This is a genomic window from Mesorhizobium sp. M7A.F.Ca.CA.004.06.1.1 (genome assembly GCF_003999135.1).
Taxonomy (GTDB): Bacteria; Pseudomonadota; Alphaproteobacteria; order Rhizobiales; family Rhizobiaceae; genus Mesorhizobium.
The window spans coordinates 1-57,671 of record NZ_RZPQ01000001.1 but is presented as its reverse complement, the minus strand read 5'-3'; the positions used below and the strand labels follow the sequence as shown (position 1 = coordinate 57,671).

Sequence of the window (57,671 nt, the reverse complement as noted above, 5' to 3'; positions counted from 1 at the left end):
GCAAGTCGATCCATTTCCAATCGCCGCGCGCGGCGATCGACGCCGGCGTCGGTTACCTGACCGAGGATCGCAAGGGCAAGGGACTGCTGCTGCAGGAGCGCTTGGCGCCTAACCTGACGCTGTCGGCGCTCGGTGTGTTCCATCCCGGCCTCTCGATGGGTCGGCGCCGCGAAGCGGAGGCCCTGGAACAGGCCGTGGAGGCATATGACATCAGGCTGAAGAGCCTCGGCGCCAAAGCGGGCCAGCTTTCCGGGGGCAATCAGCAGAAGCTGCTGCTGGCGAAGGTGCTGCTGACCGATCCTTCGGTGGTCATTATCGACGAGCCCACGCGTGGCATCGACATCGCCAACAAGGCGCAGATCTATGCCTTCATCCAGGAGCTTGTGGCGAAGGGCAAGGCCTGCATCGTCATCTCTTCGGAGATGCAGGAATTGATCGGCATCTGCGACCGCATCCTGGTGATGCGCGAAGGCCGCATCACCGGCGAGGTCAGCGGCGCCGAAATGACCGAAAGCAACGTGGCGGTACTGGCGACCAGTGGCCCCAAGCCAGGGCCAAAAGCCAAGGGAGGCACAGAATGGCTGTCATGACCGAATCCGCACCCGGGCGTCGCGCCCTGGATCTCAATGTCAGTTGGACCGACGTCGGACCCTTCCTTGCGCTGGCGGCCCTCCTGGTCGTGGGTTACCTCATCAACCCCGATTTCCTGTCCGCCACCAATCTCGCCAACGTCATCACTCGCAGCGCCTTCATCGCCATTATCGCGGTCGGCGCGACATTTGTGATCTCGTCCGGCGGGCTCGATCTTTCCGTCGGCTCGATGGCCGCCTTCATCACCGGCATCACCATCATGTTCATGAACACGGTGGCGCCGCATGCCGGTATCTGGGCTATTCCCGCCGGCATGGCGGTGGCGATCCTGGTCGGCCTGCTGTGCGGGCTTGCCAACGGCCTCATCGTCACGGTCGGCAGGATCGAACCGTTTATCGCAACGCTGGGCACGATGGGGATTTTCCGGGCGCTGATAACCTATCTGACCGACGGCGGCACGATACCAATCGACCGATCGCTGCGCGAGGCCTACCGGCCTGTCTATTTCGGCACGGTTGCCGGCATCCCGGTTCCAATCCTCATATCCATCGCCGTCGCCGCGGTCGCATCCTTCATCCTGTACAAGATGAAATACGGCCGCAAATGCGCGGCGGTCGGCGCCAATGAGGATGTCGCCCGTTATTCCGGCATCTCGGTGATCAGGACACGGACCGTCGCCTATATCGTCCAGGGTGTCTGCGTGGCCATTGCCGCGATCTGCTACGTGCCGCGCCTGGGCGCCGCAACGCCGACGACCGGACAGCTTTGGGAACTGCAGGTCATCACCGCAGTGGTAATCGGCGGCACCGCGCTGCGCGGCGGCAAGGGCCATGTGTGGGGAACAGTCGCCGGCGCCGTCATCCTGGAGCTCATCGCCAACCTCATGGTGCTGTCGGACTTCGTCTCCGAATACCTCGTCGCCGCTGTTCAGGGCGTCATCATCATCATCGCCATGCTCATCCAGCGGTTTTCGAATTCGAAATAGCGCCGCGTCCGGACCACGCGGATCAACGTTCTTGTAGGTCCAAGGGAGAAGACAATGTTCAGTAGAAAATGGATTGCGGCGGCGACACTTGGCGCGCTGCTGCTGGCCGGCCAGGCCATGGCGCAAGACACGAAGGTCATCGCGGTGTCGATACCGGCAGCCGACCACGGTTGGACGGCGGGCATCGTCTATCACGCACAAGCGGCGGCCAAGGAAATCAATGCCGCGTTCCCGAACGTCGAAGTGGTCGTGAAGACGTCGCCGTCCGCGGCGGAGCAGGTCAGCGCGCTTGAGGACCTGTCGGCCAGCCGCAAGCTGGACGCTTTGGTGATCCTGCCTTACAGCTCGGAAGAGCTGACTCAGCCGGTCAAGGCTATCAAGGACATGGGCACGTTCATCACCGTCGTCGATCGCGGTCTGACTGACGCCTCCGTCCAGGATCTTTACCTCGCCGGCGACAATATCGCGGTTGGCACCAACACAGCCAAGTTCATGATCGACAAGCTCGGCGGCAAGGGCGACGTCGTTGTGCTGCGCGGCATTCCGACCGTCATCGACGACGAGCGCATCAAGGGCTTCCAGGACACGATCAAGGGTACGAACCTGAAAGTCCTCGACATCCAGTACGCGCATTGGAACAGCGACGAGGCCTTCAAGCTGATGCAGGACTATTTGGCCAAGTACCCGCATATCGATGCGGTCTGGGCCAATGACGACGACATGCTGCTTGGCGTGCTCGAGGCGGTCAAGCAATCGGGCCGGACCGATATCAAGCTGGCGCTCGGTGGCAACGGCATGAAGGACATCGTCAAGAAGGTGATCGACGGCGACGCCATGACGCCGGTCGAGACGCCATATCCGCCGTCGATGATCAAGACCGCGATCTACATGACCGTCGCCAACCTGATCGGCCAGGCACCCGTCCGTGGCACCGTCAAGCTCGACGCGCCGTTGATCACCCAAGCCAACGCCAAGGAATACTATTTCCCTGACTCGCCATTCTAACCCTATCCGATTTCACCGAAAGGCAGGGCGCGGTCTGCGCCTTGCCTAGCTCAAACACTGAGAGGAAGAGCCATGCCAGGCAAAAAGATACTGATGCTGACCGGTGAGTTCACCGAAGAATACGAAATCTTTGTCTATCAGCAAGCCATGGAAGCCGTCGGCCACACCATCCACGTGGTATGCCCGGACAAGAACGCCGGAGATCTGATCAAGACCTCGCTGCACGACTTCGAGGGCGACCAGACCTACACCGAAAAGCTCGGCCACTATGCGCTGATCAACAAGACTTTCTCGGAAGCTGAGAGGCAGCTCGATCAATATCATGCCGTCTACTGCGCGGGCGGCCGCGGCCCGGAATACATCCGCACCGACAAGCGCGTGCAGGCGATCGTGCGCCATTTCCACGAGGCCAAGAAGCCGATCTTCACCATCTGCCACGGTGTGCAGATCCTGATCGCTGTCGACGGCGTGGTGCGTGGCAAGAAGGTCGCAGCACTCGGCGCCTGCGAGCCTGAAGTGACACTGGCGGGTGGCACCTATATCGACCTGTCGCCGACCGAGGCCTATGTGGACGGGACAATGGTTTCTGCCAAAGGCTGGACGGCGCTTGCTGCGTTCATCCGCGAATGTTTGAAGGTGCTGGGAACGGAAATCCGCCACGCGTAAGCTTCTGGAACCGACGCATTCCCCAAGGGATGCGTCGGTTCTCTTCAATAGCGCCTCCATATCCATATCAATTCGGTCGGGATCGCGGCTGTCGAGCGCACCGGTATAGGCGAGATGCTCAAGGAGTGCCGCCTGGTTGCGCTGCTTTCGTCCTTCTTGTGCTGGCGCGCGGCGCTGTTTCGGCGTCCGGATTAGAGGTCGTGTCGTCGACCGTGCGGCCCGTCGTCGCCCCAAGCGATCACGCTCGGTGCCGAGGTCCGGTGACAAGTTCCCACAAAACCTTCTGACGACCGTTCGATCGGCGCTCAGGCGCGACGTCACCATGAAAGCGGGATGCGCCTGAGTTCAGGCCTGCGTCAGTCAAGCTGGCATCGCGGGCAAATGGTCTCCCGGCGTCCGGGTTGGTCATCGGCCTGACGAAAAGAACGGCGTCTAGGAACGATTCCGGCCGGCTGCCGTTGCCTAACATTAGATATCTCTTATGGAAGTTGCGAAAATGCCGCTGTGTCAGAATCTATGCCCTCTTGAAATGACGTTCAAATGCCCGCGTTGCGGATTGGCTTTGCTGAAACCCGGGCGCTGGTTTCAGGTTGCATCCAAATATCGCTGCGAGGGGTGTCACAGCGAAATCCGGATTACTTATCCCGACAAGATTGCACTGTTCCAGAAGTATGCGGCGCAGCGCGAGGGTCCACCTCCGCCAAAGTATAGCTCAGTCCTGACCAAGTCATTCAGCGGCTAGGCCATGGTCCTGCCAGGGCGGCGGGGCGACTGAACGCTGACTGCCGGCGGCAGGGTTGCCTATTGCATGGAACGAAATCCGTTCCCTGCGGTTGGAAGGTCATGCCTCCAGCTACACGCAATTGAACCGGCCATGCCCTGCAGTCAGGAGCAGTGATGCAAACATACCTGGTAGAGCAAATGGAAGGGGACGACGTGGTTGCGGCGAGTAATGTCAATGCGTCCAGCCCGTTCACGGCGGCGACTATATCAACAGGACGCCAGGTTACCCTGAGGACATGGGAAAACAACTGGGTTCGTGTCACGGATGAGCTTGGAGGGGAAGTATTCGCATACTGCTTCGTTTCAGGCACTGGCGAAGCGGACCGCAGCGCACAGCCCGACACTTCGGTAAGGTAGCACAGCCGAGCGAGCGCAGGCTGGCATGCTCAACTTCGAACGATTTAAGCGATCAAGACCGCCTCGCGCATCATCCGAATGATTGATGAAAAGATCATGCCGCGGGGCGATAAGCGGCAACAATCCTAGCGTGGGGCCCTTATGTCTCTGGCGCATTTAGAATCTTCGAGGGCGATTCAAACGGTGCAGACTGACTACCAAGCGGTGGTCTCTTGTCGATGGTCAAAAGTTCCCGATCATGCTCTTGACGAGGGCGGGCCCGTTCTACGTCTGCATCAACGGATGGGAACTGGCTTCGTCGATATTCCGGTCTTTGATCACCTGAGGGAAATCGCCGGGCGTTATTCCGAAAAATTAGCCGCCAGCGACGGCACCAACCGACTGACCTATTCCGAGCTTTTTCGGGCGGTCGAGGCCTTGGCCAGCCGGATTGAAGCCGTCGTCCCCGACGGAAATGCGGTTGGAATACTTCAGGCCAACTCGGTCTGGTACACCGTTGCGATGCTGGCCAGCATGGCATCCGGTCGACCGTCGGTGCCGCTTAACGTGCGAGATCCGGACTCGCGCATCAACGAAATCGTCGCCGACGCGAGGCTCTCCGCCATAATTGGCGACAAAGGCCTCCACGGCCTTGATCTGCCCCAGCACGTTGCCCGGATCGAGATAGCGCAATCGTTGCAGGCAACGCTTCGTCCAGCTGGACACCGTACCGTTTCTGTCGATGCACCGGCAATCGTGCTTTATACCTCCGGCAGCACGGGCCGCCCCAAGGGAATTGTCAACAGCCAGCGGAGCTTGCTGTGCCGGGTGCAGCAATATGTCGACGCGTGCCACATCAATGCGCAGGATGTTTTCTTGCCCATGACCGGCCCGGCAACCATCGCCGGTTGTCGGGAAATACTTGCCGCTCTTCTTACGGGTGCTACGTTGCAGCTTGTGGAGGTCGAAGCCGTCGGCCTACGCGCGGTTCGCGGCCGCATGCAATCGGAAGGCGTGACGATCACCTATCTGGTGCCGGCATTGCTTCGCGCTCTCCTGGCGGATGAGCCCGCGGACGCCTTTGGTTCACTCAGGGTTGCCCGAATTGGAGGCGAGAAGGTGTCCTCGACCGACATCCGCCTGGTGCGCAAGGCTGTCCCGCCAACTTGCCTGGTGCAGATCGGCTATTCATCGACGGAAACGACTGGATCGCAGTGGTTCTTGCCGCACGATTGGCCGGAATTCGATTCCTCAGCTCCCGTCGGTTGGCTGCTTCCGGGTATCAGCTTCGCAGTGGTCGATGAAGAGGGTTACCCGGTTCAGCCCGGCAAGATCGGAGAACTGTTGATCAGAAGCCCGTATGTCGCACTCGGATATTGGGAAAATGGGGCAGTCGTTCCGTTTGAAATAGATCCCGACGACCAGACGCTTCGTATCTTTGCGACGGGCGATCTTGTGCAAATTGGGAGTGATGGCCTGTTGCGGATCATCGGTCGCAAAGGGCGCCAGATAAAGGTCAATGGGCGGCGCGTTGAGCCGGCCGAACTCGAACGGGTTCTGCGTGGCGCGCCGTCGGTGAAGGATGCCGTGGTTATCGTCACCCCGGCGAATGAACTGGTTGCGTTCGCCGTCCCGCACGGCGGGGCGGGAGCCAGTTTTTGCGACGAGCTGCGCCAACTTGCCAGGACAAAATTGCCGCCGGCGCTTTGCCCGCTGCGGCTCCATGCAAGCGCCGAGATACCGCGACTGGCCAGCGGAAAGATCGATATGGCAATGCTGGCTGCAATCGACCTTTCGGTTCGGGAAACAACGCCCCCACCGCAAATCCCCCATGCGGGAAATGAAGTTCCGGCTCATCAGATCGTACGGCGTGCCTGGACCAAGGTCCTCAAGACGCGGGTCGCCCTGGGCTGCTGGGATGAAGCGGGGGGAGATTCGCTGAAGCTGCTGCATTGCGTGATGGAAATCGAAAGCGCGATCGGGCAGGAGCTCGGATTGGAAGCCTTCACGGTTGGAATGAGCTTCGATGAGATGGTTGCAGCGGTCATTTCCGCTCAAGGAGGCGGCGAGCACGCGCCTGCCTGGAAACACGAGCCTCCACTGCTTTTCCTTTTCCCCGGTTCGGTCGGCTATGGTCCGAGCCTTGCTTCGTTCGCATCGGCAATAAGCAAGGTCGCCAGGGTGTCTCCCATCAGATATCCGGCCCTGGGCATGATCCTGCAAGGTCAGAACACTGTCGCCGCAATGGTCGAAGCTGCAATCGATCATATCAACCGCGTGCAGCCTACCGGCTGTGTTCGCCTGCTTGGCCACTCGCTCGGAGGAGCGGTCGCTTTTGAGGTTGCCGCGCGTCTGCTTGATCAAGGGCGAGCGGTAGCGTTCACGGGCATTCTGGATACCAGTCTGGTTGGCGAGCGCAGCAAGCGTTGGGAGACCATTACCCGGACATTTCACCGGATCCGAACCAATCGTATATCGGCTAGTCGGGTGGCGTGCCGCGCGCTTGCCAAGGTCGCGGTCAAAATGCACTGCGAATCCCGGCTTGCCAGCTTCCTCGACCGCTATGCCGAGGGTCAGTTCAACCCGACGAGCTTCAGAACCAAACTGGAACTGCAGGAGGTTCTGCGGGCGCGCGCCTTCTTCCGATGGCTGGCAGAACCCAGGCCGATACTGCCGATCACCGGCACCTTGTTCCGTTGCGCGCGGCCCGGAATGCCGCTTGCACTCGGGTGGGACCGGGCATTCGTCCATCTGGACGTCATTCCGATCGCCGGCACTCACATCGACATGGTCGTGGAGCCCCATCTGACCATCAATCGCCCGCTCATCGAAAACGCTGTGACCGAGACCTACTCTTCAGTCGAGTCACGCCAACAGGAGGCAGTGTCATCGACCTGATCGGGGAATTCAGCAGCGATGTGTTGGCGCTCGATGCCCGGCTGGAGATCGATCGCATCGTCGAGACTTTGCGCGAGCAGGTTCTCGGCACACAACGGCGTCGCGGAGTGGTCGTCGGGCTCTCCGGAGGCATCGACAGTTCGGTCGTCGCAACGCTGTGCGCACGGGCGTTCGGGAAGGACAAGGTGCTCGGCCTGTTCATGCCGGAGCGCCATTCGTCAGGCGACTCGTTGAGGCTTGGCCGCAGTGTCGCCGGGCAGCTTGGCATCGACACAATCCTTGAAGATATCGAGCCGGCGCTTGAAGGCATCGGCGCATACGCCCGACAGATCGAGGCCATCCGAACTGCCGTCCCTGGATATGGCGAAGGCTGGAAATGCAAGCTGGTCATGGCATCGGTGCTGGAGAGCAGCGGCCTCAATATCACGCGCCTTACGGTCGAGGATCCGCACGGAAAGATCGACACCGTGCGTCTGTCGCCGGCGGCTTACCTGCAGATCGTCGCTGCCACCAACTACAAGCAGCGGGTTCGCAAGATGACCGAGTATTATCATGCGGACCGCCTCAACTATGCAGTGGCAGGCACGCCAAACCGGCTCGAATATGACCAGGGCTTCTTCGTCAAACAGGGCGACGGCATCGCCGATGTGATGCCTATCGTCCATCTCTACAAGACCCAGGTTTACCAGCTGGCGGAGTATCTCGGTATTGACAATGAGGTCCGAACAAGGCCGCCGACCACGGACACGTTTTCCATGGCGCAAACCCAGGAGGAGTTCTACTTCGCTTTGCCCTATCAGTTGATGGATTTGTGCCTCTATGGCATGAATCACGGAATTTCGGCCGGCGTGGTTGCCGCCGCCGCTGGCCTCACCGCCGAGCAGGTCGAGAAGGTCTATAAGGATATCGTCAGCAAACGCCGCGCCGCCCGCTATCTTCACGCACGGCCGCAGCTGCCCGCTGCGATGGACAGGGATTGACCCATGTGCGGCATCGCCGGAATTGTGGCGCTGAACGCGGCTGCGGAGCCTCCTTCACGAGCCGCGCTTCTACGAATGGCAGCCGCGCTCTCCCATCGAGGTCCGGACGAAAGCGGCCTTTACCGCGACAGGCGAGCGGGGCTGGCGCATACCCGCCTGTCGGTCATCGATCTCTCGACCGGACAGCAGCCTCTCGCCGACACAGGCAATACCACCTGGATCGTCTTCAACGGCGAGATCTTCAATTACGTCGAGCTGCGTGACCAACTCATAGCCCTGGGACATCGTTTCCGCACCCGCAGCGATACGGAGGTCGTCGTGCATGCCTACCGCGCCTGGGGTGTGGGCGCGTTCGAGCGGCTGAACGGGCAATGGGCACTCGCCATTTGGGACTCGCTGATAGGCCGCCTCGTCCTGTCGCGCGATCGGTTCGGCATCTGCCCGCTGCATTTGTGCGAACACGCTGGCCGCCTGCATTTCGCCAGCGAAGTTAAGGCCATCTTCGCAGCCGACCCGGCGATACCGCGGGCCTTCGATCCGGCGGGGGTCGACCAGACTTTCACGCTGTGGACGGTCGTACCGCCGCAAGGCGTATTTCAGGGGATACAGGAACTTACCCCCGGCCATGTCCGCATCTATGACAATGGCAGCGTTCGTGAGCACGCTTTCTGGAAACCTTGCTATCCCGAGAGCGAGGACCTGGCCCATGGCACCTTCAGGGGCTCGCTGGAGGATGCGGTGGACGAAGTGCGCGGCGCCTTGCAGGCCGCGACGGCGCTTAGAATGGTCAAGGCGGACGTGCCGGTCGGCTGCTACCTTTCCGGCGGGCTCGACAGCTCACTTGTCGCCATGCTCGGGAGGCGCTTCGCCGGCGCGCCGCTCCAGACTTTCTCGTTGCGTTTTGCTGACGCCGAATATGATGAAACCCGTTACCAGCGGCTGGTTGCCGGTGCGAGCGGCGGCGAGCACCACGAGGTGATGGTTTCGCGCGGTGACATCGCCGACATCTTCCCGGATGTGATCCGTCATGCCGAGCGTCCGATTCTCAGGACCGCGCCGGCGCCGTTGTTCCTTCTCTCGAGGCTGGTGCGCGAACATGGCATCAAGGTCGTGCTGACCGGCGAGGGGGCCGACGAGATGTTCGCCGGCTACGACCTGTTCCGTGAAGGCAAGGTCCGCCGCTTCTGGGGGCGGCAGCCCGCATCCGCCCGACGCGCGCGACTGCTGGAACGCCTCTACCCCTATCTGAGCCGCTCGCCGGTCAAGCAGCAGGCGATGGCGCGCCAGTTCTTCGGACACGGTATCCATGCATTTGGCGCGCCCGGCTTCGCGCATGACACCCGCTGGCGCACCACCAGCGCCATCAAACGGCTGTTCTCGGCCGACATGCATGCCGAAGCGGCGCGCCACGACGCAGTGGCGGACCTGCTCTGCCGTCTGCCCGAAGAGTTTCCACGATGGGGTCCTCTCGCGCAGGACCAGTATCTTGAGATCAGGACGCTGATGTCGGGCTACCTGCTCTCCTCTCAGGGTGACAGGATGCTGATGGCCCACTCCGTCGAGGGGCGCTTCCCGTTCCTGGACGACAGGCTCGTGACCTTGGCGAATTCGCTACCGGCCGACTACAAGCTGCGCATTCTGGATGAGAAACACGTGCTGAAGCGTGTGGCGAAATCGATCGTCCCCGCGGAAGTCGTGGCCCGCAAGAAGCAGCCCTACCGGGCGCCCAACGCACTTTGCTTCATGGGCGATAGCGCACCCGCCTATGTCCGCGAAGCACTCTCTGAGACTGCCCTGCGCGCGGCGAATGTCTTTGATCCGAACTCGGTCGCGCGCCTGCTGGGCAAATGCGCTGCCAAGACCGGCGATGGCGATCTGTCCAACTCGGACAATATGGCGTTGGTCGGCGTGCTGTCGACGCAGCTCCTCCATCAGCAGTTTGTCGCAAGCCGTCCATCAAGCGGGCGTGCGGTCGACCTCAGGATAGATGTCGATCGCCTGCACAGGGAAGAGGTGCTGGTATGATGCATGGCGCCGTCCCTCTGCTGCACGACTACCTCAGCCATTCGGCCGGCCGGCTCGGCGACAAGGTGGCGCTGGTGTGCGGCGGGCACCGGCTCGCCTATGATGAGCTTGAGACACGTTCCAACGCGGTCGCCCATCATCTCGTCACGTCCGGGGTCGCCCCCGGTGACCGCGTCATGATCTTCGCCGACAACACCGTCGAGACCGTGGTCAGCTTCTGGGCGGTTCTCAAGGCGAGCGCCGTCGTGTGCGTCGTCAATCCGCTCACCAAGAGCGACAAGCTGGGGTATTTGCTCAACGATTGCCTGCCGGCGGCATTGATCACCGACAAACATTTGCAGCCGATCTTTACTGAACCGGCGCGTAACTGTCCGTCGCTGCGGCGGCTCATCGTCTCCGGTTCGGTGGACGTCGCCGAGCTCCGGGGATTGCCGCATGCCGTGCGCTGGGATGAGGCGGCTGCCGGCCACGGCAAAGCGCCGGCCCGCCGCCGCATCGATATCGATCTCGCAGCCATCATCTACACGTCGGGCTCGACCGGCGAACCCAAAGGCGTGATGCTGACGCACAGGAACATGATGGCAGCCTGCACGTCGATTGCCTCGTACCTCGAACTTGGCGAAGACGATGTGATCCTCAATGTCTTGCCCCTGGCCTTCGACTACGGCCTCTATCAGATGATAATGGCATTCCGTACCGGGGCGCGCTTGGTCCTCGAGCGCTCGTTTGCCTTCCCCGCACAGATACTTGCGATCATCGAAAGGGAGAGAGTTACAGGCTTTCCCGGCGTGCCAACCATCTTTGCCGCGCTGTCGGATCTCAAGACGCTGAAGGCAGATGATTTTGCAAGCATAAGGTATGTCACGAACACTGCCGCGGCACTGCCGCTCAAGCACATTCGCCTGCTCCAGGAACTGTTTGCCGATGCTCGCATCTATTCGATGTACGGCCTGACCGAATGCAAACGCTGCACTTATCTTCCGCCGGAAGATCTTGCGCGAAAACCGTTGAGCGTGGGGATCGCCATCCCGAACACCGAAATGTGGATTGTCGATGAGGATGACCGAAGGGTCGGTCCCAATGTCGTCGGCCAGCTGGTCATTCGCGGGGCAACGGTCATGAAGGGCTACTGGGGTAAGCCGGAGGCTACCGCGAGGAAGCTCAAGCCTGGCCCTTTGCCCGGCGAGCAGGTTCTGTACACCGGCGACTACTGCCGAATGGACGAGGAAGGGTACCTCTATTTTGTCGGCCGCAGCGATGAGATCATAAAATCGCGGGGAGAAAAGGTAGCGCCCAGGGAAGTCGAAAACGTGCTGATGGAAATCCCGGGAGTACGGGAAGCCGCGGTCGTTGGAGTTCCCGACGACCTGCTAGGGCAAGCAGTGAAAGCGTTTGTCGTCATGGAGCAAGGAACGATCATGGGCGAAAAGCAGCTGCGGATGGAATGTCAGAAGCGGCTGGAAAACTTCATGATTCCGAAGTCCATCCAGATTGTGTCCAGTCTACCGATGACGGACACGGGCAAGCTCAAGAAAATAGCGCTTTCATAAAGCGACACCTGGAAATCATTTGGATCGGAGGCCAATTCAATGCTGAGCACGAACAACAGAATTGACACCTACAGCGATCAGATACGCGCCTTTCTGGCGTCAAATTTCTACGTGGCCGACCCGCGTGCCCTGGAGGTTGAAACGTCGTTGCTCGACCAGGGCATCATAGACTCGACTGGAGTGCTTGAAGTTATCGGCTTCGTCGAGGAGACATTCGGCATCACTGTCGAGGACAGTGAACTTCTGCCTGAGAATTTCGATTCCATCCAGGGAATTGCACGTTACGTGCTCAGCAAGGAAAACTGATCGCTGGGCCGCTTTAAGGGCGTCCTCCCAACCGAGCGCGCAAACCAATGGCGCGGCTCACGCTGGCGCTTTGGCCCGTGCACAAACCACCCTGGCTTCACCGGCTTTGTTTGCAACCGCGCGAATGCTCTCGTAGGCTTTGGAACGCTCAACCAAACTCATGACCTGCCGGTCCTGGCCAAGCCCGACCTCGAAAAGCAGCATGCCACCTTGCCGCAGATAGCGCCGCGCCTCCTTGATCACCCGCATGTGAATGCTCAGGCCGTAAGGCCCGGCAGCGAACGCCTCACGTGGTTCAAGTTCCATCAGGTGCGCGCGGTCGTTTTCGAGCCGCTTCTCGGAGATGTAAGGCGGGTTGCAAACGACCAGATCGATCGTGCCTTCGAGCTCCAGACCCGAGAAGGAATTGAACAGGTCGCCCTGCAGCACCGAAATGCGCCCGGCCAGGCCAAGATGGGCGACATTCCGGCAGGTGGTTTCGACACAGCTGTCAGTGAGATCGCTCGCCCAGACGCGCGCGGTGGGGACCTTGTATCCAATGGCGCAGGCGAGATTGCCCGCCCCGCAGCACATGTCCACGACACGCGGGACCGGCCGATTAAGTTCACGAAGCACATTGAGGGCGGTGCTGCCGAGCAATTCCGTCTCCGGGCGAGGGACGAGCACGCCGGGCGCCACAACCAAATTCAGCCCCATGAAGTCGGTACGGCCCGTGCTGTAGGCGCTGGCGACATCCATTTCACCAATCACGACAAACCCGCTTTCTGGATTTTTCCATTTTGATTTCTCGACGCCCCGTCTTCATGCCGTGAGGCGAGGCATTAGCCACCGTCGTTCCCGGGTCGGTTCACGTCGCGCAACTACTGGATCGCCGCGCTCTGCAGGTCGCTGCTGAACCTCACCTCGATGGTGTCTCCAGGCGCGACCTCAGTGTCCTGGTCGACCGGTCGACTTCTCGACGCGTCGCCGGCTCCACCGGTTATTGTGATCCGCGCCTGGAAGGTTTCGCCGGCGACCGGCAGCGGAAGAGCGGACGCCCCTGATGGCTGAAGCTTCTGGCTGGCTGCGTGGAGCCTTGCAGTGGTCTCGGCGAGGCGAAGGTCGGTGTCCCTCAACTCGTTCAGAAGGGCGATCCTTCGTTGATTTTCATTGCGTTCCTGCTGCCTGACGAAGTCTTCCTGCTGGCGCCGCGTTCTCATGAGTTCGACCGAGGTCTCGAGCGCCCGGCTCGACGACATCAGCACCGCACGTCTGACATCGGCGAGCCTGCTGTTGGTCAGGTTGCCCGATTCGAACGATTTGGTGACCCGCGCCAGATCGTCCTCATCCTGTTTCACCGCTGCCGCTTCCGTCTGCTCGCGCTTGAGCAGAACCTCGGCCTCAGCCTCGGCATCCTTGGCGGTCTTGTCGAGATAGCTTTGCTCCTGTTGAAAATTGTTCAGCGAAATTCTGAGACCCTCCGCTTCCGCCTGCGCGACCGCCGATATCAATACATTCGACAGGGGCGAGCCCTGCGGCGGCTGCATGTCAAATTCTGCCTGGTTCTGAAGTTCGGCGCGGATGCGGGCGCCATGAAAGTAGTCCCTGATGTAATCCCCCCAGATCGACTCGTAGTCGCGTCGCAGATCAACGGGATCAGGTCCGCTTTGGCTTGCCCGCGACCGCAGAAGGCTGAAACCGCCGGCGACCGCAATCGCCTGCCGGACTGTCATGAGTGGCCGGTAAGCCTGCTGCCCTGGCGTCAGCACATCGCCAGTCACGTAGATCGGCCGGTACTCCGCGATCACGGCCGTGACGTCGCTCGGCTTGATGACGATCATTTGCTCCCGTCCATCAGGCAGACGCTGGTGGACGATCTTGGTTGGCAGCACCGCTTCCATGCGCGTCTGCAATTCGGCCGGCGTCAACCCGCCAACCGGGATCATCCCGAACTCGGGCAGCGCGATCGAGCCATCCATCTGGACAACCGCGCGTTGCGTTCGTTCCGCTATTGAGGCAATTCCTATCTCCACCGTGTCGCCGGGGGAGAGCTTGTAGGCGGCCGGCGCTTCGGCCGCGGTTGCGCTGCTCAAGGCCAGGCATCCGACAAGTGCTGCAAAGGAAATTCGGCTAACGAAGGCCATTGGTGGCAATCTCCTTTTGATTCAGATCCGGCTGCGGCGGCCAATCGAGATGGGCGACGAATTCGTAGACCGGTCCGCCCGGTACCCCCCAATTGCTAGACCAGATCACTTGCGACCCATCAGGGGACGGGGAGGCGTGTGTCTCGCTCCAATAATCGAACGGAGCGTTCCGCGTCTGCACGATCCGTCGGACCTCTCGACTGCCGTCGACACGCAGCGCGATCACCTCGCGCGAGTATGGAGCCCAGTCCGGCTGGCTTCGAACCTCCTCGGGATTGCCCCCGTAACTCATGAATGCCCATTCGGGCCGGTCCAAAGCGCGCAGCGATGCATGCTCGGCCTCGCCGAACTTCATGAGCGACGTGACCTTTCCATCGGACAGCCGACGTTTGATCACCTGATATTTGTCCGGGCTGGATTTGCTGATTCCGACGTAAATTTCGCTGCCGTCCGCGTCGAGAGTCATATCGCCATGGCCGGGCCGATGATGGTCCTTCCACGTCTGGCGCAAGGTGCCGTCGATTGCGAAAATGGCTCGCTGCTCGGTGCCGTCGGCCAGGTTTTGGAAACACAGGATGTTTTCTCCAAGCGGAGAAATGGTGCAGGAACTGGTCGTTCCGGCAACCTGGGCGAGATTGATGTCCGGGTATTTCAGACGCCGGTCGAGATCATATGCGAAGGCGACGGCAGCACCATCATCGCGGGTCGCGCGTACGGCAATGCGGCTGCCGTCACGACTTGGATTTCCCTTGGACGGGCCGAATTTGAGATCCCGATATTTCGCAGCGGCAAAAACTATGTCCTCACGATTGCTGCGGGGTGCCCAGGTCGAGATATTCTGATCATCGACACAAATCATCAGGTCCGCGTTTCGAGGGTGCCATTCGCACTCACCCGGCTTGTTGCGATGGAACAAAGGAACGTAGTTTTTCCCGTCGAGGAAGCACATGCCGTTGCAGCCGTTCATGAGGACGAGGAGGCTCTGATCGGCATTCCACGCTTGCGCGCTCGAGTACCGATGACTGCAATATATTTTGCCGCAGACAATTCCGCCGCCAAGAGCTCCGGGCTGGGTGATCCGAGTGAAGCTGATCCCTGTCGCCGGATCGGTTGCAGGTTTCAGGTAAGCGGGCAGATCCATTGCCGGCTCCGTGCCTGCCGCACCGCTCGGCCGGTTTCCGGCTGTGTGTAGCGCCAGCAGAGCGGCCATCAGCAGCACAGCCGGTATGAGCCGCGGAAAGGTCATGTCATATAGCTCATTTCGCGACGGACGCGGCCGTCGCTGAGGCGCGAACGCCACCACTCGATGGTTCTTTCCAGACCGTCACGCAGGCTTGTATGCGCCCGCCATCCGACTTTACTTTCAAGGTTCGAGGAATCGGCGAGCAACGCGCGAACCTCGGAGTTCTGCGGCCGCATCCGGCTTTCGTCGCGACGTACCGGTTTCCTGGTGCCACTCAACTCGAGCACCAACTCCAAAACGTCCGAGACACTGACGGCGCGCTGGCTGCCGGCATTGTAGGCATGGCCAAATTCAAGCTCGGCCGCCCCTGCCGCCACAAATGCCGCCGCAGTGTCTTCCACAAAGGTAAGGTCGCGGATAGGGCTGGTGTCGCCGACCATGATCGCCGGACAGTTCTCGTCCAGAGCCTGCCTTATGATGGTCGGCACGATGGCCCGCTCGCTCTGGCGCGGCCCGTATGTATTGAACGGTCGCAGGATGACCACCGGCACATCGAAGGACCTGGCATAAGACGCCGCCATCATGTCCGCGCCAATCTTGGATGCGGAGTAGGGGGACTGTCCCTGCAACGGGTGGGATTCGTGAATCGGCATGGTCAGAGCGGTGCCATAAACCTCGCTCGTGGACGTATGCACAATGCGCTCGGTTTCCCAGTGGCGTGCCGCTTCGAGGACATTCACGGTGCCCAGCACATTGGTCTCCACATAGGATTGGGCAGCAGCGTAGGAATAGGGAATCGCAATCAGCGCAGCCAGATGAAACACCACCGCCTGGCCGCGCACGATCCGGTTGATGAACGCGCTGTCACGAACGTCGCCACGAATGCATTGCAACTGGCTTCGAACGTGGTCGGGCAAATCATCCAGCCAGCCATGGCTGTCGAACGAGTTGTAGAGGGCCAGTGCCGTGACATCGGCACCTTCGTGCACCAGCGCTTCCGTGAGGTGGGATCCGATAAATCCATCCGCACCGGTGACCAGGACCTTCCTGCCGCGATAGCTCACGACCGTGCACTCCTTCGATCGTGTGAGCCGTCAAACTGGCGAACGAACAACAATCCATTCATGCCAAACTCCTCGCTTGCCAACTCTACCCACTTGCCGCGGGAGGCAGGGACACACCGAAAACCGCCCTGAAGCCCCGCATTATCCAGACGAGGTCCGATGCAATCGTGCGCCGCGGATAGTAGGCGAGGTCGATCGTTGCCTTGGCCGGGAACAGGACCTCTCGATAAAACAGGAGCGGATCAAGGGAGGGCGGGTAAAAACAGGCTTCGTGACGGAAGAGAACCTGGGTCGGGCCGAGCAGGCCAGGCTTCCACTGTAGGACAGCTTCATTGCCGCCGCGGAAACAATCGGCGAAGGCAAGGCTTTCCGGCCGCGGCCCGACAATTGCCATGTCCCCCGTGAAAACGTTCCACAGTTGGGGCAGCTCATCAAGTTTCGTTGCCGCGAGAAAGCGGCCTACCCGCGTCATGCGGCTGTCATCGTTCATGGTCAGCGCAAGGCCGAAAGGATCGGCTGTCGTCTTGAATTTGCGGAACTTGTACATGCGAAACGGTTTTGCGCCGGCACCCAGGCGCGTCTGTACGAAAAACACCGGCCAACCACCTTCGACAAAAAGTGCAACGGCAATCAGGAGCATCAGTGGAGCGAGTACCATTCCCGCTGCTGCAGCGAGGATGATGTCCATCGCGCGTCTGGCAATTCCGTGGCTGGTGCCAGCTACAGCGGGCCGATGCATGGTCACGTCGAGTGCGTTCATGCCGCAGCTCCCGCACGCCCGCTGCTTTCAATCGCCGTGGCTAATGCGACAACCACCGACTCGATCGCACTTGCCGTAATTTGCGGGTGTAGTGGAATCGTCAGCTCCCGCTGCGCGAAGTCCTCGGTCTTCGGCAGATGGATTTCAGTGAACATTTGGCGATAAAGCGTCATCTGGTGCACGGGCGTATAGTGGATTGTGGTCTGTATTCCCTTCGTTCGCAGATGGTCGATCACCGCTTGCCGGTCGACGTCATGTGGCAGGAGGACAGGCATGATGTGGTAGGCCGAGGTCCGCGGTTTGCCGAACGGGACTGTCACAGCCGAGCAGTAATCTGCGATCAGACGCCGATAGAGGACGACCAATATGCGCCGGATTTCATTCCATTCCTGCAGATTCTGAAGTTGGACCAAGCCAATAGCGGCGCGCAACTCGTCCATGCGATAATTGAAACCGAGCATCGTCACGTCGTATTGCGGCGTGCGGCTGTTCAACCGCTGATGTGTGCCACTGGTCATTCCATGTCCGCGAGCCTGGCGGATCGTTTCACGGAGCTGTCCATCCCGGGCAATAACGGCCCCACCTTCCGCGGTGGTCATGTTCTTGTTGCCGTAGAAGCTGAAGGCCGCGGCCGCACCGTAAGTCCCCACCTCCTTAAGGCCGGGAGCATGCGCGGCATCCTCGACGATATGCAGTCCTCGCACACGGGCAAATCTCTGCCATTCTTCCCGGTCGGCAAGATAGCCGGCAAAGTGGACGAGAATGACAGCCTTGGTACGTCCGGTGCATTTGGCCTCCGCGTCACTTAGGGACATCAGTGGCACTTCGGCCGACTCTATGTCGACGAATACCGGTGTTGCTCCTACGTAGAGCACTGCATTGGCGGTCGCCACGAAGGTCAGCGAGGGAACCAGCACTTCGTCTCCGGGGCCGATCCCAAGTCCATGGAGAATGAGATGCAGGGCGGCGGTGCAAGAGCTGACGGCGACGCAATCGACCGCATCATGCACGGCTGCGAAGGCCTCTTCAAAGGCTCGCACCTGGTCCCCCATCGTCAGCCACCCACTGTCGACAACTTTGGCCAGGGCTGCCTTTTCCGGAAAGCCAAGAATAGGAGCGCTGACCAAGAGCATTACGACCTCCTCATATTGGCGCGGCAGGGCGTTCAGCCCTCAAGCGGCCGCTGCCGAGACCTCGATCGATGCGGACTGCTCTTCCCAGGCGATGGTTTGTGCGTTTTGAAAATCTTCTACGCGTCCGATATCCAGCCAAAGCCCGTCATGTTTGTAGACGTGCACATTCGTGCCGTTTTGCATCATCTGCAGCATGAGGTCGTCGAATCCGAAGGCGATGCCGTCAGGTATAAAACGGAAAACATCTGGATTCATGCAATATATACCCATACTTACCAGATGAGACAGCGTCGGTTTTTCGCGAAATACCTGGACAGTATTGCCGACCTCGTCGATGACGCCGAAGTCCATCTTGATGATGCGGGAAGCTGTGGCTATGGTGACTGGATCAGTGTGAGTCCGGTGTGATGCCACAAACCGGCTGAGACTGAGATCGGTAAGTACGTCCCCATTGAGAACAATGAACGGCTCGTCCAGTTCCTCCCTGATCAGGGAGAGCGGGCCAATAGTGCCCAGAGGTTCCAACTCCTGGGTGTAGCGTATCCTAAGATTCCACTGTGATCCGTCTCCGCATACGGTGCGGATCAAGTGCCCCAGATAGCCGGTCGTTACGTAGACCTCCTGGATGCCGTTCCGTCGCAGCCACTTCAAAAGCAATTCAAGAACCGGCCGAGCACCGATCGGCATGAGAGGCTTGGGCAAGATGGATGTGAAAGGCCGAAGGCGTGTTCCCATTCCACCGCACTGAATGACCGCTTTCATCTCGTCCTCCTATTGATACGACTGTCGCGGTGTGATGGGTCCAGCCCACCCGGCCGGAAGGTACGCCAGTGTTGGTTTCACCTCTCCGGAGTGCAGCGATGGTAAGTGGCGCCCGAGAAGGCGTCGTCGTGCATTTGAATGGCACGTTCCCGGCGTTTTGATTTCAATATTCCAGCCGGTAGGGCATGGGCGCGGCAGGGTGATCAATCAGGGCTGGGAGCTGTAGCCGTTTGAATGGCAATTACCTGTGCAGATTTTCGGCGTCGGTAACGACCTTCCCGCAGAGGCATCGCCACCGTTCGTACGAAAAAAACACTTAACTATCTGGCCCTGAAATGTGTGCGATTGTAAGCTATATTAGAAGGTTGAAATGTGCGGATGGGCGACGGCGAGCGTCGACATACGGGGGATCAGCGGGCGGCTGATCTGTGTTGGGTCACCGTGCAGTCCATCCAAAGGGAGGTTTCGGCAGCTAGGGACACATGCGGGGCTGCCAAAAGGTGGGTGGTTCATGTATCGTATTATCATCGCCGACGATCACGGCTTGTATCGTCGTGGGCTGCGACTGGCATTGATGGCCGGCATTCCGGACTTGGAAATATTCGAAGCGGCATGTTTTGATACCGTCATAAGCCTGCTTGAAGATCAGGCGCCCGTTGATCTCGCCATCATCGACCTGCACATGCCGGGACTGTCGGGTCAGGATGATCTTCGCGACGTCTTACCGGCTCATCCCGACACACGGTTTGCTATTGTCTCAGGGACGGATTCACGCGCCGAGATTCTGACTGCCCTTTCGATTGGGCTTCATGGCTATATCGTAAAATCCCAAACGGACGAGGAGGTGGTCCTGGCGGTGAACGAAATCCTGGCCGGCCGCATTTACGTTCCGGCACTTCTTTCACAAAGGTCCAAGGAGTCGGTACGCCTTCCGTCCGAGGCTCCCATGCAAATGCCCCACAGGACCATCAGCGTCAACAATCTGGGGAGGCTTACGTCCAGACAGAAGGAAGTCCTCAGGTTGATGGCCGAAGGTTACTCGAACAAAGAGATTGCCCGCTCTCTTGAAATTGCGGAAGCGACGACGAAGATTCATGCTGCCGCCGTCCTGCGCGAGCTTGGAGCACGAAATCGGACGGAAGCCGCGGTCTTGCTGAAGACATGGGCCGCCAGAGACATCAACTAGCGCCGATTGCTTTTGGCGGCAGCCGGACCGAATATTTTAGTCCGTGATCCAGCATCTCGAGCTTGGAAGAGTGGCCCACGATAGGCTCACCGTCGGCTCCAATAATCAACGACCCAAAACCACGCCGAGCCGAGGTGGAGACCCGGCGCTCTCCCGATTCCGACCATTCAAACACGATGTCGGCGCCGGGCTCCTGGGCTGCGAATTGCCACGCGACCTCGATCCGGCCTGCCGGAGTGCCGAGAGCCCCATGCTTCACGGAATTGGTCGTAAGTTCGTGAACGATCATTGCGAAGCTCTCAGCCGAACCCTCTGCCATTTTTACTTCGGGTCCACTGATCGAAATGTTGTGCGTCCCCATATAGGGCTGCAATTCCTGAGCAATGAGGTCACGGAGGGAAGCCGACAGGCTGCCATCGCGTGAAAGAAGCAGATGCGTCGCCTGGAGTGCGCCGATTTTTTCGATCAGTATCTGCTTGTAACGGGCGATATCGTTGTCGGGGGCACCGACCATATTCACAAGCGCCGTGATCACCGGAAACAGATTGTTGAGCCTATGGCGCTGTTCAAGCATGGCCCGCTCTCGCTTCTTCGCCGCAGCCCGCAGCAGAATGGTTATGCGTCGATCGGTGAGATCCGCGGCGACTCCTATTCGCTGTGCACGACCGTCGCGCAATTCGTCCCGGCCCCGAAGAGCGATCCAGCGGATATGCCCGCCAGCTCGCCTGATGCGGATCTCCGCATCATAGTCGGCGCCTGATGCAAGCTCTCCCGGGGCCGTCAGATTAGGCAAGTCGGCCGGGTGAACGACAGCGGTCAATTCCTGCAATGGACGACTCGGCGCGGGTGCCAGTCCCATCATTTCCCAGAACGCGGCTGAGCCATTCACGGATCCGCTCTCGAAATCTATACGCCACGTTCCCAACCGGCTGGACGACAGCGCCAAGTCCAACCATTCCTTCTGAGCCCGGAGTGCCTCGCGGGCGGTTCGCTCTCCGGATATATCGTCCATCATTACAAAGATGCTTTGAGGGAGAGCATCGGCTGGCACGGCCAAAGACAGCGCCAATCTTGTCCACAAAACCGTGCCGTCCTTTTTCAGGAGACGGATCTCCGAGCCGAAAGAAGTCGTGTCCTTGAGGCGAGTCAACGCTTCCGCCAAAGTGTGGTTGTCGTCAGGGTGGACGAGTGCCCTGAGCGGTAGACTCGAAAGCTCTTCCTCGACATACCCTGTCATCTCACAGAGACGTTTGTTGGACCGTTGCAACTCTCCGTTCTCGCTCATGTTGGCAAAGCCGATAGCGGCACGTTCGAATGCCCAGCGATAACTGTTTTCGGTTGCCTCCAAGGCCACGAGTCTAGCCTCTGCAACCTGCAAAAGGGTGCGGTAGTCCTGCCTCTGCCGGTGGAAAGTCAGGGCGATCATCGCCCCTGCAACCAGCAGCAGAATGGCCCTAATCCAAACCTCGACGTTAATTGGGTTGCTCAGGATATCCCGCGCCAACAAGCCGACGGCCACCATCACAAACGTTGCCGCAAGGGCAATCAGGCGATCTTCGAGATATGAGATGGCAATAATGGTGGGAACAAATTCAAAAAAGCCGATGTCGTATGCCATGGAGGCGGGCAGCGCCGTCTCGACCGCAAGTGTCGCGATCAGGAGCGACATCGAGGCAAGGTGGGTCAGCAACTTGCTTGAGCTGTTCGGATGCAAATTGAGCGAAAGCAAACGCATGTGCCAAACTATAACCTTCTGACTAGTCCGTCGAGATTAGACCGAAAAGCGTACAGACTAGTCCGACCGCAGGATTGTTCCCTGGGATTGTAGCGCGCATTTTGTCCGATGTCGGGGGCGGATCGGACCGCAATTCTCCAAGCGACCTGACTGACATGTTGAAGGCACCTCCTTTTGACAGGGAGGCGTTGCCGTTTTGCGGGAGGTAAGAAAATGGCACTGGTTGGTAGGCAAGATGATGGAGTTCTTGGTCGCCAATATGGAGGTTTCGGGGGAAAGCCCGTCTCGGCCTTGAGAACGCAGGGTGGCCATGGTTCCGCCTGGCACCAAGCACCACAAAGGTTCGACGGCGTGGCCGTCGAGCCAAAGCAGAGCAGCCTTGCATCTGTTGTGGGAATGCTTGATCGCATCGGGTGTGGCTATCTGATCCTGAACAGCGACAGGAAGGTCATGGAGTGGAATTCAGCCGCTCAAAACACCTTGGAGCGCGAGGGCGAGGCAGCTGATACGGCCGGCAAGGTGTCGGTTGCTCTGAGGCGGCTGATCGCAAACGTGCCGGGGAATTTTCTTCCCGGCACGCTTTCATGGGTGGTGATCCGCGGCATGGGCGACAGGCCCTTGGTTTTGAACGAGAAGGGCATAGCAACGCCTGACGCGACGAGTATCGTGGCGCTGCTGGATCGTGAAAACAGGTCCGGGCCAAATCCCCAGACGCTGCAAAGAATGTTTGGTCTGACGAGTGCCGAAACGCAACTCGCGCTGCGCTTGGCGCAGGGCGATGCCCCTTTGGAGATAGCCCGCAAGCGGCGCTTGAGCCGGACCACGATAAGGTCACAACTGGCGTCGCTGTTCGCCAAGACCGAAACTCGGCGCCAGGCGGAACTGGTAGCTCTTCTTGGGCGCATATGCGTCCTGCCGTGAGGTAACGGCCGTACCATGCGCGCGCGCAACAGGCTTGTGCGCGCGCAATCTGTTGCCGGCGTGCTTGTCCGCCAGACTCACCCTACCGCCGTCGTGTGCGCACCCGGCCCAATCTTGGGCGGATTGCAAACACGTGGTTAAGCACGTGCCAGCCCGCCACCTTCATGACGGAAGGCCGGAAGATCTGAATCCCGTCCAGGAACGTGGTCAACCAGGACTGCTGGTGGAACCTCATGGGAATACGAGCAACCCGCAATGCCCGCAGCAATGTCTCGGGAGGCGGGAGATGGTTGCGGTCCTTGATGAGATTCCAGTTAAGCTGTTTGACGGCGAGGGTCACTTCGTCGACCTCGCGGAAACTCTTTGACGTTGTAATGCTTGGATGGTTCGTCGCATCGTAAAAGGTAAGCGGATCGCTTATCGCCACCATGTCCCCATGGCTGGCTAGATCGACGAAGAACAGTTGATCCACTCCGGCCGGAATCTCTTTGTGCGTGCGCATCAAGCAGCCGGCACGAATGACGTCGCTGTTGATCAACAATGTGGATGGAATAATCCCCAGGCAGCGTGTCGCACGCACCAGATAGAGGTCCATCAGGCACTGCTGGCTGGAATAAAGCGAGATCGGTTCCTGCTCCTTGGGGACTTGGCGAAATCGCACTCGCTTGTCCTCGATTATGTTTGCGGCTGACGTCATGAAGGCGACTGAGGGATACTGTTTGGCAACTTCGGCGAATGTCCTGAGTGCACCTGGCGCAAGCCAGTCATCGTCATGAAGCAACTTGATCCATCGTCCGGAGCAAGCCAGCATAGCGTTGTTGGTGTTCTCCACCTGACCGCGACCTCGACTGTTTTCGATAATGCGGATGCGAGGTTCGCTCCGTGCGTAGTCGGTCACGATAGCCCAGGTCTCGCCCTCCGGTCCCTCGTCGTCGCTCACGACCAACTCCCAATCGGAGTAATCCTGGCCCAAGACGCTGTCGATCGCCCTGCGGATCGTATCCGGTCGACGAAAGGTTGGTATCCCGACCGAGATAAAAGGGCGTGACCATGAGACATCGGCCCGGTCATGCTGGGTGACCGCAACTGCCGCTTGAAGGTTGTCAATCGACGACGAATTCATGGTGTTTTTTCCTCGAGACATTCATGTTGGACGCACGTTGCAGCGCCTGCTGGTTGAGGGTCGTGGGTCAACAGGTACAGTGATGCTGCCATTTTCAGAGCGAAACCCGACGCGCCGCCGGCGGCCATGAAATAGATGACGGTGACTGGCTGCCAGCCCGCCTGGGCGCCGGCGAGCAGTGGGCCAAACACGAGAACCGCCCGTGCGAGGTCGATGACCAGTCTTGTTCCTTGCCGCCGTAACAGAGCGGGAACGTCGCTGAGCGGAGTCGACAACGCCTGTGCCGCGCCCATCAGCGCCAGTGCGGTCATGATTTCCGCAGTGGGCATCCAAGGCTCGCCCAGAAGCGGAACGACCACATAAGGCGCGGCGAGGCCGAGCAGCAAGATCGGCACCGCGGTAAAGGCGGCGGCCAGCAGGAGAAGCCCGCGCGCCACACCAAGCAGGTGTCCACGATTGCTGTTCCGGTTTGCTTCGGCGACAAAAACATTGCTGAGCGGTGTGGCGATCAGCGTCACCGGACCGGTGACCAGCCGCGCGGCCACGCCCAAATATCCGGCAAATGCGGTGCCGAACAGCCCGCCGACAAGCACTGCTGGAAGATTGTTGATTGCTATGCTCGCGAGCGTTGCGGGAATATCGAACAGAGGAAATTTGTATTCCCGCCGAGCCTTTTCCAATACCGCACGCCAGGGTGCCCAGGCGATGCCACGCAAATCCTCCCAACTCATCACCCGACAGCCGATCAGCCCGATGAAGACGAACTGGCTCAGAATATGCGCATGGATCATGGCTTCGCCGCCGAGGTTGGCGATGCCGAAAGCCAATTGCAGTGCAGCCATGCTCGCCGGCAGGATCAGGCGCCCGAGAGCAAAATCGCGCAAAAGCCCGGCACGCAGACTCCAGCAGTTCATGGCTTCGACCAGACCTGCGCCTCCCATTCCAATCGGAATGAGCCAGGCGAGCGAGCCGAGGCGATCGGGAGCAAGGTTCGACAGCATCTGTCCGGCCGAAAAGGCCAGGACGGTCGTCACGAACACAGCCAAGAGAATAAGCTTGACCGTCACATAGGCCTGCGCGCTCCCCTTGACCCCATAGAGCGAAGCCTCGAAGCGCAATGCCGCGACCCCGGCGAGTATATTCACGATCGACAGGTAAATCGTAAAGACGCCGAAATCGGCCGGCGAATAGAGCCGCGCCAAAACCGGGATTGCAGCAAGAAGGGTGAGCTGGCCGACAATCGCCATTGCCGACACTCCGCTTGCCGCACGAATGATCGAGCCGATCGGGCTCGGCCGAACAACGATGATGGCTGTGCCGGCCGCAGGAACCGTCTTGGGTCTCAGAAGGTCGCTTGGTGCCATCGGTTCGCGCTTCCGAGGGAGGCAAATATCGGGGATTGCCGGAGCCTACGATGCACACCGGACCTTGCCATCATTCACCTGAATGACGCGCTCTGCTGACAGGCTGCACCGTGAATCGTCCTGGCCGCTCCCTGGATGAACCACCCCCGGATCGTTCGTAGCCCAAGGACGAGCCTGTGGCCGTCATGCTATTTGCTCGCGCAAGAGGTCAGCGCTGTCCTCGAGCCGATATCCGGCATGTTTCTTCAGATTCACGCGCGTGAGGACACTGCCGACAGGTATCGCAAGAGAACCGTTGCCCTGAAGGAGTTCCAGCACCCCGCGAGCGAGGGTGCGTGGCGTTTTCCTCCACCGGATGGCGAAAAGAACCACGTCCGCCCATCCGGGCAGAAATTTGGCTTCCGGCCGCCCCAGCGCCGACGGCAGGTTTATGATCACGATGCGATAGGTCGCGTGCAGATCCGCCATCACTTTGCCTCCATCCTCGCACGATAGCAGCGCCAGCAGGTCGTCCGACGGAGCGGCGGTCATTACGTCGATCCCGATTTCATGCAGCCTGGCAACGGCACCTTCCAGGTCGCAGCGATTGCAAACATAGTCAGCGAAGGAATGGCGGTTCTTGCGCTCGCTGAACTGGTGCAGGAACTCGAGCGTGAGCTGAACGCCCTTGCGTTCAAGATCGACCAACAGGACTCGACCGCCCAGTCGCGTGCCGGCGAGCGCCAGGCTCCACGCGAGCTCGGTCCCGCCATCCTGCGGCATACTGGAGGTGACAAGCGCCGTGTACGACGAACGAGCCCTTAGCGCATTTGGTGCCGCCGCGATCAGCAACGACGTCACGGCGCGGCTATATGCGGACCTGCGCTCCCCCAGCACGAGGTTTCGCAGTTGTTTGGCATGCATTCCGCATGCTTCGGGGATCTGCCCCATACATGGAACCTTGAGCACCGCTTCCGCTTCGGCCTCGCCACGGAAAGTCCGGTCAAAATGATTGCGCATCGTGACGTACATCGCCCCAAGGATAGCGAATAGGATCATCCCGGGGGGAACCAGGAAGATGGCTGGCAATGTCTGCGGGATAGTCGGCGGCCAAGCCGCAGACAGGATCGAAATTCCAGCCGAGGGAACTCCGATACGCCGCGTCAAATCCTGTTGTCGACCAAGGAGTTCGTTATATCGCTGGGTCAGCAGGCTGACCTGCGGCTCGAGAGCCCGCAAGCCGGAAAGCCGGCTGGCGGTGTCGGCCATGACCGCATCCAGGATGTTCTTTCGGCTTTCGAGAGCGGCGATCTGTGCACGGAAAATGTTTGCATCGGCAGCAATCTTGTCGACGCCTTGTTCGATCTTGCTTTGCGTCGTGGCTCTGAGTTCCTGGTCTGCCGGCGCGAGAGCCTGTCGAGCCGCAAGGTCGGCAAGCTCAGGCGCGCCAATAGCTTCGGCCAGGGCGATGAGAGTGGCCCCTTGCTCTCGAAGCTGCTGGACGTACCGTAGCCGAGATTCCACGGCGGCGAGATCCGCCTTTGACATCGACAATTGCTGGCTGAGGTCGGCCCGTTCCCTGGCTGCATTGTCCGCCGAGCCTTGGTCGATGGCTCCGTGACTCAGCCGATATTTCTCAAGGCGGTTAGCCGCTGCCTGCAGATCATTTTGCAGCCCGGGCAGACTGGCGGTGATTGCATCGAGCTCTTGCTGGTCGGATGCCTGCCTTTTCTTCGTTAGGGTGTCGACATAAACCTGAGCGAATGTGTTGGCCACGAGCGCCGCCCGCGCGGGGCTGTCATCGGCGAAAGCGACGGAGATCACTCTCGATCGCAGCTCCTGCCCGACCCGCATGCCTCGCCGCAAAGCTCTCAACTCGGAGGCATCCTCGGCTTGTGGACTGTTGGCTGCCTGGTCCGCCCCTGGCCACAGCCGGTCCAGTAGACCGCCGGCAAGTGAGCGTGTCCTTGGGGGAGGGGTGGCAGACGGTTCAAGCCGGGAATTCCTGCTAGCGGAATTGTCCTGTCCGGTTTCCGCCGCACCTGTCTTGCGTAGTGCCGCCATGACCCGGCGCAGGTGATCTTGCGACGATAGCATCGTGATGTGGTCATCTATGCTTGAATCAACGAGGTCCTGCGAAGACGGGGCGCCGACGGGCAGTGAACCGCGCGAGGGGGCGTCGACGATAAGCTGGGTTGTTGACTCATAGAGAACTGGTCGAAGGCTTCCCAGCAACCCCGCCAACAAGCCGCCCAACACAGCGAAAGCAATAATAGACCATTTTCTCCTTGCCAAAATCACGAAGAGTTGGCGCGACGCGGTGGGCGGCTCGACATATTCACGCAATGACCGCACGTGCACTCTGCCTTCGAGAACCGGTGCTGGCAGTTGATTGACCCGTGGCAGCTGGATCGGGCTGATTGCGGAACCTACCATCTTACACTCCTGCCAGGTCGAGTTCATGAGTTGGGCCGGTTTGCTGTGCTTGCCGATTGGCCTTGCTCCGCCAGGCCTGGAACATCAACGCGGACCACAATTCGCGGGAGCGGTTCTGGCCATCAATGTGATCGCGCCAGCAGGCGTCGATCTTCGCGGTGTCCAATACGTCACTGCTTTCGGTTCGCATGTCGGCGAGAAGATCGGTGGCCCAGTTGCGCAGCGGACCCCGCAGCCATCCAGCAATAGGGACATCGAAGCCTTGTTTCGGACGCTCGATCAGGTGCTGCGGGAGATAGCGGCGTAGCAATTGGCGAAGGATCCATTTGCCGGCGCCATCACGAACTTTCATGTTGGATGGCAGCCGCCAGGAGAATTCGACAACGCGGTGGTCAAGGAGAGGACACCGACCCTCAAGGCTGTTGGCCATGGTGGCACGGTCCAGCTTCACCAAGATGTCGCCAGGCAAGTAGCCCGCCATGTCATCGTAGAGAAGACGGGAGAGCAGGTCGTCAAGCGGCGGATCGCCGTAGCCGTAGGTTGGTTCGGTCGGCCGCTGATATCCCAGGTTTTCAGCCTGTGGCCGCGCCAGCCGCTGAAACAATTCGTCTTCATTCGATGCCGTGAGCAGCCGGGCGAGGCGTTCCATTCGGTCGCTCCGGATAAAATGCCTCGCGCTCGCAGAGAGCGGCAGTTTGCCAACGACATCGTCACGTCCGGCGCGTGCGAAAAAACCTGCTCCTGCCGCCAAGGTTCGGCGCAGTTGTCGGGGCAGGCGCAGGTGCCGTTTCAGCCGCTCCGCCATAAAGTGGCGCCCGTATCCTGCGAAGCACTCGTCACCACCGTCGCCCGACAGCGCTACGGTGACGTGCTGACGAGCGAGCCTGGCAACGAGTAAGGTCGGTATTTGTGATTCATCGGCGAAGGGTTCATCCCAGACCTGGGGCAACTCGGGAATGACGTCACGTGCGGCGCTTGGCGAGAGGTGAAGTTCGGAGTGGTCGGTACCCAGATGACGGGCAACGGCCGCTGCATATGGAGCTTCATCAAAGCCGCCCTCTGCGAACGAGATCGTGAAGCTGCGAACCGGCTTGCAGGATTGGGCCTGCATCAAGGCGATCACGGCTGAGCTGTCGATGCCCCCCGACAGGAAGCCGCCCAGAGGCACGTCGGCGATCATGCGTTCCCGCACAGCCAGCCGAAGCCGGTTGTCCAGTTCGTCAATGAGGTCTTCGTCCGTGCCGATGACGGGGTTCCGTCGCCCATCGGCAGCGACGTCAGCCAGCGACCACCAGCGGTGAACGCATCGGGAAAGACGGTCCGCGCTGCGGTCTTCGGCAAAAGTCGCCGCCGTGACGGAAAGGACAGAACCAGGCGGCAGTTTGAACACGCTTCGCCAGATACAGCGATGGTCCGGCACCCATCCCGTCGAAAGCATTGCCGCGGCGGCATCAAGATCAAGGTCGGGAGAAAAGCCCGGAAAGCAATTGATCGCCTTCAGCTCAGAGGCGAAAACCAGCGCATCTCGGATCGATGCGACATAGAGGGGCTTTTTGCCCATTCTGTCGCGGGCCAGATGCAGGGTTCTTGTCTTGAGATCCCACAATGCGAAGACGAACATCCCGGCAAAGCGATTGAGGGCGGCCTCAAGCCCCCAATGCTCGATTGCGCACAGCATCACTTCGGTGTCGCTGGCGCCTTGAAAGGTTTGGCCCGCACTCTCGAGTTCGCAACGCAAATCGCGAAAATTGTATATCTCACCGTTGAAGGTGATCACGTACCGACCGCTGGCGGAATGCATCGGCTGGTGCCCGGCGGCTGACAGATCGACAATTGCCAACCGCCTGTGGCCCAGTGCGATTCCAGCTTCGCGGTCGATCCAGAGCCCTTGGCCGTCCGGCCCCCGGTGACGCAGCGATGCAGTCATCCGCCCGATCGCTCCGAGCGGCTTTATGTCCGCGGCGTCGGAAGCCAATAGAATTCCCGCGATCCCACACATTAGGACACCCTCGGTTCAGCAAGCTGCCGCCGAAGTGCGGTCGGATTTCCGGCAACGAGGCAGAAAGCCAGCGAAAACCACACGATTGGATGGCGGATGATCAGGTGAGGCATGCTGAAGATTATCGTCGAGACACCAAGCACCAGCAGGGCGTCGAATCCTCCTCGCCAGGCGAAGGACATGGCGGCTCCCCCGATCCAGACCAACGCGATGACGGCGAGCAATCCGCCCTGCAGGTAAAGGTCGAGAACGGTATTGTGCGCTTCGAAAGGTCGCTGCAGAAATTGACGGTCGGCGACGGGCGGCCGCTCGAGGTGAGGACCAGGACCCAGTCCCAGCGACCCGGATTTCAATCCTTTTTCCACGGCCTCCTGCCACAAATAGAGCCGGAGTTCGAACGTTTCGATGGTCCCTTCCCCGCCTTCGTCTTTGGTGAGGTTCTTGGCAAAATTGGCGACGCTGGTCTCTTCGGTGAGCGCGTACGGCGTCATTGCAAGCGCTAGAGGCAAGGAACCCGCCAACAGCAGAATTGCCGCCATGCGGGGCATGCTGGCGCGGCCACTCGTTGCTATCCATGCACGAAGCCGCAATCCGATAAAGATGAGGCAGCTCAGGATGCTGGTGTAGAGATAGGTGTCGCTCTTCGTCAGCCGGCCGACATAGAAGGTCAGGAGCAGGCATGAGAATGCAAGCAAACGAGCCCATGGGTTGCGGGTGGTCGTAGCAAGATGCAAAGCCAGTGGGCCAAAAAGCGCGCAATAGAGCGCAAGTTGGTTCGGGTTCTCGGACCAGCCACGGAACCTGTCCCAGAACCAGGGATCGACGCCGGACTGGTGGGCTACCCCAAATGCCAGTCCCAGCTGAATTACGAAGCTCCCGTTGGCGATGGCGATCACCCACCACGCACTGCGGCGAAGGTGACGATCGGCGTCGGGCTCCGCGGCCGCCAAGCATGTGAAGCTTGCCAGCAACACATAGGCCATAACGTCATGTACCAGCCCGGTCAGGTAAAGGACGGTGGTCAGGTAGCCGACGATCGTGCCGATTCCCAAAGCCAGCGACAAGATCAGCCAGAAGCTCGCAAGCTGGACAAAAGCGGGCGTGACCTGGAGACGACCGCCGGCGAGTATTCGTCCAATCGCCAGAACGATCCAGATCGCGATGAACAATTCGCCATAGCCGAGCGGCAATCCCGGAACACCCAGTTGCGTCGCATAAGACATCGCAACTCCCAGGGCGAGCAAGGCGTCCCGGATCATTGATGTGCCCCGCCTCGGTGATTTGCGAGGCCGCCTCCAAGCCCAACGGCAGGGAGCGGTCGCATGTGCCCCGCGCGGAGTGTGTTGTCGTAAAGATCGCAGTACTGGTCGACCACCAGTGGCAGGGCAAATTGCCTCCGGACAAGTTCAACAGAACGGGCGCCCATCGCCTTGGCCGCCGCGCGGTCGGACAGCAAGTCTATCGTTCGCGAGGCGAGGGCATCGGCATCATGCGGCGCAACCAGGTAGCCATTCCATCCGTCTTCGACGATGTCGCTGCAGCCTGGCATCCTTGAGGCCACGATGGGCAGTCCCGCCAGCCCCGCCTCCAGCAATACACGCGGAACCCCCTCACGATACTGAGTGGGAAAGGCGAATACATCGGCCATGCCAAGGAGATCGGCGACATCGCGTCGTGGACCCAAGGCCAGCACATGAGGTGCATGCCGATCGAGCTCCGATTTGTCGATTGCGAATGAGCCCTCGGATTCTCGTGGGCCGACGAGCACAAACCGCGCCGCGGGCCTTGCGGACAGGATGCGAGGGATCGCATTGAGAAGGGTCGCCACGCCTTTCTGGCGCGTCAAACGGCCGACGAAGATCACCACTTCGGCGGACTGAAGGCCGAGGTCCTTTCGCATCTTCGTTGCTGAGGACCCGAGATGGCGCACCGTTGCGAACGCATCGACATCGATTCCGGAACTGCGTATCAGTCGCGAACTTCCGCGGCCGATCAGCCGAAAGCGCTCGAAGAACAGTTGGTCGTCGCGATTTTGGAATACGGTCGCTGCCGTCCAGGAAGACGCAAGCCATTGCAGTGCGCAATAGACCGGGCGCAAGGCCAGGGCTCGAGGCTCCAGCGATGAGAACGTCCACCCCAGTCCGTTGATGGTGCGAATGACCGGAACAGTTCCCCGTACCGAAAGGGGCGTCAACAGATTTGGCTTGGTGTCGAAGCTCTGGATGATGTCAGGCTGAAGCTCCTGCATCAAGCGGCGCATCGTTCGGAGAGTGCGCCATTCCCCGCCTCCGCTTGCAAAGCGGTCGAAGGAGAACCTGTGATGCGAAATGTCATGCCGAAGAAACGGTACGGGAGAACCGCTCGAGACCGCCGTAACGCGAAAGCCTTTCTCTCGCAGCGCGATGAGGAAGGGAACTCTCAAGGCGTGATCCTCGCCTCCCACGCAGACCAGGTGCGGGTTCATCTGCCTCTCCCAAGCGCACATGGCCGATTGGCTCTCGATGCTGCCATGGCCCGGTTTCATCACCTCTGAGCGCATGCCGCCCGAGTGCACGCTAGGGGGACACCAGGTGCCTGTCCTCGTCCGTTTGAATGACACAAGGGATGTTTGGAAGGGTAGCGACCAGCGAGGCGAGATTCCCTCGCGATTGCCGGAGCGTTCATGCGACTCGTGTCTTGCGGGATGAGCGCGGTGCTTGCCTGAGCCGGTACGGGTGGCTGGTCTGCATCACCTTGGTTGTCCAAGGTTTTCGAGTGTCCAATTGCGGCGGCGCGGTGCCTGAGCTCCGCGGTTCGCTGATGGCAAAAAATCTTTGACGCGTGGTTGCGCTGGGCCGTCAAGTCGGCCCTCGGCCTGCGTGGCCGGTCTTCAGGACGGAACCGGCACGTCAGCTGTTGGTCCACTCATCCGGAACATCTGTCGGCGAGGCCAGGGGCCTCGCCGACTTCTTAGAGCATTTCTTCGCTGGGCTGGTTCAGGTGACCAGGAAAGACGATGCGGTAATCGACAGATGCGGAGAGAGGCTCGCGAAATGGATCTGGTTTGCGCCTCCGACGCCGTCGCTGTCGAAAGAAAGAGCTCCCGTCGAACTGTTGTAGACAATGTGATCGGAACTGTCATGCGCGGCTTTGCCGGCAAAGAAAGCGTCCGACGAGAGGCCCCCCTGATCGAGACCGGCAAAGATGGAATGATCGAGGTGGATTTTGTCCTGGGCTTTGTTGAAATCAGTGATCCTGTCGACAGTTCCGTCGCCAAGAGCGGTACTGAAAACGAAGACATCACTGCCGCGGCCGCCGGTCAAAGTATCGGCTCCACCGCCGCCGTCGATCTTGTTGGCGCCGGCGTTGCCTTTGACGGTTTGAGCGAACTCATTGCCCGTCAGGTCGATCGCGGCCTTGCTGGACGCCTTGCTGGTCGCGAGTTGTTCGATGTGCGAGCCAGCCGATAGGGCGAAACTCACAGAGGCGAGGACTTTATCGATGCCGCTGCCCTTCTGCTCCACCACCTTGTCGTGAGCATTGTCGACGTAATAGGTGTCATTGCCGCCATAGCCGGTCATCTTGTCGGCGCCACCGCCACCATTGATCTTGTTGGCGCCGCCATTCCCATAGATAGCTTGATCGAATTCGTTGCCGGTCAAGTTGATGGACCCCCTGCCACCCGAACTGGCGGTGGAGAGCTGCTCGATATGTGAGCCCGCCGTAAGAGCGTAACTCACCGAGGCCGCGACCTTGTCGAACCCCCCGCTTGGCGCTTCCATCACCTTGTCATGGGCATTGTTGACGAGATATTTGTCATTGCCCGTGGTCGCGTGAAAAACGTCTGCGCCGCGCGTGCCATGGAAGACATGATCGCTGTCCGACGGGGCCGGCGCGGCCGGAACTGGAGCGGCGGCGTCTGTCGGAGGCGTGGCCGGAGCAGGGGCGGCGACGTCGGTTGGAGGCGGGGTCGTGGTATCGATCGGATCGGTTACTGGGGGGGCGGCCGAGCCACCGGTGCTTTGGAGATTGTGCTGTTGGAACAAAGCCTGCAACTCCGGCGAATTTTCCAGAGCTGTGTCACCGTTCTGCGAGCCCCAGGCATAGGCATAATCGAAGGCAGGCGACGGAACCAGTGCTGCCCAATGATCTATCATCGTTTGCATCTGTTCCGGCGTCGGCATCTGATGCTTCCCGCCCGTGTCGGTCGTCCAGTTGCCACCGCCAAAAGTCTGATAGACTGGAATGATTTTGTCGATCGGGATGCCGGACTTGACGGCCGCAGCCACGGCCCTGTCGATCATGTTGTAGTCGACCGTGCTCACGTCATCGCGCACCGGGTAGGGGTCCAACCCATAGTAGTCGATGCCGGTATTTGCCGGATTATACGTGTTGGAAAAATCCGGGTTTGTTGGAGAGCCCATATTCATCATGGTGATGAACGTCTTGGCGCCTGGAAAATGGGAATGGATCCAGTCCGACTCCGCCTTCAGGGTTTCGGCACTTGCATATGTGCCCCATCTGCCGGTGGGATCTGGCTCGTCCATCAGGAAGAACCCGAACACCTTGGGATTGTTGAGAAAGGGCGTAACTTGTTCGATGAAAGAGGAGGTGACGCCGTCGTGGGCGCTGAGATAGACGAGGCCTTTCATGCCGTCCGGCAAAGCATTGACCTGCGAGAGATATTGAACATCGACCAGGTTGAACCCGGCGGTTGCGACTTCGGTGGCTGATCCACCGGACGCATAATGGAGTGTCATCCAATGATCCTTTGGTTGATTCGACTTATGCCCCGCGTCTGCTTAGGTGATTGCTACATTAGGATGAAATCAAATACGAAACACAACGGGATAGAATGTTTGATTGATCTAAGTTGTTGCTCAGTAGCAGGTATTTTGCTCAGCCGACCGTGGCACCTTTGAAAGTGTTTGGGAGCAAGGACATACGCCTCTTTTGCTGGCTCCGTTCTGACCAATTCCTTTAGCGAAAATCGTCATTTTTCGGGAAGTTATCCCCAGACAGGGAGACGTCGGCCGTCGCGTTTCGCTGGTTCACGCCACGAATCGGCTGCATTTTCCTCAAAGTCGACGTATGTAAGCAGAGCGTAATAAGGGGGGCGACGGATAGCGGCTGCTATGCGCACTAAGAAAGGTTTGAGCCATTACAACTTACGGAAGTAACGGCGCGGCAGTGTCGCGCGAACGACCGCTGGTCATGAAAACATCGGGGGCCGGTTCTCCCGAGCTCCGTTCCGCTATTCTCGCCTGCATGCCTGGGCTGCTTGGCGTGGCGCTGTTCTCGGCAGTGATAAACATTCTCGCTCTGACCGGTTCGGTCTATATGTTGCAGATCTACGATCGCGTTCTGCCGTCGCAGAGCGTTCCGACCCTGGTGGGGTTCACGATCGGAATGCTGGGCCTGTATGCCGTATACGGGCTTCTGGATTTCGTGCGGCTTCGCGTGTTGGTCCGCATCGGCAGCCGGCTCTATAGGAATTTGCAGCAAAAGGTGTTCTCCATCTCCCTGTCCCTGCCGCTCAAGGCAGGGCGTGATGCGGACCGTCTGCAGCCTTTGCACGATCTTGACCGACTGCGCGGCTTTCTCTCCGGAACGGGACCCACGGTCATCTTCGACGCCCCGTGGATCCCCTTTTATCTGCTGATCATTTATTTGCTCCATCCTTCGCTCGGCCTGCTGGCGACGGTCGGTGCGATCGCCGTGGTCCTCTTAACAGCGATTGCGGAAGTGTTTAGCCGAGGCCCCGCCGCGCGTGCCTCGGAGGAGCTGCTGTCGCAGCGGGCGCTTGCCGATTCCGGCCGCCGCAACGCCGAAGTCGTTCACGCAATGGGGCTTTCTGGTCGACTGGCTCGACGCTGGAGCGACGTCAGCCGAGCCTATCTCGCCCAGCAGGAACGTCTCTCGGACGTCGTTGGTGGCGCCAGTTCGCTGTCGAAGGCCCTGCGGATGGCGTTGCAGTCCTGTGTTCTCGGTCTCGGCGCTTACCTGGTGATCGGCGGCGAGGCTTCACCTGGGGTGATCATCGCATCTTCCATTTTGCTTGGCCGCGCCTTGGCCCCGGTCGATGCTGCGATCGCAAACTGGAGAGGCTTTCTGTCGGCCCGGCGCAGCTATTCCGAGCTGGCGGCGGTCATGGCGGCATTCGGCCGCCAGGACGAGCCAATGGAGTTGCCTCGGCCGCAGGCGCGGTTTGCGGTCGAGCAATTGACCATTGCGCCGCCCGGCTTGCCAAAGCCAACCGTGGTCAATGTGAGCTTCCATCTGTCGAGAGGCGCTGGGATGGCCGTAATCGGCCCAAGCGGTTCCGGCAAGACAACTTTGGTGCGTTCGTTGGTCGGGGTGTGGAAGCCGCTCCATGGCTCGGTGAGATTGGACGGCGCCTCTCTCGATCAATGGAACTCGGAACAACTCGGCGCCCATATCGGCTACATGCCGCAGGATGTGGAGTTGTTTGACGGCACGGTAGCAGACAACATTTCGAGGTTCCGAGGCAAGACGGATCCAAAAGGCGTCCTTGCGGCGGCAAGAGCAGCCGGCGTCGAGAAAATGATAATGCAACTCCCCCAGGGATTTCAGACCCGCATCGGCGAGGGCGGAGCGGCCCTGTCGGCAGGGCAGAGGCAACTCGTGGGTCTCGCCCGAGCACTTTATGGCGAGCCGTTTCTTGTCGTGCTCGACGAACCGAACTCGAACCTCGACGTGGACGGGGACGCTGCCCTGGCCGGCGCCATACGGGCAGTGCGTCAGCGCGGAGGCATCGTCATTGTCGTTGCGCATCGTCCCTCAGCTCTCGCCAACATCGATCAGGTACTGGTTATGTCGAATGGGACGGTTCATGCCTTTGGCTCGCGCGAAGAGGTCTTGGCGAACGTGCTCCGACCGTCACCGCCTGTTCCACCTCGGCCATCTTCTTTGGCGCCGATACCGGGGGTTGCCGGGCATGCATGAGGCTCTGCTCGAAACATTCGTCACCTTCTCGTCGTATGCTCGGACCCTTCGTGGCAGCAAACCGCCTGCCGTGAGCGCGCCAGATCTGTCGGACGGTATACGGGCCAACCTGATATTCGGCTTGGCGATTACCGGTCTGCTGGTTCTTGGCGGTGGTCTGTGGCTGGGGTTGACCAACATCGCCGGCGCTGTGGTTGCACCAGCCACCGTGGTGGTGGAAACCAACGTCAAGAAGGTCCAGCATCAAACCGGAGGCACAGTGGGCGGGATCTTCGCGCAGGACGGAGATCATGTACGAGCCGGCGACGTGCTGGTCAGACTGGATGACACGCTGCCTCGTGCGAACCTGCAAATCATCAGTGAGGATCTCGATCGCGCGACCGTCCGCCTCGCCCGGTTGGAGGCCGAGCGCACGGGCCTGGCGGAAATGCAGCTGCCGGCCGGCCTGAAGGCGCGAATGAACCAGCCGGAGCTGGCTGCGCTCGTCAATGGCGAGCGCGCTCTCTTTGAAACGCGCGCTTCGGCTTTGGCTGGACAGAAGGCACAGTTGAGAAGCCAATCCCAGCAACTTGAACGTCAGATCGACGGCCTTAAGGCGCAACAGAGCGCGGTGGATGAATCGGTTGCTCTGCTGAACAAGGATTTCGCGGACGTTGATTCCCTCTACGCCAAAAAACTCGTCTCCAAGGAGAGGCTAAGCAACATCAAGCTGGATGCCACCCGGGCCAGGGGAGAATCGGGGCGCCTCGCTGCAGCAGTAGCTGAAGCGCAGGCGCGCATCAGCGAAACGGGGTTGCAGATGCTGCAACTGGATGACCAAAGGCGCACTGACGTGACGACCGAACTCCGCGAGACGGAAGCTAAGCAGACCGAACTCAACGAACGGAGGATTGTGGCCCAGGATGAATTGACCAAGACAACGATCCGCGCGCCGCAGTCCGGAACGATACAGGAATCGGCTGTCCATACCGTCGGCGGCGTTATCGCGCCTGGCGAGATGCTCATGACCATCGTACCTGATGCCGATGATCTTGTGGTGGACGCGCTGATCCCGCCGTCGCGGGTCGACGACGTCCGCCCGGGGCAGCCGGTATCGATCCGTTTTCCGGCGTTCGACGTGGGAACCACTCCGGTCTGCCAAGGGTCAGTGAAACACATCTCGGCAGATCTGATTAAAGATCCGCAACGTCAGCTTTCCTATTTCTCGGCGCGTATCAAGGTTGAAAGCAAATCGAACTGCCTGACCGAAGCGAAGGTGCTGAGGCCAGGTATGCCCGCCGAGGTTCATATCCGCACCGATGAACGCAATGTCTGGTCCTATCTGTTGAAACCCTTTGTGGACCAGATGTCCAAGGCGTTTACGCAGTGATGGCGAGGTGGAGGAGGGAGAGCCAATAGGATATCGGGATTTCTGGCGGCCCGACGGCTTTTGGGGGCGGGCGGCCGTCGAGCCTAACCGGCGACGCGGGGATGAAGCGCCTCCGGCTGGAGGAAACATGCGCGTTATGTGACGCCACCGCATCATTCGAATAGCGAGGCCGGATTACCGCCCCCAGACGACGGCATTCTCGTGCCGTTTGATGATGTGCTTCAGATTCTCGAAGGCGGTCGTGACGTGGCCGGCGAAGCGCTCTGCCGCGGGCGAGCGTGGCCCGCTGACCCGGCGCAGGATTCCAAGCGAGCGGCTGGGCTGCGGAATTTCATAGGGTAGCACCGTCACCCGGTTTTCCTTGCGCTGCGCGAAGACCACGGAGAATGGCAGCACCGCCAGCGCATCGGTTTCGGCAAGGAAGTTGATCACGCTCATCAGCGAGCCTCCCGAATAGCGGACGTTGAGGTCCGACATGCCGATGCTCATCAGGATCATCTGCAGGTCCGACATCAGCGGAGAGCCGGGTAGGGGGGCAACCCAGGGAAAGCTGGTCAGGTCATGCGCCCTGAGGCGGCGATTTCGCAGCAGGGGATGGTCGGGCCGGCAAGCCACGACGTTGCGTCCGGGCAGGATTTCCGTGAATTCGAAGCCGGGTCCCAGGTCTAGCACGCCGATCGGCACGATCCCGAGATCGATCTGGTTGCTCTCCAGCGCCGCGACCATCTCGGGCAGGTTCATGTAGCTTTGCTGGACGGTGACCTCGGGCTCGAGCTTCTGGAATTCTCCGATCATCCGGCTGATCATCGCATCCATGAAGAAAGGCACGCCGCCGACACGGACGACGCCCTTGGTGCCTTTCATGAAGCCCTGCACCGCATCCGACGCCTTGCGCGACGCGGTGATCATCGTGCGGCCCTGCGCCGCCAGCTGGAAGCCGAGCGGTGTCGCCTGCAGGGGCCGGCGACCCTTGAGGAAAAGCGGCTCGCCCACCCGTGCCTCCAGCATGGCCAGCGATCGACTGACTGCCGGCTGGGTCAGGCCCAGCATAGCGGCTCCTTCCGACACGCCGCCTGCATCCAGCACCGCAGCGAGCTGCATGAGGTGGCGCTCGTTCAGCTTCATAGCAAAACGCTATACAAGGGACGCCACATCTCATCAAGCATCGCGTCGGGCCGTGCTATCCCGCTTGGCAAGGGGAAGGGAGGCCCCGGCGGAATGCACGGCCAGCACGACCCGAAGCGAGATGAATTCCCCAAGGCGATCTCGACGCAGGCCGAGGAATTCTCACGGCGCCTGACGGCAATGGGCCAGTCCCGCCTGGCGGCGGCGGCACAGGCAGCCGTCGACGGTTTGCACGCGCTGATCGTCGAGTTGCGCCCCTCCGGCGAGGAATTCCGGCAGGCGATCGATTTTCTGACCGAGGTTGGCCACTACGCCGATGCGCGGCGCCAGGAATGGGTGCTGTTCGCCGACGTCCTGGGCGTGTCTTCGCTGATCGAGGATCAGAACAGCCCGCGCCCTGTTGGGGCGACCCCAAACACCCTGGCCGGCCCCTTCTACCGGGCCGACGTGCCGGAGATGCCGCTCGGCGCGAACATCTCGCGCGATCACAAGGGTGAGCCGCTGGAAGTTGCCGGCCGGATCGTCGCGCTCGACGGCGCGGGGATCGGCGATACGATGGTCGAGATATGGCAGGCCAATGCCGAGGGTCTCTACGAGAACCAGGAACCTGATAAGCAGCCTGAATTCAATCTGCGCGGGCGCTTCCGTACCGATCCGCAGGGGCGGTTCCGCTTCACGACGGTGAAGCCGAAGGGCTACACGCTGCCGTCGGACGGCCCAGTCGGCCAATTGATGTCGGCGCTTGGCCTTGGCCTCGAGCGGCCGGCCCACATCCATTTTCGCGTCTCGGCGGAGGGCTTCGAAACGCTGACGACCCACATCTTCGACCGGTCGGACCCCGCGATCGGCCGGGATGCGATCTTCGGGGTCAAGCCCGAACTCATGGCCGAGTTCCGCGCGCTGCCGCCCAACGGAGGAAAACGGAAGCACGCGCTCGACCTCAACCTCGTGCTCTGTCCGCAGCGGCGGGGCGAAACCGAAACCTCTGGGAGGAGATGACCGATGGCACGTGTCAGCGGCTACCACCATTTGACGCTCTCGACGGACAGCGCTCAGGAAGATTTTGATTTCTATACCAAGGCACTGGGCCTGCATTCGGTCAAGCGCACCGTCTTGTTCGACGGCGTCATCCCGGTCTATCACCTCTATTACGGCTCGCCCAACGGCGATGCCTCGACGATCATCACCACCTTCCCGTTCCGCAAGCCAGGCGTCTATGGCCGCCGCGGATCCAACCAGTCGCGTACCATCATGCAGTCGATCCCCAAGGGGGCCGTGGATTTCTGGGTCGACCGGTTGAACGCGCGCGGCATCGAGGCCATCAAGATCACTCGTTTTGGCGCCGACCGTGCGGCTTTCGCACATCCCTGCGGCATCCCGCATGAGCTGGTGGAAAGCGACAGGGATCCACGCGCGCCCATCGCCAACGAAACGCAGGGCATCGGCAAGGCCCACGGCATCAAGGGAATCTACGGCGCCGTGGTGGCGGTGATGGACCGCACCGCCATGGACGACTTCCTGACCATCGCATTGCCGATGGAGAAAGAGGCCGATGACCACGAGGGGCTTGTGTTCCGCGTGCCGGACGCGGCCGGCGTCGCGCAGCGCGTGGAGGTCATTGTCGATCGCGACAGCCCGCAGGGCACCTGGACGCTGGCTGGCGGCACCATCCACCATCTAGCCCTCAACACCGGCGACGAAGAGAACCAGCTGAAACTGCGCGCCCATATAGAGGGCCTCGGCTTCACCGATATATCGGAGCAGAAGGACCGCAACTACTTCAAGTCCTGCTATGTCCGCTCGCCCGGAGGCGCGCTGTTCGAAATTGCCTGGACCACGCCGGAAGGCTGGGCCAAGGATGAGCCTCCGGGCCAGATCGGCAAGACGCTGGTCTTCCCGCCGTGGTTCAAGGACCGCGAGAGCGAATTGCAGGCCGGCCTGGAAGAGGCGGATTTCACGTGAGTTCAGGCAGCGGTCCGCTCCGGCTTGGGCCAAGAGGCCCGGAGGCGAAGGCGATCTGCGTCTTCGTCCACGGCCGCGGCCAATCGCCCGAAGAGATGCAGTCGCATGTGCTGTCGCGGCTTTCCGCGTCCGCCGTGGCCTTCATCCTGCCGCGTGCACCGCACGGCATCTGGTGGGAGGCGCGTGCCGTCGATCCGTTGACGCCGGTCGCCCGCGCGCAGCTTTCGGATGCGCTCGACCACCTTGCGGCCGCAATGGTCGCGGCGCGGGCCGAACTGCCCGGACTGCCGCTTCTTCTCGCGGGCTTCTCGCAAGGGGCGTGTCTCTCGATCGAGTATCTCTGCGCGGGGCTGCCGCCGCCGGACGCTTTGGCGGCCTTCACGGGCTGCCGTGTCGGCGTTCCGGCGGACGAAAGATCCGAGGCGGCGCCGGCCGGAATGCCGATCTATCTTTCCGGTGGCGATGCTGATCCCTGGATTCCGGTCTCGGCGTTTGCCGATGCCGCGCAATCGCTGGGCCGGTTTGGCGCGAGCCTGCGGGCCGATCTGTTCCCGGGCCGCGGCCATGAGGTCTCGGACGCCGAGATCGCCATGCTGGGCACGATCCTCGACGACCTCGCGGCCGGGCGTGGCCCGCGCATGGAGGCGGCGCGATGATGGACAGCTTCACCTTTCCTGGCCTGACGACACGGGTGGTCTTCGGTGCCGGCAGCATGGCTCGCGTCGAAGAGGAAGTCCGGCGGCTCGGCCATGACAAGGTGATGGTGCTGTCGACATCGCATCAGAAGGGCGATGCGGAAAGACTGGCCGCAAGCCTTGGTGGCCTCGCGGCCGGGATCTTTGCCGGCGCGGTCATGCATACCCCTGTCGAGGTCACGGAAAAGGCCGTCGATGCCTTCCGCAGCAGCGGCGCTTCGGCGGTCGTCAGTCTTGGCGGCGGCTCGACCACCGGGCTCGGCAAGGCCATTGCCGTGCGCACCGGCGCCGACCAGGTGGTCATTCCCACCACCTATGCCGGCTCGGAAATGACTGACATCCTCGGCGAGACGGCGGCCGGTGAGAAGACCACCCGCCGCTCGCCGGACATCCGCCCCGAGACGGTGATCTACGACGTCGATCTGACATTGAGTCTGCCGGTAGGTCTCACCGTGACCTCGGCGATGAACGCGATCGCTCATGCGATGGAGGCCTTCTATGCCCCCGATCGCAACCCGGTGATCGTGCTGATGTGCAGGGATGCCATGATTGCCTTCAAGGACGGCATTCCAAGGCTGATCGGCGACCCGCAGGATCGCGCGGCGCGGACGCAGGCGCTCTATGCGGCGTGGTGCTGCTCGACCGCACTCGGCTATGTCTCGATGGCGCTGCATCACAAGCTGGCGCATGTCTTCGGCGGCTCGTTCGATACGCCGCATGCCGAAACCCACGCCATCCTGCTGCCCTACACGACCGCCTTCAACGAAGCGGCAGTGCCCGATCTGCTGCGCCCCATCGCCGAGGCATTCGGCGGCGGCTCGGCGGGCGGCGGGCTCTGGGATTTCGCACAGTCGGTCGGCTCTCCGCTGAGCTTGAAGGCGATCGGCATCGAGGAGACCGATCTCGACCGCGCGGCGGCGATCGCGGTCAAGAATGCCTATGCCAATCCGAGGCCAATCGATCCGGGATCGATAAGGGAACTCCTTCAGGTGGCGTGGGAGGGACGCCGTCCGGGGGCTTGAGAATAAAACAAGAGGGAGGAACTACAGTGATCACAAGACGCAGCCTACTGAAAGCCTCGGCGGCGACAGGCCTGGCGCTGGCCGGTTCGCGCCTGGCGACGCCGGCCATCGCGCAAGGCGCCAAGATCCGCCTGGGCTATGTTTCGCCGCAGACCGGGCCGCTTGCCGGCTTCGCGGAGAGCGATGCCTACAACATCAAGGCCTTCCTCGCTTCCGAGGCGGGCAAGAACTTCGAGGTCATCGTCAAGGACAGCCAGTCGAATCCCAATCGCGCGGCCGAGGTGGCGAAGAGCTTGATCGTCGATGACGAGATCAACCTGATGCTCGTCGGCTCGACACCCGAGAACACCAACCCTGTGGCCACCACCTGCGAGGCGGAGGGCGTGCCGGTCATCTCGACGATGGCGCCGTGGCAGCCCTGGTTCATCGGCCAGCAGGGCAATCCGGCCGATCCGGCCTCGTGGAAGCCTTTCAACTTCGCCTATCATTATTTCTGGGGTCTCGAAGACATCATCGCCGTCTACACCGGCATGTGGAAACAGCTTTCCACCAACGGCAAGGTGGGCGGGCTGTTCCCCAACGATGCCGACGGCAATGCCTGGGGCGACCCGAAGAATGGATTGAAGCCCGGCCTCGATGCCGCCGGCTTCAGCCTTGCCGATCCTGGCCGCTATCAGAACCTTTCGGACGATTTCACCGCGCAGGTCAACGCCTTCAAAGCCGCCAATGCCGAGATCGTTACCGGGGTGGTCATTCCCCCCGACTTCACCACCTTCTGGAACCAGGCCCGCCAGCAGGGCTTCAACCCCAAGGCGGTGACGGTCGCCAAGGCGATCCTTTTTCCGCAATCGGTCGAGACGCTCGGCGATGCTGGCCACAACCTCTCGTCCGAGGTCTGGTGGTCGGCCTCGCATCCGTTCAAATCGTCGCTGACGGGCGAGAGTTCGGCCGAACTCGCTGCGGATTTCACCGCCAAGACCGGCCGTCCCTGGACCCAGCCGATCGGTTTTGTCCATTCGCTGTTCGAGGTGGCGGCCAATGTCATGGGCCGCGTGTCGGATCCAACCAATGCCGAGGCGATCGCGGCGGCGATAGCGGCCACCGACATGACGACGGTGGTGGGCAAAGTGGCCTGGAGCGGTGCGGGATTGCCACCTTTCGCCGCGAAGAACGTCTGCAAGACACCGCTCGTTGGCGGGCAGTGGCGCAAGAAGGCCGGTGGCGGCTTCGATCTGGTGATCGTCGAAAACGCCGGCGCCTCCGAGATACCCACCGCCGGCAAGATGGAAGCCCTGGCCTGACGCTGCCGAGGGCGGCTGATACCGCCGCCCTCGTTCGGCGCGACCCAAGGATGATAGTGATGATACTCAGGCTGGAAAACGTTTCGAAGTCCTTCGGCGCCCTGAAGGTTGCGGATTCCGTGACCGTCAGCGTGCCGCGCGGCGAAGCGCTGGGCATTATCGGCCCGAACGGCGCGGGAAAATCGACGCTCTTCAACCTGATCACCGGCAATCTGTTTGCCAATGAGGGGCGCATCGAATTGCTCGGCCGCGACGTGACCCGTGCTCCGGCGATGGAGCGGGTGCGCATGGGCGTTGGCCGCAGCTTCCAGATTCCGCAGCCTTTCGAGGGGCTGACCGTGTTCGAAAATCTCTTGACCGCTGCCGCTTTCGGCCGCGGCGGACGCGAGGCCGAGATGGTCGACGATTGCGCTGGTATCCTCGAGGAGACGGAGCTTCTCAGGAAGGCCAATTTCGTGGCCGGCTCGCTGAGCCTTCTCGACCGCAAGCGCCTCGAACTCGCCCGCGCCCTGGCGACAGGCCCTGAGCTTCTGCTTCTGGACGAGATCGCCGGCGGTCTGACGGAGGGCGAATGCAAGGCCCTGGTCGCGACGATCAAGGCGATCCACGCCAGGGGCACGACAATCATCTGGATCGAGCATGTGCTGCACGCCCTGAATTCGGTGGTAGAGCGGCTTCTCGTGCTGGATTTCGGGCGTGTGATCGGGATCGGTGCGCCTGATGAGATCATGGCCTCGAAGGCGGTTCGCGAAATCTATCTGGGGCTCGAGGTCTGATGCTGGAAACGCGTGGCCTCACCGCGAATTACGGCCAGTTCCGGGCGCTGTTCGGTGTGGATATCAGCGTGGCCGCGGGCGAATGCGTGGCGATTATCGGCGCCAATGGCGCCGGAAAATCCACGCTGATGCGCTCGATCACGGGCGTGATCGGCAACGAGCCCGGTATGGTGCTGCACAGAGGCGAGTCGATCGGCGCGCTGTCGTCGGCCGAGATCATGAAGCGCGGTATCGCCATGGTGCCGGAGGGGCGCCGACTGTTCCCTTCGCTGACTGTCGAGGAAAACCTGCTGGTCGGCGGGCAGGCGCGCAAGGTGCCGGGGCCGTGGAACCTCGACGCGGTCTATGATCTTTTTCCGATCCTGCGCGAGCGGCGCAAGAGCCCCGGCACAGCGCTCTCGGGCGGCCAGCAGCAGATGGTGGCGATCGGCCGGGCGCTGATGTCGAACCCCGAATTGCTGCTCTGCGACGAGATCAGCCTCGGCCTCGCGCCCGTCGTCATCCGCGACATCTACGCAGCCCTTCCCAGGATCCGCGAAGGCGGCGCCGCGATCGTGCTGGTGGAGCAGGATATCGGCAAGGCGCTGGCGGTCGCCGACCGTGTCTACTGCATGATGGAGGGCCGCGTCACGCTGGCCGCCAGGGCGGCCGAGGTCAAGCGCGAAGACATCCATTCTGCCTATTTCGGAGTGGCGGCATGATCCGGAAACCGAGGCTCCGTCATCTGCTCGCGCAGCGCTCTTGTGGCCTGATCGAGGTGGCGCGGCGATGATCTGGCTGGACACCCTCGTGCAGGGGATTCTGCTGGGCGGGCTCTATGCCCTATTTGCAGCGGGATTGAGCCTCGTCTTCGGCATCATGCGGCTGGTGAATCTCGCCCATGGCGACCTCATCATCCTTGCCGCCTATCTGGTTTTGATGGGCGTCACGCTGCTCGGCCTGTCGCCCTGGATCGCTGCCCTGGTCGCCATGCCGGCGATGTTCGCGCTCGGCTGGCTGCTGCAGGCCGCCGTGCTGAACCGCGTGCTGGGCAAGGACATCCTGCCGCCGCTTTTGGTCACCTTCGGCCTGTCGGTCGCCCTGCAGAACGGCCTGCTCGAGGCCTTCTCCGCCGACAGCCGCCGTATTCCGGTGGGCGCGTTGGAAGGGGCATCGCTCGATCTCGGGCTGGTCACGGTGGGGATCATGCCGCTGATGACCTTTGCCTCGGCGATCGTGATGATCATTGCCCTGAACGGGCTCTTTTACCACACCGCGCTCGGCCGTGCCTTCCGCGCCACCTCGGACGACGCCGTGACGGCGGGGCTGATGGGGATAGAACCGAAGCGGATTTTCGCGATCGCCACCGGGATCGCCATGGTCGTGGTGACGCTGGCGGCCCTCTATCTCGGCATGCGGGCAAACTTCGATCCTTCGATCGGGCCGGCGCGGCTGATCTATGCCTTCGAGGCGGTGATCATCGGCGGCCTCGGCAGCCTATGGGGAACGCTCGCGGGCGGGATCATCATCGGCGTGGCGCAGACGTTTGGTGCCGCGCTCAATCCGGAATGGCAGATCCTGGCCGGCCACATCGCCTTCCTGGCCGTGATGCTGCTCAAACCGCGCGGGCTTTTTCCGCGCGCAGTGGATTGAGGGGCGGCATGTATCGACTGACAACCCGCACCCGCGCCGGAACCGTAACCGCGATCACGGTGCCGATCGTCATCGTCGCCGCGCTCGCGCTGCCTGCCGTGGCCTCGCGGGGCGTCATACAGGATCTGTTCTTCATCCTCACCATGCTGACGCTGGCGCAGATATGGAACCTTCTGGCGGGCTATGGCGGCCTGGTCTCGGTGGGTCAGCAGGCCTTCGTCGGCATCGGCGCCTACGCGATGTTCGCCGGCGTGATCCTGCTTGGCTGGAATCCGGTCCTGGCGATCCCACTGGGGGGGCTTGCGGCGCTGGTGCTGGCGGTTCCGACGGCCTTCTTCGCATTCCGTTTGCAGGGCGCCTATTTCGCCATCGGCACCTGGGTAATCGCTGAAGTGACGCGCCTGCTGGTCGCGCAGTGGAAGGCGCTCGGCGGCGGCACCGGCACTTCGCTGCCGCGCGAGGCGACGAGCAGCATCCTGGGCACCGATGCGATCAGGGCGCTGTTCGGCGTCCGCGAGGCCGCGGCACGCGACGTCCTGGCCTACTGGCTGGCCTTGGCGCTGGTCGTGGCGGTGACCGGCGGCATCTATTGGCTGCTGCGCAATCGCCTCGGGCTGGCGCTGGCGGCGGTGCGCGACAATGTCGACGCGGCGCAATCGGTCGGCGTCGATACCGGCCGGCTCAGATGGGCGGTCTTTCTGATCGCCGCGGCCGCCACCGGGCTGATCGGCGCGCTGATCTTTCTGCAGACGGCCCGCATCTCGCCGGGAGCGGCCTTTGCCGTCACCGACTGGACCGCCAACGTCATCTTCATAGTCGTCATCGGCGGCATCGGCACCATCGAGGGGCCGATCCTCGGTGTGCTGGTCTTCTTTGCGCTGCGCTCGGCGTTGGCCGACTACGGCAGCTGGTACTTGATGACGCTCGGCCTCATCGCCGTCGTCGTAATGCTTTTTGCACCAAAGGGGCTGTGGGGCCTGATCGCGTCCCGCAAGGGCCTGCACCTGTTTCCGGTTCGCCGCAGGCTGACCGGTCCGAAGATCGAGGGAGGAATTTGATGGCGGATATCGAAACCGACGTGCTGATCGTCGGCACTGGCCCGGCCGGCTCGGCCACCGCCGCGCTGCTGTCCAGCTACGGCGTCGCCAACATGATCGTCAATCGCTATCGCTGGTTGTCGAACACGCCGCGTGCCCACATCACCAACCAGCGCACGATGGAAGTGCTGCGCGACCTTGGGCCGGAGGTAGAGGCCGAGGCCATGATGCACGCCTCCCCGCAGGAGCTGATGGGCGAGAACGTGTTCTGCGAAAGCCTGGCCGGCGAGGAGATCGGCCGCATGAAGAGCTGGGGCGTCCATCCGCTCTCCAAGGCCGAACATCTCCTGTCGTCTCCCTGCTTCATGAACGATCTGCCGCAGACCTTCATGGAGCCGATCCTGTTCAAGTCGGCCTGCGCCCGCGGCACGCAGGCCCGCATGAGCACGGAATATGTCAGCCATGTCCAGGATGCGGACGGCGTGACCACGACCTGCCACGATCGGCTGTCGGGCAAGGATTTCACCGTGCGGTCGAAGTTCCTCGTCGGCGCCGACGGCGGCAACTCGCTGGTGGCCGAGCATCTGGGCCTGCCGCTCGAGGGCAAGATGGGCGTTGGCGGCTCGATGAACATCCTGTTCAGGGCTGATCTCTCGAAATATGTCGCCCACCGGCCGAGCGTCCTCTACTGGGTCATGCAGCCCGGCGCCGACGTCGGCGGCATCGGCATGGGTCTCGTGCGCATGGTGCGGCCGTGGGACGAATGGCTGATCGTCTGGGGCTACGACATCAACCAGCCGCCGCCTGAAGTGACGCCGGAACTGGCCACCAGCGTCGCGCGTCAACTGGTCGGAGATCCCGCGCTCGAGATCGAGCTCCTGGGCGCCAACACCTGGACCGTGAACAACTGCTTCGCCACGCACATGCAGAAGGGGCGGGTGTTCATCATGGGCGATGCCGCGCACCGGCATCCGCCCTCGAACGGGCTCGGCTCGAACACATCGATCCAGGACGGGTTCAACCTCGCCTGGAAGCTTGCCAAGGTCGTCAAGGGGCAGGCGGGGGTCGGGCTTCTGGACAGCTTCTCGGCCGAGCGCGCACCGATCGCGCGCCAGATCGTGACACGGGCGAACCAGTCCATCGCCGAATTCGGACCGATCTTCGAGGCGCTCGGCATGGACGGCGGCGTGGATCACGACAAGATCCACAGGAACATGGAGGCTCGCGCCGATGCGACGCCCGTCGCCGAAGCGCAGCGCGAGGCGCTCCGCAAGGCCATCGCCTTCAAGAAGTACGAGTTCGACGCCCATGGCGTCGAGATGAACCAGCGCTATGCCTCCGGCGCGGTGGTGACCGACGGCCAGCGCGAGCCGCCTTTCGAGAAGGATCGCGAGCTGCATTATGCGCCGACAACGTGGCCCGGTGCGCGCTTGCCGCATGTCTGGGTCTTCGAGCGCTCCGGCAGGAAAGTCTCGACGCTCGATCTTTGCGGGCATGGCGAGTTCACGCTGTTGACCGGCATTGGCGGCGAGGCGTGGGTCGCAGCGGCGGAGACGGTGGGCGCGGAACTCGGTCTGCCGATCCGCAGCCATGTGATCGGCCCGCGTCGCGCGATCGAGGATCATACCGGCGACTGGGCCGGCGCGCGGGAGATCCGCGACAACGGCTGCCTGATCGTTCGTCCCGACCATCATGTTGCCTGGCGTTCCGAAACGCTGGCGGCCGATCCGGCGGCCGAACTGCGCCGGGTCTTCAAATCCGTTCTGGCGCGCTGAGGAGGATCGCATGATCGACGAACACGAATCCGGCTATTTCACCGAAGCGAACTCGGCCGAGGTCGTGGTGGCGCGGAACAGGAACGCCAAGGACGAGCGACTCAAAGAGGTGATGGAGGTCATCACCCGCAAGCTGCACGAGGCGGTGAAGGAGATCGAGCCGACACAGGAGGAATGGTTCGGCGCGATCATGTTCCTGACGCGGACAGGCCAGATCTGCAACGAGTGGCGGCAGGAATACATCCTGCTGTCGGATGTTCTCGGTGTCTCGATGCTGGTCGATGCGATCAACAACCGCAAGCCGTCGGGCGCCTCGGAATCGACGGTGCTGGGACCCTTCCACGTCGCCGATGCGCCCGAACTGCCGATGGGCTCGAACATCTGCCTCGACCAGAAGGGCGAGCCCATGTTCGTGCATGGCCGCATCCTCGATACCGAGGGCAAGCCGATCGCAGGCGCCAAGATCGACGTCTGGCAGGCCAATGACGAGGGCTTCTACGACGTGCAGCAGAAGGGCATCCAACCCGACTTCAACCTGCGCGGCGTCTTCCGCACCGGCGCGGACGGGCGCTACTGGTTCCGCGGCGTGAAGCCCAAATACTACCCGATCCCGGATGATGGCCCGGTCGGCAAGCTGCTGGGCGCCCTGGGGCGTCACCCCAATCGTCCGGCGCATCTCCACTACATCGTCGAGGCCGAGGGCTTCGAAGCGCTGACCACGCACATCTTCGACCCGGACGACCCGTACATCGATTCAGATGCCGTCTTCGGCGTGAAGAAGAGCCTGCTCGCCGAATTCCGCAAGATCGAGGACGCCGAAGCTGCCGCCAGGGTCGAGGTTGCGGCCCCGTTCTACGACGTGGAGTTCGATTTCGTGCTGTCGCACAAGGGAGGAAACTGATGGCCGCACTTGAAAAGATGTTCGATGTCAGAGGCAAGTCGGTGATCGTCACCGGGGGCGCCAGCGGCATCGGGCAGGCCTATGCCGAGATCATGGCCGAGCACGGGGCGAAGGTCTGTATCTTCGACCTGAACCCTGCCGGGCTTGACACGACCGTGGCCGCGATCAGGGCGGTGGGTGGCGATGTCTGGGGCCAGGTTGTCAATGTCGGCGACCGCGCGGCCATGGCCGCAGCCTTCGACAAGGTCGCCGGGAAGGCGGGCTCGATCGATGTCGTGTTCGCCAATGCCGGGATCGATGCCGGGCCGGGCTTCAACACCCCGACGGGCGAAAGGAACCCCGAGGGCGCCATCGAGAACCTGCCCGACGAGCACTGGGACAAGGTGATGGAGATCAACCTGACCTCGGTCTACACCACGATCAAGCATGCCGTCCGGCACATGAAGCCGAATGGCGGCGGCCAGATCATCGTCACGTCGTCCATTGCATCGCTGATCAACGAGAGCATCGTGGGCACGCCCTACATGCCCGCCAAGGCCGCGGTGAACCATCTCGTTCGCCACATGGCGATGGAGCTTGGCGCCTACAACATCCGCATCAATGCCATCCTGCCCGGACCGTTCATCACCAACATCGCCGGCGGCCGGCTGCGCAATCCGGCGGACCGCAAGGCCTTCGAGGCCCAGTCGCTGCTCGGTCGGATCGGCGACCCGGAAGAGATCAAGGGCCTGGCGCTTTATCTGGCGTCGCCGGCCGCGTCTTACGTCACGGGCTCGCTGATCGTAATCGATGGCGGCTCACTGCTGAGGATGACCTGAAGCCGCTTTGAACTGAGACCGGTCCCGTGGGCCGGAGAAACTTAACCCAGGGAGGAACCGACGATGAGCTACTACAACAGACTGGTGAAATCGGGCTTGCGGCCCAGCCGCCGAAGCGTCCTGAAGGGGATTGGAGCCGGCCTTGCCGCCAGCACGCTTGGCATGCCGGCCTATGTGCGCGCCGCGACGGCGGGAAAGATCAAGCTCGGCTATCTCAGCCCGACGACCGGACCGCTCGCCCTGTTTGGTGAAACGGATGGCTACACCTTGCAGAAGATCCGCGCCCTGCTCGGCGGCCAACTGCAATGCGCCGACGGCAATACCTACGAAATCGAGATTCTTGACCGCGACAGCCAGTCCAATCCGAACAAGGCATCGGAAATCGCCGGCAATCTGATCCTGAACGACGAGGTGCATCTGCTCGTGCCGGCCTCGACCACCGACACGATCCTGCCCGCGGCCGAGCAGGCCGAGCTTTATGAAACGCCCTGCATTTCCTCGGGCGCTCCCTGGCAAGCGGTGATCATGCCGCGCGGCGGCGGCAAGCAGACCTTCGACTGGACCTATCATTTCTTCTGGGGCCTCGACGAGGCGTTGAACACCTTCGTCGGGCTCTGGAACCATCTGGAGACCAACAAGAAGGTCGGGATGCTGTTCCCCCAGAACATCGACGGCGAGACCTGGGGCAACGACGAATATGGCTTGCCAGCGCCGACCCGCAAGGCCGGCTACGAGGTCGTGGTGCCCGGCTATTTCCAGCCCCGCACCAATGATTTTTCCGCACAGATAGCCGAGTTCAAGAAGCAGGGCTGCGAGATCATCGGCGGCATTACCTATCCCGACGATCTGAAGACCTTCGTCACCCAGTGCAACCAGCAGGGCTTCAAGCCGAAGGCGGTCACGGTGGCGGCGGCGCTCTTGTTCCCGGGTGGCGTCGAGGCCATGGGTCCTCTAGGCAACGGCATGTCCTCGGAGGTCTGGTGGACCCCGGCCTTCCCGTTCAAGTCGTCGCTGACCGGCCAGGTCAGCAGCGACATCGCCAGCCAATGGGAAGCCGATACGAAGCGCCAGTGGACGCAGCCGCTGGGCTATTCGCATGCCTTGCTCGAGGTCGCCCTCGACATACTGAAGCGCTCTTCCAATCCGCTCGACCGTGCGGCCAATCGTGACGCTCTGGTCGCTACCGATCTGCAGACGCTGGTCGGTCATATCAAGTTCGACGGCTCACCCCACAAGAACATCTGCAAGACGCCGATCTTCGGCGGCCAGTGGGTGAAGGGCGAGAAATGGCCTTATGACCTGAAGATCGTCGACAACACTGTCAATCAGCTCTTCGCGCCGCAGCAGGCTATCCAGCCGATCGCCTGGTGACATGAGCGGGAACGCGGGCAGAGTTATGGGTAGGGAAATCCTGCTGAAAGCGCACGGCGTGTCGAAGTCCTTCGGCGCTGTCCGCGTCCTGCATGAGGTGAGCTTCGACGTGCATCGGGGCGAGGTGCTGGGCATCCTCGGCCCGAATGGGGCGGGCAAAACGACGCTGTTCAACATGATCAGCGGCGATTTGAAGACGTCCGGCGGCGAGATCCAGCTCGGCGACACCGCGCTTCGCGGCGAGCCGCCCTTCCGGCGCTGCCAGATGGGGATCGGGCGGACCTATCAGATCCCGCGTCCCTATTCCGGCATGACCACCTTCGAAAACCTGCTGGTCGCCGCCGCTTTCGGCGGCGGCCGGTCCGAGAAGCAGAGCTATGCTTTCTGCGCCCAGGTCCTGCGCGATTGCGAGCTCTCCGACAAGGCCAATGTCTCGGCCGGCGCGCTCACTCTGCTCGATCGCAAGCGGCTGGAGCTGGCGCGCGCGCTGGCGTCGGATCCGAAGCTGCTGCTGTTGGACGAGATCGCGGGCGGGCTGACCGACGATGAATCGAAGGCGCTGGTGGCGCTGGTGCGCCGCATACGCGACCGCGGCATCACCATTGTGTGGATCGAGCATGTGCTGCACGCGCTGCTGGCGGTGGCCGACCGGCTGTTGGTGCTGAACTTCGGCGAGAAGATCGCCGAAGGCGTGCCAGCCGAAGTGATTGCGCTGCCCGAGGTCCAGCGCGTCTACATGGGGATCGAGGCATGACGGCCGTTCTTTCCACCCACGGCCTGTTGGCCCGCTATGGCGATTTCCAGGCGCTCTACGGCGTCGACATCGAGCTGCACCAGGGTGAGGCCGTGGCCTTGATCGGCGCTAACGGGGCAGGAAAATCCACACTCCTGCGTTCGATCATGGGCTTGCTCCCGGTTGCGCGCGAGATGGTGCTGCTGCACGGCGAGGCCGTTGGCGGCACCACCACCGACCGCATGGTCCAGAAGGGTGTCGCCATCGTGCCGGAGGGCCGTCGGCTCTTCACCGGCATGTCGGTCGAGGACAATCTGCGCGTCGCCATCGACCAGGCCGCGCGCATGGGCGCTAAGGGCGGATGGACGTTGCCGCGGTTGCACCTGCTGTTCCCGATCCTAAAGGAGAAGGCCCGCACGCAGGTCCAGAGCCTCTCGGGCGGACAGCAACAGATGGTGGCGATCGGCCGCGCGCTGCTCTGCCAGCCGCGCGTGCTGCTCTGCGACGAGATCAGCCTTGGTCTTGCGCCGAAGGTGATCCGCGAGATCTATGCCGCCTTGCCCGAAATCCGCGCCACCGGAACGGCGATGATCGTGGTCGAGCAGGATGTCGGCCTCGCCCGAACCGCTACGGACCGCCTCTACTGCATGCTGGAGGGGCGCGTGACCCTGACCGGCAGGTCCGCCGAGATCACGCGTGAGCAGATCGGCAAAGCCTATTTTGGAGCAGGCCATGGAGTGGTTTGACGCCTTGGTGCAGGGAGTCCTGCTGGGCGGCATGTATGCCCAGTATGCGCTCGGCATGGCGCTGATGTTCGGCGTCATGCGGATCGTCAACATCAGCCATGGCGATCTGGTGATCCTTTTGTCGCTGATAGGCATTTCGATAGCCACGGCCTGGGGTCTGGGACCGCTGCCTGTGCTGATCTTACTGGTGCCGCTCGCGGTGCTGATGGGCTGGGTGCTGCAGAAGGCCGTGCTGAACCGCGTGGTGGGCAGCGATCCGCTGCCCTCGCTGATCGCCACCTTCGGACTTTCGATCGCGCTGCAGAACCTGATGCTGCAGATATGGTCCGCGAACAGCCGATCGTTGCCCGGCCATGGAATAGAGAGTCAATCCATCGAGATCGGCGGTATCTATGTCGGCCTCCTGCCGCTGATCGTGCTGGCCGTCGCCACGGGGTTGACAGGAGGCCTCGACCTGACGCTGAAGCGCACGCGCTTTGGCCGGGCGCTCCGCGCCGCGTCGGCCGATGTCGAGGCAGCGGCGATGACCGGCATCAATCCGCGCGCCGTCTATGCTATGGCGACAGCGGCAGCGGTCGGCATCCTCGGCTTTGCAGCCGTCTTCCAGGCGTTGCGGTCGACCGTCGCGCCGGCCGACGGACCTGCCCAGCTGATCTACGCCTTCGAAGCGGTGATCATCGGCGGCATGGGGACGGTATGGGGCGCCTTCGCCGGCTCGATGGTCCTCGGCATCTCGCAGGCCATCGGCTTCCGCATCGATCCGGGCTTCGGCGTGCTCGCCGGACATATCGTCTTCCTGATCGTGCTGGCGACCCGCCCGCAGGGCCTGTTCGGAAAGGCATTGTCATGAGTGCGATCCCCTATGTGGCAACCGAGGTGCCTGAGGTCCTGGTCCAGCGCCAGACCCGGTCCGGTCGCATCGCGATGACGCTGGCTGTGCTGGCGCTGATCGGTGTCGCCGCCATGCCATGGTGGGCCTCGACCGGCACGATCCGGTCGATTCTGGTGCTGTGCTGCTACATCGCCGTCGCTCAGATGTGGAACCTGCTCGCCGGCTATGCCGGCCTCGTCTCGGTGGGTCAGCATGCCTTCATGGGAGCGGCCGGCTATGCGCTCTTCGTGTTGGCCCAGACTTACGGCATCAATCCGTTTGTGGCGGTCTTCCTTTCGCTGCTGGTGCCGGCCGCGCTGGCCGTGCCGATCTACCTGCTGCTGCATCGCCTGGATGGCCCCTATTTTTCGATCGGCACATGGGTGGTGGCCGAGGTCTTCCGGCTGACCGCCTCGAACCTGCCGCTCGTCAATTCCGGCGCGGGCATGTCGCTTCGCGTGATGAAGGACTATTCGGCCTTCGAGCGGAATGTCGCCATGTCGCTGCTCTGCGCGGGGATGCTGCTCGTCACGCTGGGCGGCAGCTACTGGCTGCTTCGCTCGCGCTTCGGCCTTGCGCTGATCGCCATGCGCGACAATCCGGTCGCGGCCGCAAGCCAGGGCGTGAATGTCGTCAAGCTGCGCTTCCTGATCTACGTCGCGTCGGCGGTCGGCTGCGGTCTTGCCGGGGCGATCTATTTCATGGCGCAGCTCCGCATCACCCCGGGTTCGGCCTTCGATCCGATGTGGGCCAACGTCGCGATCTTCATCGTCATGGTCGGCGGAATCGGCTCCATCGAGGGCGTTCTGATCGGATCCCTGATTTTCTTCATCGCGGACCGCTGGTTCGGCGAATACGGCGCGACTTATTTCGTTGTCCTCGGCCTGATGACGCTTCTGGTCGCGCTCTACGCCCGGACGGGCATCTGGGGCCTGATCTCGAAACGGTGGGATGCACCATGGTTCCCGATCCGACGCAAGCTCGTCGACCCGAACCGCTGACGAGGAGGATTCATGAAAGCCGCCATCTTCGATAGGGTCGGCGTCCCGCTGCGGATCGGCACGGTGCCGGACCCGACGCCGGCACCGGGCGAGGTCGTCTTGCGTGTCGCCGCCTGCGGCATCTGCGGCAGCGATCTGCATATCACCGAGGACCCCGTGCCTTTCGGCATCGAGGCAGGCTTCGTGCTCGGCCATGAATTCTCTGGGGACATCGTCGCGGTCGGATCGGAGGCAACAGGCCTTCGGATCGGTGACCGTGTCGCCGTCGCGCCGATGCGCGGTTGCGGACACTGCGAAGCCTGCGAGCGCGGCGATCCGGCGCGCTGTCGCGAGATGGAGCTGATCGGCGGCGGCTATGCGCAATACGCGACCGTGGCCGCACGCCAGTGTCATATCCTGCCCGGCGATGTGGCGCTCGAGGATGGTGCGTTGGCCGAGCCACTGTCGGTCGCTCTGCATTGCATCGTCCGCTCGGGCATGAAGCCGGGGGATCGGGTCGCCATCCTGGGCGCTGGGCCGATCGGACTGCTCGTCGCCTTCTGGGCGCGGCGGATGGGGGCGTCGCGTGTCGTGGTGGCCGACATCCACGGCCATCAGCGCGAGCGTGCGCTTGCTCTCGGCGCGACCGGCTTCGCGCTTTCGGGCGAAAAGCTGACCGAAAACCTCGCCGATCTCTGTGGCGGAGCGCCAGACATTGTCTTCGAATGCGTCGGCAAGCGCGGCCTCATCGGCGCGGCGGTCGAAGCGGTGCGGCTGCAGGGCACGGTGGTTGGCGTCGGCTTGTGTATCGGCGGCGACGAATGGGATCCGTTCATTGCGCTGACCAAGGAAGTGAACCTGCTGTTCTCGGTCTTCTTCCATCAGCACAACGAATTCGGCGTCGCCCTCGATGCGCTGCGCGGCGGACCTTTCGCACCGCAAGCTCTGGTCACCGACCGGATCGACCTCTCGCCAGTTCCGCAGATATTCGAGAGCCTTCGCCGCCGCACCACGCAATGCAAAGTGCTGATCCAGCCGGACCTTGTTTGAGGCCGCACCTGTTTGAGGAGAGTGAAAATGGCCGTTCAATTCGAAACCCTCGAATACGATATCGGCGGCACGGAAACGGTGGTGAAGGCCATCGGTAGAGGCAAGCCCGTGCTGTTCCTGCACGGCGCCTCGACGCTTGAAGGCTTCGACTTCGCGGAGGGCCTCGCCGACCGCTTCCGCGTGCTCTGCCCGAGCCATCCGGGCTTCGGCTTTTCTGGCCCGGCGCCGCATGTCGCTGCGATGTCCGACATGGTTCTGCACTACCTGAACCTGCTCGATGTTCTGAACCTGCCGGAGAAGCCTCATCTCATCGGCTTTTCCATGGGCGGCTGGATGGCGACCGAGCTCGCCGGCCTTGCGCGGGAGCGTTTCGACAAGGTGGTGCTGATCGCGCCGGCAGGGCTCAACCCCGCGCATCCGGCCACCGATCTGGGCGCGGTCGCGCCGCAGGAGCTGCCGGCCTATCTGGCGCATGACGTCTCGGTGGCGCTGCGCTATTTCCCGGACGGCTCAGACCCCGCCTTTGCCGAGGCCTTCGGCGCCGACCGCGTCCGCGAAGGCGACACGCTCGGCCGGCTACTGATGCCATTCGGCATGGGCCATCCGAACCTGCGGCGCTTCCTGGCGCGCATCACCAACCCGACGCTGGTCGTCTGGGGCACCAAGGAC

48 protein-coding genes (1 of these 48 running past the window's edge) are annotated in these 57,671 nt (G+C 61.7%); 32 read left to right on the top strand and 16 right to left on the bottom strand.

The window, feature by feature from the left end; translation table 11 throughout:
• The 9 genes from EN906_RS00250 to EN906_RS00200 all read left to right on the top strand — a co-directional run.
• On the top strand, positions 1 to 590 hold the 3' end of the coding sequence (locus EN906_RS00250; RefSeq protein ID WP_127267873.1) for a sugar ABC transporter ATP-binding protein. Its footprint begins 1,003 nt before the window's first position; the window shows 590 of its 1,593 coding nt (coding positions 1,004-1,593); its start codon lies beyond the left edge, outside the window; the stop codon is at positions 588 to 590.
• Positions 587 to 1,576, top strand: a complete 990-nt coding sequence (locus tag EN906_RS00245) for an ABC transporter permease (RefSeq protein ID WP_236383218.1) — start codon at positions 587 to 589, stop codon at positions 1,574 to 1,576. Before EN906_RS00250 ends, EN906_RS00245 begins: the two co-directional genes overlap by 4 nt.
• A gap of 54 nt (positions 1,577 to 1,630) precedes the next feature.
• Positions 1,631 to 2,581 carry a substrate-binding domain-containing protein gene (locus EN906_RS00240; RefSeq protein WP_127267871.1) on the top strand — a complete coding sequence of 317 codons (951 nt, stop codon included), beginning with the start codon at positions 1,631 to 1,633 and terminating at the stop codon, positions 2,579 to 2,581.
• Positions 2,582 to 2,653: 72 nt separating this feature from the next.
• Entirely contained in the window at positions 2,654 to 3,247 is a 594-nt protein-coding gene (locus EN906_RS00235; protein ID WP_013533129.1) for a DJ-1/PfpI family protein, read from the top strand.
• A 1,323-nt stretch (positions 3,248 to 4,570) separates the two neighbouring features.
• The gene (locus EN906_RS00220) at positions 4,571 to 7,264 is read left to right on the top strand and encodes an AMP-binding protein (protein WP_306663764.1); all 2,694 of its coding nucleotides are present in this window, start codon (positions 4,571 to 4,573) and stop codon (positions 7,262 to 7,264) included.
• On the top strand, positions 7,261 to 8,244 hold the full coding sequence (gene nadE / locus EN906_RS00215) for an NAD(+) synthase (protein ID WP_256754971.1): 984 nt from the start codon (positions 7,261 to 7,263) through the stop codon (positions 8,242 to 8,244). Before EN906_RS00220 ends, nadE begins: the two co-directional genes overlap by 4 nt.
• Before the next feature lie 3 nt (positions 8,245 to 8,247).
• Positions 8,248 to 10,269 carry an asparagine synthase (glutamine-hydrolyzing) gene (gene asnB, locus EN906_RS00210; RefSeq protein WP_127267488.1) on the top strand — a complete coding sequence of 674 codons (2,022 nt, stop codon included), beginning with the start codon at positions 8,248 to 8,250 and terminating at the stop codon, positions 10,267 to 10,269.
• Positions 10,266 to 11,819: an AMP-binding protein gene (locus EN906_RS00205; RefSeq protein ID WP_164748773.1), complete on the top strand. Its 1,554-nt coding sequence runs from the start codon at positions 10,266 to 10,268 to the stop codon at positions 11,817 to 11,819. Before asnB (EN906_RS00210) ends, EN906_RS00205 begins: the two co-directional genes overlap by 4 nt.
• Positions 11,820 to 11,858: 39 nt before the next feature.
• Positions 11,859 to 12,125 (top strand): acyl carrier protein, encoded by a 267-nt coding sequence (locus EN906_RS00200; protein ID WP_027036262.1) that lies wholly within the window; start codon positions 11,859 to 11,861, stop codon positions 12,123 to 12,125.
• Between the two features lie 57 nt (positions 12,126 to 12,182).
• On the opposite strand, the gene EN906_RS00195 is transcribed toward EN906_RS00200, so the two are convergent.
• The 7 genes from EN906_RS00195 to EN906_RS00165 form a co-directional block, all read right to left on the bottom strand.
• Positions 12,183 to 12,863 carry a class I SAM-dependent methyltransferase gene (locus tag EN906_RS00195; protein WP_236383138.1) on the bottom strand — a complete coding sequence of 227 codons (681 nt, stop codon included), beginning with the start codon at positions 12,861 to 12,863 and terminating at the stop codon, positions 12,183 to 12,185.
• 122 nt (positions 12,864 to 12,985) lie between these two features.
• Positions 12,986 to 14,197: a polysaccharide biosynthesis/export family protein gene (locus EN906_RS00190; protein WP_245484137.1), complete on the bottom strand. Its 1,212-nt coding sequence runs from the start codon at positions 14,195 to 14,197 to the stop codon at positions 12,986 to 12,988.
• Positions 14,198 to 14,234: 37 nt separating this feature from the next.
• Positions 14,235 to 15,494, bottom strand: a complete 1,260-nt coding sequence (locus EN906_RS00185; protein ID WP_127269814.1) for a hypothetical protein — start codon at positions 15,492 to 15,494, stop codon at positions 14,235 to 14,237.
• Entirely contained in the window at positions 15,491 to 16,495 is a 1,005-nt protein-coding gene (locus EN906_RS00180) for an SDR family NAD(P)-dependent oxidoreductase (protein ID WP_127267501.1), read from the bottom strand. Before EN906_RS00180 ends, EN906_RS00185 begins: the two co-directional genes overlap by 4 nt.
• A gap of 85 nt (positions 16,496 to 16,580) precedes the next feature.
• Positions 16,581 to 17,255 (bottom strand): sugar transferase, encoded by a 675-nt coding sequence (locus tag EN906_RS00175; protein ID WP_127267500.1) that lies wholly within the window; start codon positions 17,253 to 17,255, stop codon positions 16,581 to 16,583.
• Entirely contained in the window at positions 17,252 to 18,388 is a 1,137-nt protein-coding gene (locus tag EN906_RS00170; protein WP_127267499.1) for a DegT/DnrJ/EryC1/StrS aminotransferase family protein, read from the bottom strand. The genes EN906_RS00175 and EN906_RS00170 overlap by 4 nt, the downstream gene beginning before the upstream one ends.
• Positions 18,389 to 18,427: 39 nt before the next feature.
• On the bottom strand, positions 18,428 to 19,150 hold the full coding sequence (locus tag EN906_RS00165) for a sugar phosphate nucleotidyltransferase (protein ID WP_127267498.1): 723 nt from the start codon (positions 19,148 to 19,150) through the stop codon (positions 18,428 to 18,430).
• 511 nt (positions 19,151 to 19,661) lie between these two features.
• Here EN906_RS00165 and EN906_RS00160 point away from each other — a divergent pair.
• Positions 19,662 to 20,336, top strand: a complete 675-nt coding sequence (locus tag EN906_RS00160) for a response regulator transcription factor (protein WP_127267497.1) — start codon at positions 19,662 to 19,664, stop codon at positions 20,334 to 20,336.
• On the opposite strand, the gene EN906_RS00155 is transcribed toward EN906_RS00160, so the two are convergent.
• Positions 20,329 to 22,071 carry a PAS domain-containing protein gene (locus EN906_RS00155; protein ID WP_127267496.1) on the bottom strand — a complete coding sequence of 581 codons (1,743 nt, stop codon included), beginning with the start codon at positions 22,069 to 22,071 and terminating at the stop codon, positions 20,329 to 20,331. The two genes, EN906_RS00160 and EN906_RS00155, sit on opposite strands and share 8 nt — an antisense overlap.
• Positions 22,072 to 22,284: 213 nt before the next feature.
• On the opposite strand from EN906_RS00155, the gene EN906_RS00150 reads away from it, so the two are divergent.
• Positions 22,285 to 22,992, top strand: a complete 708-nt coding sequence (locus tag EN906_RS00150; RefSeq protein WP_127267495.1) for a helix-turn-helix transcriptional regulator — start codon at positions 22,285 to 22,287, stop codon at positions 22,990 to 22,992.
• A gap of 82 nt (positions 22,993 to 23,074) precedes the next feature.
• Here EN906_RS00150 and EN906_RS00145 read toward each other — a convergent pair whose 3' ends face one another.
• The 7 genes from EN906_RS00145 to EN906_RS00115 form a co-directional block, all read right to left on the bottom strand.
• A complete protein-coding gene (locus EN906_RS00145) occupies positions 23,075 to 24,115 on the bottom strand; it encodes a glycosyltransferase family 2 protein (protein WP_127267494.1) in 1,041 nt (346 codons plus the stop codon).
• Complete coding sequence (locus EN906_RS00140) at positions 24,112 to 25,479, bottom strand: lipopolysaccharide biosynthesis protein (protein WP_127267493.1); 1,368 nt, start codon at positions 25,477 to 25,479, stop codon at positions 24,112 to 24,114. The genes EN906_RS00145 and EN906_RS00140 overlap by 4 nt, the downstream gene beginning before the upstream one ends.
• 183 nt (positions 25,480 to 25,662) lie before the next feature.
• Positions 25,663 to 27,894, bottom strand: coding sequence for an exopolysaccharide transport family protein (locus tag EN906_RS00135; RefSeq protein WP_127375044.1), 2,232 nt, complete (start codon positions 27,892 to 27,894; stop codon positions 25,663 to 25,665).
• Between the two features lies 1 nt (position 27,895).
• The gene (gene asnB / locus EN906_RS00130; RefSeq protein WP_127269810.1) at positions 27,896 to 29,893 is read right to left on the bottom strand and encodes an asparagine synthase (glutamine-hydrolyzing); all 1,998 of its coding nucleotides are present in this window, start codon (positions 29,891 to 29,893) and stop codon (positions 27,896 to 27,898) included.
• Positions 29,893 to 31,116: an O-antigen ligase family protein gene (locus tag EN906_RS00125; RefSeq protein WP_245465054.1), complete on the bottom strand. Its 1,224-nt coding sequence runs from the start codon at positions 31,114 to 31,116 to the stop codon at positions 29,893 to 29,895. Before EN906_RS00125 ends, asnB (EN906_RS00130) begins: the two co-directional genes overlap by 1 nt.
• A 32-nt stretch (positions 31,117 to 31,148) precedes the next feature.
• Positions 31,149 to 32,357 (bottom strand): glycosyltransferase family 4 protein, encoded by a 1,209-nt coding sequence (locus EN906_RS00120; RefSeq protein ID WP_127266447.1) that lies wholly within the window; start codon positions 32,355 to 32,357, stop codon positions 31,149 to 31,151.
• A gap of 511 nt (positions 32,358 to 32,868) precedes the next feature.
• Positions 32,869 to 34,524, bottom strand: coding sequence for a calcium-binding protein (locus EN906_RS00115; RefSeq protein WP_245484136.1), 1,656 nt, complete (start codon positions 34,522 to 34,524; stop codon positions 32,869 to 32,871).
• A gap of 562 nt (positions 34,525 to 35,086) precedes the next feature.
• Here EN906_RS00115 and EN906_RS00110 point away from each other — a divergent pair.
• Positions 35,087 to 36,838 (top strand): type I secretion system permease/ATPase, encoded by a 1,752-nt coding sequence (locus EN906_RS00110; RefSeq protein ID WP_164748771.1) that lies wholly within the window; start codon positions 35,087 to 35,089, stop codon positions 36,836 to 36,838.
• Positions 36,831 to 38,207 (top strand): HlyD family type I secretion periplasmic adaptor subunit, encoded by a 1,377-nt coding sequence (locus EN906_RS00105; RefSeq protein WP_127266444.1) that lies wholly within the window; start codon positions 36,831 to 36,833, stop codon positions 38,205 to 38,207. Before EN906_RS00110 ends, EN906_RS00105 begins: the two co-directional genes overlap by 8 nt.
• Positions 38,208 to 38,381: 174 nt before the next feature.
• Here EN906_RS00105 and EN906_RS00100 read toward each other — a convergent pair whose 3' ends face one another.
• The gene (locus tag EN906_RS00100) at positions 38,382 to 39,332 is read right to left on the bottom strand and encodes a LysR family transcriptional regulator (protein WP_127269808.1); all 951 of its coding nucleotides are present in this window, start codon (positions 39,330 to 39,332) and stop codon (positions 38,382 to 38,384) included.
• A gap of 93 nt (positions 39,333 to 39,425) precedes the next feature.
• Between EN906_RS00100 and EN906_RS00095 the strand changes: the two genes are divergently transcribed.
• From EN906_RS00095 to EN906_RS00005, 19 genes are all read left to right on the top strand, one after another.
• Positions 39,426 to 40,331: a dioxygenase gene (locus EN906_RS00095; protein ID WP_127266442.1), complete on the top strand. Its 906-nt coding sequence runs from the start codon at positions 39,426 to 39,428 to the stop codon at positions 40,329 to 40,331.
• 3 nt (positions 40,332 to 40,334) lie between these two features.
• Complete coding sequence (locus EN906_RS00090; protein ID WP_127266441.1) at positions 40,335 to 41,294, top strand: VOC family protein; 960 nt, start codon at positions 40,335 to 40,337, stop codon at positions 41,292 to 41,294.
• Positions 41,234 to 41,950 (top strand): dienelactone hydrolase family protein, encoded by a 717-nt coding sequence (locus tag EN906_RS00085; protein ID WP_335930785.1) that lies wholly within the window; start codon positions 41,234 to 41,236, stop codon positions 41,948 to 41,950. Before EN906_RS00090 ends, EN906_RS00085 begins: the two co-directional genes overlap by 61 nt.
• The gene (locus EN906_RS00080; RefSeq protein ID WP_236383217.1) at positions 41,950 to 43,011 is read left to right on the top strand and encodes a maleylacetate reductase; all 1,062 of its coding nucleotides are present in this window, start codon (positions 41,950 to 41,952) and stop codon (positions 43,009 to 43,011) included. Before EN906_RS00085 ends, EN906_RS00080 begins: the two co-directional genes overlap by 1 nt.
• A gap of 26 nt (positions 43,012 to 43,037) precedes the next feature.
• Positions 43,038 to 44,312: an ABC transporter substrate-binding protein gene (locus tag EN906_RS00075; RefSeq protein ID WP_127266438.1), complete on the top strand. Its 1,275-nt coding sequence runs from the start codon at positions 43,038 to 43,040 to the stop codon at positions 44,310 to 44,312.
• A 59-nt stretch (positions 44,313 to 44,371) separates the two neighbouring features.
• Positions 44,372 to 45,088, top strand: coding sequence for an ABC transporter ATP-binding protein (locus tag EN906_RS00070; RefSeq protein ID WP_127266437.1), 717 nt, complete (start codon positions 44,372 to 44,374; stop codon positions 45,086 to 45,088).
• Complete coding sequence (locus EN906_RS00065; protein ID WP_127266436.1) at positions 45,088 to 45,789, top strand: ABC transporter ATP-binding protein; 702 nt, start codon at positions 45,088 to 45,090, stop codon at positions 45,787 to 45,789. Before EN906_RS00070 ends, EN906_RS00065 begins: the two co-directional genes overlap by 1 nt.
• Before the next feature lie 67 nt (positions 45,790 to 45,856).
• Positions 45,857 to 46,720: a branched-chain amino acid ABC transporter permease gene (locus tag EN906_RS00060; RefSeq protein ID WP_127266435.1), complete on the top strand. Its 864-nt coding sequence runs from the start codon at positions 45,857 to 45,859 to the stop codon at positions 46,718 to 46,720.
• An 8-nt stretch (positions 46,721 to 46,728) separates the two neighbouring features.
• Entirely contained in the window at positions 46,729 to 47,778 is a 1,050-nt protein-coding gene (locus EN906_RS00055) for a branched-chain amino acid ABC transporter permease (protein ID WP_127266434.1), read from the top strand.
• A complete protein-coding gene (locus tag EN906_RS00050) occupies positions 47,778 to 49,532 on the top strand; it encodes an FAD-dependent monooxygenase (RefSeq protein WP_127266433.1) in 1,755 nt (584 codons plus the stop codon). Before EN906_RS00055 ends, EN906_RS00050 begins: the two co-directional genes overlap by 1 nt.
• Positions 49,533 to 49,542: 10 nt before the next feature.
• Complete coding sequence (locus tag EN906_RS00045) at positions 49,543 to 50,433, top strand: intradiol ring-cleavage dioxygenase (RefSeq protein WP_127266432.1); 891 nt, start codon at positions 49,543 to 49,545, stop codon at positions 50,431 to 50,433.
• The gene (locus tag EN906_RS00040; RefSeq protein ID WP_127266431.1) at positions 50,433 to 51,251 is read left to right on the top strand and encodes an SDR family NAD(P)-dependent oxidoreductase; all 819 of its coding nucleotides are present in this window, start codon (positions 50,433 to 50,435) and stop codon (positions 51,249 to 51,251) included. Before EN906_RS00045 ends, EN906_RS00040 begins: the two co-directional genes overlap by 1 nt.
• Before the next feature lie 63 nt (positions 51,252 to 51,314).
• On the top strand, positions 51,315 to 52,622 hold the full coding sequence (locus EN906_RS00035; RefSeq protein ID WP_127266430.1) for an ABC transporter substrate-binding protein: 1,308 nt from the start codon (positions 51,315 to 51,317) through the stop codon (positions 52,620 to 52,622).
• A 25-nt stretch (positions 52,623 to 52,647) separates the two neighbouring features.
• Complete coding sequence (locus tag EN906_RS00030; protein WP_127266429.1) at positions 52,648 to 53,376, top strand: ABC transporter ATP-binding protein; 729 nt, start codon at positions 52,648 to 52,650, stop codon at positions 53,374 to 53,376.
• Positions 53,373 to 54,101, top strand: coding sequence for an ABC transporter ATP-binding protein (locus EN906_RS00025; protein WP_127266428.1), 729 nt, complete (start codon positions 53,373 to 53,375; stop codon positions 54,099 to 54,101). Before EN906_RS00030 ends, EN906_RS00025 begins: the two co-directional genes overlap by 4 nt.
• A complete protein-coding gene (locus tag EN906_RS00020; protein WP_127266427.1) occupies positions 54,088 to 54,951 on the top strand; it encodes a branched-chain amino acid ABC transporter permease in 864 nt (287 codons plus the stop codon). The genes EN906_RS00025 and EN906_RS00020 overlap by 14 nt, the downstream gene beginning before the upstream one ends.
• Positions 54,948 to 55,973 carry a branched-chain amino acid ABC transporter permease gene (locus EN906_RS00015; protein WP_127266426.1) on the top strand — a complete coding sequence of 342 codons (1,026 nt, stop codon included), beginning with the start codon at positions 54,948 to 54,950 and terminating at the stop codon, positions 55,971 to 55,973. Before EN906_RS00020 ends, EN906_RS00015 begins: the two co-directional genes overlap by 4 nt.
• A 12-nt stretch (positions 55,974 to 55,985) precedes the next feature.
• Entirely contained in the window at positions 55,986 to 57,002 is a 1,017-nt protein-coding gene (locus tag EN906_RS00010; RefSeq protein ID WP_127266425.1) for an alcohol dehydrogenase catalytic domain-containing protein, read from the top strand.
• A 27-nt stretch (positions 57,003 to 57,029) separates the two neighbouring features.
• A partial coding sequence (locus tag EN906_RS00005) for an alpha/beta fold hydrolase (protein WP_127375042.1) occupies positions 57,030 to 57,671 on the top strand: 642 nt, incomplete at its 3' end.

Bases quoted from the DNA above. Each gene is read 5' to 3' on its own strand.
- EN906_RS00145 (WP_127267494.1), bottom strand. From the start codon at position 24,115: ATGAATTCGTCGTCGATTGACAACCTTCAAGCGGCAGTTGCGGTCACC.
- EN906_RS00165 (WP_127267498.1), bottom strand. From the start codon at position 19,150: ATGAAAGCGGTCATTCAGTGCGGTGGAATGGGAACACGCCTTCGGCCT.
- EN906_RS00065 (WP_127266436.1), top strand. From the start codon at position 45,088: ATGCTGGAAACGCGTGGCCTCACCGCGAATTACGGCCAGTTCCGGGCG.
- asnB (WP_127267488.1), top strand. From the start codon at position 8,248: ATGTGCGGCATCGCCGGAATTGTGGCGCTGAACGCGGCTGCGGAGCCT.
- EN906_RS00185 (WP_127269814.1), bottom strand. From the start codon at position 15,494: ATGACCTTTCCGCGGCTCATACCGGCTGTGCTGCTGATGGCCGCTCTG.
- EN906_RS00105 (WP_127266444.1), top strand. From the start codon at position 36,831: ATGCATGAGGCTCTGCTCGAAACATTCGTCACCTTCTCGTCGTATGCT.
- EN906_RS00135 (WP_127375044.1), bottom strand. From the start codon at position 27,894: ATGGTAGGTTCCGCAATCAGCCCGATCCAGCTGCCACGGGTCAATCAA.
- EN906_RS00240 (WP_127267871.1), top strand. From the start codon at position 1,631: ATGTTCAGTAGAAAATGGATTGCGGCGGCGACACTTGGCGCGCTGCTG.
- EN906_RS00155 (WP_127267496.1), bottom strand. From the start codon at position 22,071: ATGCGTTTGCTTTCGCTCAATTTGCATCCGAACAGCTCAAGCAAGTTG.
- EN906_RS00125 (WP_245465054.1), bottom strand. From the start codon at position 31,116: ATGTCTTATGCGACGCAACTGGGTGTTCCGGGATTGCCGCTCGGCTAT.
- EN906_RS00110 (WP_164748771.1), top strand. From the start codon at position 35,087: ATGAAAACATCGGGGGCCGGTTCTCCCGAGCTCCGTTCCGCTATTCTC.
- EN906_RS00245 (WP_236383218.1), top strand. From the start codon at position 587: ATGACCGAATCCGCACCCGGGCGTCGCGCCCTGGATCTCAATGTCAGT.
- EN906_RS00095 (WP_127266442.1), top strand. From the start codon at position 39,426: ATGCACGGCCAGCACGACCCGAAGCGAGATGAATTCCCCAAGGCGATC.
- EN906_RS00205 (WP_164748773.1), top strand. From the start codon at position 10,266: ATGATGCATGGCGCCGTCCCTCTGCTGCACGACTACCTCAGCCATTCG.
- EN906_RS00150 (WP_127267495.1), top strand. From the start codon at position 22,285: ATGGCACTGGTTGGTAGGCAAGATGATGGAGTTCTTGGTCGCCAATAT.
- EN906_RS00090 (WP_127266441.1), top strand. From the start codon at position 40,335: ATGGCACGTGTCAGCGGCTACCACCATTTGACGCTCTCGACGGACAGC.
- EN906_RS00115 (WP_245484136.1), bottom strand. From the start codon at position 34,524: ATGAAAGGCCTCGTCTATCTCAGCGCCCACGACGGCGTCACCTCCTCT.
- EN906_RS00120 (WP_127266447.1), bottom strand. From the start codon at position 32,357: ATGAACCCGCACCTGGTCTGCGTGGGAGGCGAGGATCACGCCTTGAGA.
- EN906_RS00045 (WP_127266432.1), top strand. From the start codon at position 49,543: ATGATCGACGAACACGAATCCGGCTATTTCACCGAAGCGAACTCGGCC.
- asnB (WP_127269810.1), bottom strand. From the start codon at position 29,893: ATGTGTGGGATCGCGGGAATTCTATTGGCTTCCGACGCCGCGGACATA.
- EN906_RS00235 (WP_013533129.1), top strand. From the start codon at position 2,654: ATGCCAGGCAAAAAGATACTGATGCTGACCGGTGAGTTCACCGAAGAA.
- EN906_RS00100 (WP_127269808.1), bottom strand. From the start codon at position 39,332: ATGAAGCTGAACGAGCGCCACCTCATGCAGCTCGCTGCGGTGCTGGAT.
- EN906_RS00030 (WP_127266429.1), top strand. From the start codon at position 52,648: ATGGGTAGGGAAATCCTGCTGAAAGCGCACGGCGTGTCGAAGTCCTTC.
- EN906_RS00170 (WP_127267499.1), bottom strand. From the start codon at position 18,388: ATGCTCTTGGTCAGCGCTCCTATTCTTGGCTTTCCGGAAAAGGCAGCC.
- EN906_RS00175 (WP_127267500.1), bottom strand. From the start codon at position 17,255: ATGAACGCACTCGACGTGACCATGCATCGGCCCGCTGTAGCTGGCACC.
- EN906_RS00160 (WP_127267497.1), top strand. From the start codon at position 19,662: ATGTATCGTATTATCATCGCCGACGATCACGGCTTGTATCGTCGTGGG.
- EN906_RS00055 (WP_127266434.1), top strand. From the start codon at position 46,729: ATGTATCGACTGACAACCCGCACCCGCGCCGGAACCGTAACCGCGATC.
- EN906_RS00070 (WP_127266437.1), top strand. From the start codon at position 44,372: ATGATACTCAGGCTGGAAAACGTTTCGAAGTCCTTCGGCGCCCTGAAG.
- EN906_RS00035 (WP_127266430.1), top strand. From the start codon at position 51,315: ATGAGCTACTACAACAGACTGGTGAAATCGGGCTTGCGGCCCAGCCGC.
- EN906_RS00080 (WP_236383217.1), top strand. From the start codon at position 41,950: ATGGACAGCTTCACCTTTCCTGGCCTGACGACACGGGTGGTCTTCGGT.
- EN906_RS00140 (WP_127267493.1), bottom strand. From the start codon at position 25,479: ATGGCACCAAGCGACCTTCTGAGACCCAAGACGGTTCCTGCGGCCGGC.
- EN906_RS00015 (WP_127266426.1), top strand. From the start codon at position 54,948: ATGAGTGCGATCCCCTATGTGGCAACCGAGGTGCCTGAGGTCCTGGTC.
- EN906_RS00200 (WP_027036262.1), top strand. From the start codon at position 11,859: ATGCTGAGCACGAACAACAGAATTGACACCTACAGCGATCAGATACGC.
- EN906_RS00050 (WP_127266433.1), top strand. From the start codon at position 47,778: ATGGCGGATATCGAAACCGACGTGCTGATCGTCGGCACTGGCCCGGCC.
- EN906_RS00060 (WP_127266435.1), top strand. From the start codon at position 45,857: ATGATCTGGCTGGACACCCTCGTGCAGGGGATTCTGCTGGGCGGGCTC.
- EN906_RS00020 (WP_127266427.1), top strand. From the start codon at position 54,088: ATGGAGTGGTTTGACGCCTTGGTGCAGGGAGTCCTGCTGGGCGGCATG.
- EN906_RS00010 (WP_127266425.1), top strand. From the start codon at position 55,986: ATGAAAGCCGCCATCTTCGATAGGGTCGGCGTCCCGCTGCGGATCGGC.
- EN906_RS00040 (WP_127266431.1), top strand. From the start codon at position 50,433: ATGGCCGCACTTGAAAAGATGTTCGATGTCAGAGGCAAGTCGGTGATC.
- EN906_RS00195 (WP_236383138.1), bottom strand. From the start codon at position 12,863: ATGGATGTCGCCAGCGCCTACAGCACGGGCCGTACCGACTTCATGGGG.
- EN906_RS00025 (WP_127266428.1), top strand. From the start codon at position 53,373: ATGACGGCCGTTCTTTCCACCCACGGCCTGTTGGCCCGCTATGGCGAT.